Source organism: Morganella sp. HMSC11D09, assembly GCF_001807955.1.
GTDB lineage: Bacteria > Pseudomonadota > Gammaproteobacteria > Enterobacterales > Enterobacteriaceae > Morganella > Morganella morganii.
In genome coordinates this window covers 194,312-251,982 of the sequence record NZ_KV791684.1, presented here as the reverse complement: position 1 = coordinate 251,982, position 57,671 = coordinate 194,312, and the positions used below count along the sequence as shown (strand labels likewise).

At 50.7% G+C, this 57,671-nt stretch carries 52 protein-coding genes, 1 tRNA gene and 1 pseudogene (1 of these 54 cut by a window edge); 30 read left to right on the top strand and 24 right to left on the bottom strand.

The genetic code is table 11. The features are described 5' to 3' along the window. A protein-coding gene (gene cysS, locus HMPREF3119_RS08985) for a cysteine--tRNA ligase (protein ID WP_070579409.1) crosses the window boundary here: on the top strand, positions 1-83 show its 3' end. It extends 1,306 nt beyond the left edge of the window; 83 of the gene's 1,389 nt are visible here — the last part of the coding sequence; its start codon lies off the left edge, out of view; its stop codon occupies positions 81-83. A gap of 175 nt (positions 84-258) precedes the next feature. After that, positions 259-648, top strand: coding sequence for a cytochrome b562 (cybC, locus tag HMPREF3119_RS08980; protein ID WP_004237672.1), 390 nt, complete (start codon positions 259-261; stop codon positions 646-648). A 79-nt stretch (positions 649-727) separates the two neighbouring features. Here cybC and cybB read toward each other — a convergent pair whose 3' ends face one another. The 3 genes from cybB to folD form a co-directional block, all read right to left on the bottom strand. Then, complete coding sequence (cybB, locus tag HMPREF3119_RS08975) at positions 728-1,261, bottom strand: cytochrome b561 (protein WP_070579406.1); 534 nt, start codon at positions 1,259-1,261, stop codon at positions 728-730. Positions 1,262-1,329: 68 nt separating this feature from the next. Then, positions 1,330-1,542: a ribosome-associated protein YbcJ gene (gene ybcJ, locus HMPREF3119_RS08970; RefSeq protein ID WP_004237674.1), complete on the bottom strand. Its 213-nt coding sequence runs from the start codon at positions 1,540-1,542 to the stop codon at positions 1,330-1,332. 2 nt (positions 1,543-1,544) lie between these two features. Further along, positions 1,545-2,408 (bottom strand): bifunctional methylenetetrahydrofolate dehydrogenase/methenyltetrahydrofolate cyclohydrolase FolD, encoded by an 864-nt coding sequence (folD, locus tag HMPREF3119_RS08965; RefSeq protein WP_070579433.1) that lies wholly within the window; start codon positions 2,406-2,408, stop codon positions 1,545-1,547. 192 nt (positions 2,409-2,600) lie between these two features. On the opposite strand from folD, the gene HMPREF3119_RS08960 reads away from it, so the two are divergent. From HMPREF3119_RS08960 to HMPREF3119_RS08930, 9 genes and pseudogenes are all read left to right on the top strand, one after another. Then, a tRNA-Arg gene (locus HMPREF3119_RS08960) sits at positions 2,601-2,677 on the top strand. 165 nt (positions 2,678-2,842) lie between these two features. Then, positions 2,843-2,995, top strand: a pseudogene (locus tag HMPREF3119_RS19130) (Arm DNA-binding domain-containing protein); the annotation flags it as partial. Positions 2,996-3,075: 80 nt separating this feature from the next. After that, complete coding sequence (locus tag HMPREF3119_RS18795) at positions 3,076-3,411, top strand: metalloregulator ArsR/SmtB family transcription factor (protein WP_015422942.1); 336 nt, start codon at positions 3,076-3,078, stop codon at positions 3,409-3,411. A 47-nt stretch (positions 3,412-3,458) separates the two neighbouring features. Beyond that, complete coding sequence (gene arsD, locus HMPREF3119_RS08955) at positions 3,459-3,824, top strand: arsenite efflux transporter metallochaperone ArsD (RefSeq protein ID WP_024474765.1); 366 nt, start codon at positions 3,459-3,461, stop codon at positions 3,822-3,824. 13 nt (positions 3,825-3,837) lie between these two features. Continuing rightward, on the top strand, positions 3,838-5,589 hold the full coding sequence (arsA, locus tag HMPREF3119_RS08950; protein ID WP_015422940.1) for an arsenical pump-driving ATPase: 1,752 nt from the start codon (positions 3,838-3,840) through the stop codon (positions 5,587-5,589). A 55-nt stretch (positions 5,590-5,644) separates the two neighbouring features. Further along, the gene (locus tag HMPREF3119_RS08945; RefSeq protein WP_046024944.1) at positions 5,645-6,934 is read left to right on the top strand and encodes an arsenic transporter; all 1,290 of its coding nucleotides are present in this window, start codon (positions 5,645-5,647) and stop codon (positions 6,932-6,934) included. 10 nt (positions 6,935-6,944) lie between these two features. After that, the gene (gene arsC, locus HMPREF3119_RS08940) at positions 6,945-7,367 is read left to right on the top strand and encodes an arsenate reductase (glutaredoxin) (protein ID WP_015422939.1); all 423 of its coding nucleotides are present in this window, start codon (positions 6,945-6,947) and stop codon (positions 7,365-7,367) included. Between the two features lie 131 nt (positions 7,368-7,498). Continuing rightward, positions 7,499-8,197, top strand: coding sequence for an acrylate utilization transcriptional regulator AcuR (locus tag HMPREF3119_RS08935; protein WP_004237680.1), 699 nt, complete (start codon positions 7,499-7,501; stop codon positions 8,195-8,197). A 117-nt stretch (positions 8,198-8,314) separates the two neighbouring features. Beyond that, positions 8,315-9,298, top strand: a complete 984-nt coding sequence (locus HMPREF3119_RS08930) for an acrylyl-CoA reductase (NADPH) (RefSeq protein WP_004237682.1) — start codon at positions 8,315-8,317, stop codon at positions 9,296-9,298. A gap of 108 nt (positions 9,299-9,406) precedes the next feature. Here HMPREF3119_RS08930 and HMPREF3119_RS18790 read toward each other — a convergent pair whose 3' ends face one another. Then, positions 9,407-9,586: a hypothetical protein gene (locus HMPREF3119_RS18790; RefSeq protein WP_004240997.1), complete on the bottom strand. Its 180-nt coding sequence runs from the start codon at positions 9,584-9,586 to the stop codon at positions 9,407-9,409. Positions 9,587-9,762: 176 nt separating this feature from the next. On the opposite strand from HMPREF3119_RS18790, the gene HMPREF3119_RS08925 reads away from it, so the two are divergent. The 15 genes from HMPREF3119_RS08925 (at position 9,763) to HMPREF3119_RS08850 (ending at position 29,770) form a co-directional block, all read left to right on the top strand. Then, positions 9,763-10,734: an SPFH domain-containing protein gene (locus HMPREF3119_RS08925; RefSeq protein WP_004237684.1), complete on the top strand. Its 972-nt coding sequence runs from the start codon at positions 9,763-9,765 to the stop codon at positions 10,732-10,734. Between the two features lie 484 nt (positions 10,735-11,218). Next, positions 11,219-11,494 (top strand): hypothetical protein, encoded by a 276-nt coding sequence (locus HMPREF3119_RS08920; RefSeq protein ID WP_004237685.1) that lies wholly within the window; start codon positions 11,219-11,221, stop codon positions 11,492-11,494. A gap of 609 nt (positions 11,495-12,103) precedes the next feature. Beyond that, positions 12,104-13,390 carry an HlyD family secretion protein gene (locus HMPREF3119_RS08915; RefSeq protein ID WP_070579403.1) on the top strand — a complete coding sequence of 429 codons (1,287 nt, stop codon included), beginning with the start codon at positions 12,104-12,106 and terminating at the stop codon, positions 13,388-13,390. A 34-nt stretch (positions 13,391-13,424) separates the two neighbouring features. Beyond that, entirely contained in the window at positions 13,425-15,539 is a 2,115-nt protein-coding gene (locus HMPREF3119_RS08910; protein ID WP_070579399.1) for a peptidase domain-containing ABC transporter, read from the top strand. 316 nt (positions 15,540-15,855) lie between these two features. Continuing rightward, a complete protein-coding gene (locus HMPREF3119_RS08905; protein ID WP_004237688.1) occupies positions 15,856-16,749 on the top strand; it encodes a pirin family protein in 894 nt (297 codons plus the stop codon). A 173-nt stretch (positions 16,750-16,922) separates the two neighbouring features. Then, a complete protein-coding gene (gene adhP, locus HMPREF3119_RS08900; protein ID WP_004237690.1) occupies positions 16,923-17,939 on the top strand; it encodes an alcohol dehydrogenase AdhP in 1,017 nt (338 codons plus the stop codon). Positions 17,940-18,885: 946 nt separating this feature from the next. Then, entirely contained in the window at positions 18,886-20,247 is a 1,362-nt protein-coding gene (locus HMPREF3119_RS08890) for a nucleobase:cation symporter-2 family protein (protein ID WP_004237693.1), read from the top strand. Positions 20,248-20,387: 140 nt separating this feature from the next. Further along, entirely contained in the window at positions 20,388-22,280 is a 1,893-nt protein-coding gene (gss, locus tag HMPREF3119_RS08885) for a bifunctional glutathionylspermidine amidase/synthase (protein ID WP_046024940.1), read from the top strand. Positions 22,281-22,481: 201 nt separating this feature from the next. Then, positions 22,482-22,730, top strand: coding sequence for a type B 50S ribosomal protein L31 (locus tag HMPREF3119_RS08880; RefSeq protein ID WP_004237695.1), 249 nt, complete (start codon positions 22,482-22,484; stop codon positions 22,728-22,730). A 17-nt stretch (positions 22,731-22,747) separates the two neighbouring features. Further along, positions 22,748-22,873, top strand: coding sequence for a type B 50S ribosomal protein L36 (gene ykgO / locus HMPREF3119_RS08875; protein ID WP_004237696.1), 126 nt, complete (start codon positions 22,748-22,750; stop codon positions 22,871-22,873). 2 nt (positions 22,874-22,875) lie between these two features. Continuing rightward, positions 22,876-23,520 (top strand): metal-binding protein ZinT, encoded by a 645-nt coding sequence (zinT, locus tag HMPREF3119_RS08870; protein ID WP_004237697.1) that lies wholly within the window; start codon positions 22,876-22,878, stop codon positions 23,518-23,520. A 569-nt stretch (positions 23,521-24,089) separates the two neighbouring features. Next, positions 24,090-25,181: a PfkB family carbohydrate kinase gene (locus HMPREF3119_RS08865; RefSeq protein WP_004237698.1), complete on the top strand. Its 1,092-nt coding sequence runs from the start codon at positions 24,090-24,092 to the stop codon at positions 25,179-25,181. Then, positions 25,178-26,110, top strand: a complete 933-nt coding sequence (locus tag HMPREF3119_RS08860; protein WP_004237699.1) for a pseudouridine-5'-phosphate glycosidase — start codon at positions 25,178-25,180, stop codon at positions 26,108-26,110. The genes HMPREF3119_RS08865 and HMPREF3119_RS08860 overlap by 4 nt, the downstream gene beginning before the upstream one ends. Positions 26,111-26,239: 129 nt before the next feature. After that, entirely contained in the window at positions 26,240-27,502 is a 1,263-nt protein-coding gene (locus HMPREF3119_RS08855) for a NupC/NupG family nucleoside CNT transporter (RefSeq protein ID WP_004237700.1), read from the top strand. A gap of 303 nt (positions 27,503-27,805) precedes the next feature. Continuing rightward, positions 27,806-29,770, top strand: coding sequence for an FAD-dependent oxidoreductase (locus HMPREF3119_RS08850; protein ID WP_032098351.1), 1,965 nt, complete (start codon positions 27,806-27,808; stop codon positions 29,768-29,770). A 66-nt stretch (positions 29,771-29,836) separates the two neighbouring features. On the opposite strand, the gene HMPREF3119_RS08845 is transcribed toward HMPREF3119_RS08850, so the two are convergent. The 11 genes from HMPREF3119_RS08845 to kbaZ form a co-directional block, all read right to left on the bottom strand. After that, positions 29,837-31,318 carry a nucleobase:cation symporter-2 family protein gene (locus tag HMPREF3119_RS08845; protein WP_049241981.1) on the bottom strand — a complete coding sequence of 494 codons (1,482 nt, stop codon included), beginning with the start codon at positions 31,316-31,318 and terminating at the stop codon, positions 29,837-29,839. Between the two features lie 1,621 nt (positions 31,319-32,939). Continuing rightward, entirely contained in the window at positions 32,940-34,112 is a 1,173-nt protein-coding gene (locus HMPREF3119_RS08840) for a MalY/PatB family protein (protein ID WP_049247191.1), read from the bottom strand. 12 nt (positions 34,113-34,124) lie between these two features. After that, on the bottom strand, positions 34,125-35,696 hold the full coding sequence (gene malX, locus HMPREF3119_RS08835) for a maltose/glucose-specific PTS transporter subunit IIBC (protein ID WP_004237705.1): 1,572 nt from the start codon (positions 35,694-35,696) through the stop codon (positions 34,125-34,127). Between the two features lie 140 nt (positions 35,697-35,836). Next, positions 35,837-36,694 (bottom strand): tagatose-bisphosphate aldolase subunit KbaY, encoded by an 858-nt coding sequence (kbaY, locus tag HMPREF3119_RS08830; protein ID WP_004237706.1) that lies wholly within the window; start codon positions 36,692-36,694, stop codon positions 35,837-35,839. A 2-nt stretch (positions 36,695-36,696) separates the two neighbouring features. Further along, positions 36,697-37,863, bottom strand: a complete 1,167-nt coding sequence (locus tag HMPREF3119_RS08825) for an SIS domain-containing protein (protein WP_070579396.1) — start codon at positions 37,861-37,863, stop codon at positions 36,697-36,699. A gap of 283 nt (positions 37,864-38,146) precedes the next feature. Further along, entirely contained in the window at positions 38,147-39,286 is a 1,140-nt protein-coding gene (gene nagA, locus HMPREF3119_RS08820) for an N-acetylglucosamine-6-phosphate deacetylase (RefSeq protein ID WP_032098346.1), read from the bottom strand. Then, positions 39,283-39,717 (bottom strand): PTS galactosamine/N-acetylgalactosamine transporter subunit IIA, encoded by a 435-nt coding sequence (agaF, locus tag HMPREF3119_RS08815; RefSeq protein WP_004240974.1) that lies wholly within the window; start codon positions 39,715-39,717, stop codon positions 39,283-39,285. Before agaF ends, nagA begins: the two co-directional genes overlap by 4 nt. A 15-nt stretch (positions 39,718-39,732) precedes the next feature. Further along, positions 39,733-40,608 carry a PTS N-acetylgalactosamine transporter subunit IID gene (gene agaE, locus HMPREF3119_RS08810; protein ID WP_004237712.1) on the bottom strand — a complete coding sequence of 292 codons (876 nt, stop codon included), beginning with the start codon at positions 40,606-40,608 and terminating at the stop codon, positions 39,733-39,735. Further along, complete coding sequence (agaW, locus tag HMPREF3119_RS08805; protein ID WP_070579393.1) at positions 40,598-41,377, bottom strand: PTS N-acetylgalactosamine transporter subunit IIC; 780 nt, start codon at positions 41,375-41,377, stop codon at positions 40,598-40,600. The genes agaE and agaW overlap by 11 nt, the downstream gene beginning before the upstream one ends. Before the next feature lie 10 nt (positions 41,378-41,387). Continuing rightward, the gene (gene agaV / locus HMPREF3119_RS08800) at positions 41,388-41,861 is read right to left on the bottom strand and encodes a PTS N-acetylgalactosamine transporter subunit IIB (RefSeq protein WP_004237714.1); all 474 of its coding nucleotides are present in this window, start codon (positions 41,859-41,861) and stop codon (positions 41,388-41,390) included. Then, complete coding sequence (kbaZ, locus tag HMPREF3119_RS08795) at positions 41,843-43,165, bottom strand: tagatose-bisphosphate aldolase subunit KbaZ (RefSeq protein ID WP_036415537.1); 1,323 nt, start codon at positions 43,163-43,165, stop codon at positions 41,843-41,845. Before kbaZ ends, agaV begins: the two co-directional genes overlap by 19 nt. A gap of 259 nt (positions 43,166-43,424) precedes the next feature. Here kbaZ and HMPREF3119_RS08790 point away from each other — a divergent pair, with 259 nt between their 5' ends. Further along, the gene (locus HMPREF3119_RS08790; RefSeq protein ID WP_032098344.1) at positions 43,425-44,234 is read left to right on the top strand and encodes a DeoR family transcriptional regulator; all 810 of its coding nucleotides are present in this window, start codon (positions 43,425-43,427) and stop codon (positions 44,232-44,234) included. 114 nt (positions 44,235-44,348) lie between these two features. Here HMPREF3119_RS08790 and HMPREF3119_RS08785 read toward each other — a convergent pair whose 3' ends face one another. From HMPREF3119_RS08785 to HMPREF3119_RS08775, 3 genes are all read right to left on the bottom strand, one after another. Then, the gene (locus HMPREF3119_RS08785; RefSeq protein ID WP_004240967.1) at positions 44,349-44,603 is read right to left on the bottom strand and encodes a colicin E3-like toxin immunity protein; all 255 of its coding nucleotides are present in this window, start codon (positions 44,601-44,603) and stop codon (positions 44,349-44,351) included. 12 nt (positions 44,604-44,615) lie between these two features. Further along, positions 44,616-45,644: a colicin E3/pyocin S6 family cytotoxin gene (locus HMPREF3119_RS18785; protein WP_071592738.1), complete on the bottom strand. Its 1,029-nt coding sequence runs from the start codon at positions 45,642-45,644 to the stop codon at positions 44,616-44,618. A gap of 432 nt (positions 45,645-46,076) precedes the next feature. Further along, complete coding sequence (locus HMPREF3119_RS08775; RefSeq protein WP_070579390.1) at positions 46,077-47,726, bottom strand: alpha-keto acid decarboxylase family protein; 1,650 nt, start codon at positions 47,724-47,726, stop codon at positions 46,077-46,079. A gap of 137 nt (positions 47,727-47,863) precedes the next feature. Here HMPREF3119_RS08775 and HMPREF3119_RS08770 point away from each other — a divergent pair, with 137 nt between their 5' ends. Continuing rightward, positions 47,864-48,778, top strand: coding sequence for a LysR family transcriptional regulator (locus tag HMPREF3119_RS08770; protein ID WP_004237722.1), 915 nt, complete (start codon positions 47,864-47,866; stop codon positions 48,776-48,778). A 282-nt stretch (positions 48,779-49,060) separates the two neighbouring features. On the opposite strand, the gene HMPREF3119_RS19375 is transcribed toward HMPREF3119_RS08770, so the two are convergent. The 6 genes from HMPREF3119_RS19375 to HMPREF3119_RS08740 form a co-directional block, all read right to left on the bottom strand. Then, positions 49,061-49,267: a DUF2786 domain-containing protein gene (locus tag HMPREF3119_RS19375; protein WP_163628269.1), complete on the bottom strand. Its 207-nt coding sequence runs from the start codon at positions 49,265-49,267 to the stop codon at positions 49,061-49,063. 206 nt (positions 49,268-49,473) lie between these two features. Then, positions 49,474-50,436 carry a substrate-binding domain-containing protein gene (locus HMPREF3119_RS08760; RefSeq protein WP_246829264.1) on the bottom strand — a complete coding sequence of 321 codons (963 nt, stop codon included), beginning with the start codon at positions 50,434-50,436 and terminating at the stop codon, positions 49,474-49,476. A gap of 158 nt (positions 50,437-50,594) precedes the next feature. Then, positions 50,595-51,635, bottom strand: coding sequence for an ABC transporter permease (locus HMPREF3119_RS08755; RefSeq protein WP_004237724.1), 1,041 nt, complete (start codon positions 51,633-51,635; stop codon positions 50,595-50,597). A 40-nt stretch (positions 51,636-51,675) separates the two neighbouring features. After that, entirely contained in the window at positions 51,676-53,175 is a 1,500-nt protein-coding gene (locus tag HMPREF3119_RS08750; RefSeq protein ID WP_070579381.1) for a sugar ABC transporter ATP-binding protein, read from the bottom strand. Next, the gene (xylB, locus tag HMPREF3119_RS08745) at positions 53,172-54,683 is read right to left on the bottom strand and encodes a xylulokinase (protein ID WP_070579377.1); all 1,512 of its coding nucleotides are present in this window, start codon (positions 54,681-54,683) and stop codon (positions 53,172-53,174) included. Before xylB ends, HMPREF3119_RS08750 begins: the two co-directional genes overlap by 4 nt. Before the next feature lie 3 nt (positions 54,684-54,686). Beyond that, positions 54,687-55,724: an NAD(P)-dependent alcohol dehydrogenase gene (locus tag HMPREF3119_RS08740; RefSeq protein WP_070579373.1), complete on the bottom strand. Its 1,038-nt coding sequence runs from the start codon at positions 55,722-55,724 to the stop codon at positions 54,687-54,689. Between the two features lie 211 nt (positions 55,725-55,935). Between HMPREF3119_RS08740 and HMPREF3119_RS08735 the strand changes: the two genes are divergently transcribed. Continuing rightward, positions 55,936-56,481: a D-lyxose/D-mannose family sugar isomerase gene (locus HMPREF3119_RS08735; protein ID WP_004237728.1), complete on the top strand. Its 546-nt coding sequence runs from the start codon at positions 55,936-55,938 to the stop codon at positions 56,479-56,481. A 112-nt stretch (positions 56,482-56,593) separates the two neighbouring features. Further along, on the top strand, positions 56,594-57,595 hold the full coding sequence (locus tag HMPREF3119_RS08730; protein WP_004237729.1) for a LacI family DNA-binding transcriptional regulator: 1,002 nt from the start codon (positions 56,594-56,596) through the stop codon (positions 57,593-57,595). The last annotated feature ends 76 nt before the right edge of the window (positions 57,596-57,671 follow it).

Below are 57,671 nucleotides of genomic sequence, written 5' to 3'. Positions count from 1 at the left end.
CCGATGCGGCCCGTGATGCTTTAACCGACATGGGTATTGTGCTGGAAGATGGTCCGCAGGGCACCACCTGGCGCCGTAAGTAATCGTTATTACATTCTGACTGAAAAGCCCGGCATTATTCACTGCCGGGTTTTTTTATATTATTTTATTTTTACCGGGCAGGCATAACCGCCGGTTATCCGCTATTCTGTTACAGCACCTGCTTTATTGTGTGATGTCTTTGTCGTACTTTTATATTAAAAATAAAGGAAGCATCTGATGAGTAAAAATATGTTAGCTATGCTGGTGGCGTCTGTCTGTGCATTCGGCGCAATGACGGCATCTGCCGCCGGACTGTCAGATAATATGAAAACGCTGAACGCGAATCTGCAGATTGTTGAAAAAACAGATGACGCGGCAGCGCTGAAAACTGCACTGACCGACATGCGTGCTGCGGCACAGAGTGCCAGAGAAGAATTACCGGCCAAACTGAAAGGTAAAGCGGCGGACAGCGCAGAAGTGAAGGATTACCATCACGGTTATGATGTTCTGACCGGACAAATTGATGAAGCACTGAAGCTGACGGAAGAAGGTAAAATTCCGGAAGCGAAAGCCATGGCTGAACAATTTAAAGCCACCCGTGGTGAATACCACAAGAAATACCGTTAACAACTGATATAAATACCATTTTCCGTATTAAAAACGCCCGGCATGATTGCCGGGCGTTTTGTTATTCAGCGGCGGATAATCAGTCCCGTTTACGCGGCATCATGCGCAGCAGGGTATTATCTTTCCAGAAATAGTGATGTGCCAGTGCGGCGGCGGCATGCAGGCCGATAATAAAATAACCGGTATTGGCAATGATCTCATGAATATTCTGTATGCTGTACGCGAGATCTTCATCCGGCGCGGCGGAGACCGGCATCGGGATACCGAATAATGACCAGTCATAACCGTTCAGATATTTAATACTGAAACCGAGTACCGGTAACAAAATAAATATCACAAAGATTATCAGGTGCACCAGATGGGATAAGCCGGTTATCATCGGTGACGGTCTGGGAATAATAGCCGGTGCGCGGTGCTTTATTCTGACGGCCAGCCGGACAATCATCAGTATACCGACAGCGATACCGCAACTGTAATGCAGCCCGGCCAAAATACTTCTCAGTGGTTCGTCAGCATTGTCCCGTAACAGGGCGCTGATATAAACGACAATCACAAGCAGGAAAATAAACCAGTGCAGGGCAATCTGCACAGGCTGAAATTTTTGTGTTTTCATTTTTTGCGGCTCTTATTATACGGATAAAAAAACCAGAGGCAGTGCTCTGGTTTATTCGCAGATTACGATTATTCAGCCACCTTTACCTGCTCACCGGCAAATTCCACCACTTTACCGGCGGTGATTTTGCAGCGCTTGCGGGTTTCCGTTTCACCGTCAACAGTCACCTGACCATCAGCGATAAATTGTTTGGCGGCGGCACCGCTGTCGGCCCAGCCCTGAATTTTGAGCAGGTCGCACAGCTCAACATGCGGATGGCCGTCAAGATTAAAAATATCCATTGTTACTCGTCCTTATCGTGAAATTCTTCGCAGGCCTGTAATGTATTCTGAATCAGTGTGGCGACCGTCATCGGCCCGACACCGCCCGGCACCGGGGTTATCCACTCCGCACGTTCAGCGGCTTCGGCAAAATTCACATCGCCGACCACTTTGCCGTTTTCCAGACGGTTAATGCCCACATCAATCACAATTGCGCCGGGTTTGATCCACTCACCCGGAATAAAATTCGGTTTCCCGACCGCCACAATCAGCAAATCCGCGTGTTCAACATGGTGACGCAGATTGGTGGTAAAGCGGTGAGTGACAGTTGTGGTGCAACCGGCCAGCAGCAGCTCCAGGCTCATCGGGCGGCCGACAATATTGGATGCGCCGATAATCACGGCATTCAGACCAAATGTATTGATATTGCAGCGCTCAAGCAGTGTCACAATACCGCGCGGTGTGCACGGGCGCAGATTCGGCGCACGCTGACACAGGCGGCCGATATTATAAGGATGAAAACCGTCGACGACTTTATCAGGATGAAGGCGTTCAATCACTTTGACATTATCAATGCCGGCAGGCAGCGGAAGCTGAACGAGGATCCCGTCGATAGTATTATCATTATTCAGTTCATCAATGAGATGGAGGAGTTCAGCTTCGCTGGTGGTATCGGGGAGGTCATAAGAGCGTGAAATAAATCCGACTTCTTCACATGAACGGCGTTTGCTGGCGACATAAATCTGCGACGCGGGGTTCTCACCGACCAGGATAACGGCAAGACCGGGAGCCCGTTTTCCGCTGGCAATCCGTTGCTGAACTTTTGCGGCAACTTCGGCACGTATGGTCGACGCAATCGTTTTCCCGTCTATAATTTTTGCTGACATCGTGTAAAAATCCATAAAACAGATAAAAGATGGGCACTATTCTGTCAGAACATTTTCCGTCTGTCAGTTATGTTTTATTAAGGTGTCAGAAAGTAACTGCCGAAGATAACTGATTTTCTGATTGACTCGCTGCGTCGCAGCCGTATAATCCACGGTGCATCAAGCAGTTAACCCGCTGTTTTTTTCCTCAGCGCGCCCTTAGCTCAGCTGGATAGAGCAACGGCCTTCTAAGCCGTAGGTCACAGGTTCGAATCCTGTAGGGCGTACCATTCCGAAGTCAATGGACATCAACCGATGTCTTTTTTTATGTCTGAAATTCAGTTAATTAGCTGATTTTAACTTTTCTTCGTTCAACTGACATCCACCTATATCAACCTAAATCAAGTAATATTTGTTGGCATATGCGTTGGTACATACAGGTTCAATGAATTCTTATACCAACACAAACTCATGGGAGTTCCTATACGGCACTAACAGATGTGAAGGTAAGAACGGCAAAGCCTGCCGATAAAGGATACAAACTAACTGACGGTGAAGGAATGCACCTTTATGTGCATGCTAATGGTTCTAAATACTGGCGGTTACAATAATAGTTTATGGGAAACATATTCGATTTGACGCATGTGTTTTTTAGAGGTAATTTAAAAAAAAGATTACAGAGGTACACATGGAACCATTACAACTGTTTAAAATTTTAGGTGACCAAACCAGACTGGATATCGTGCTATTGCTAAAAGCATCCGGGGAGTTATGTGTCTGTGATATCTATACGGCCTTGAATTTATCGCAACCAAAGACATCCCGGCATCTGGCAATGCTAAGAGAATCAGGTCTTTTGCTCGATTCAAAACATGGCAAATGGGTTCATTATCGTTTATCTCCTGCATTACTACCGTGGGTGAAAAGTATCATTGATGTCACTTACGCCACAGAGAAAAATAGAGTTGCAGATTTGCTTAAGAGCTTGGAGACAAAAGAACCTGCGGGTAGCTGTTCTGTATAAAAATTTTTAAGCTAACATATTTGGAAAAACATATGTAAGGTTGAGCGATGAAAAAACTAGAAGTATTTGATCCCGCATTATGCTGTAGCACCGGTGTTTGCGGAACCGAAGTCGATCAAGCATTGGTAGACTTCGCAACAGATGTGGATTGGTTAAAAAAACAAGGAGCAAGTATAAGGCGTTTTAATTTAGCGCAAGAGCCTATGGAGTTCGTTAACAACACAAAAGCAAAAACATTTTTGGAAACCGCAGGTGCCGGGTCACTTCCGCTATTGATTCTTGACGGTGAGATTGTGCTGACTGGTCGATACCCAAAACGACATGAGCTAGCCAGATGGTTTGGTATTCGACCGAATATTGAAAAAGCTGAAATTGTTAAATCGTGTTGTGGTAATGGTAAAACGTGTTGTTAACAGGAGCAATAAAATGAAATTTTTAGATAACACACCTAATTATTTATTTTTTACTGGAAAAGGTGGTGTGGGTAAAACCTCTGTTTCCTGTGCGACAGCAATTAAGTTGGCTGAAAAAGGGAAAAAAGTTTTACTGGTGAGCACTGATCCAGCTTCTAACGTTGGGCAAGTATTCTCTCAATCGATAGGCAACAATATTAAGCCAATAACATTGGTTCCAAATCTATTTGCTATTGAAATAGATCCTCAAGCCGCAGCCGAAGAATATCGAAACAAAATTATTAATCCAATCAAAGAAAGTTTACCTGAAGCGGTAATTCAAAGTATTACGGAACAGCTATCAGGTGCCTGTACCACAGAGATTGCAGCTTTCGATGAATTTACCGGGTTGTTAACCAATACCGAAATTACAGAGCAATTTGACCATATCATTTTTGATACCGCACCAACGGGGCATACCATCCGTTTATTACAACTCCCGAGTGCATGGAGTGATTTTATTAGTAACAATCCTGATGGCGCGTCATGTTTAGGGCCAATGTCTGGTCTTGATAAACAACGTGAGCAGTACAGCATGGCGGTGGAAGCGTTGAGTGATAAATCACTGACAAGGCTGGTCTTGGTTGCACGACCTCAGTCTGCCGCATTGAGGGAAGTCGCGAGAACCTATAGCGAGTTGTCATCTCTGGGTATCAAAAATCAGCAATTGGTTGTCAATGGTGTTTTCCCTGAAACGGCGGTGACTGAAAATGATAAGTTATCCCATGCGCTCTACTCTCGTGAACAAGCGGCATCAGAGTCTATGCCGGAAGCACTACGCTCGTTACCTGTCGATATTCTTTATTTACAAAATATCAATATGGTGGGTGTCGATGCACTGAAGCAGTTGTTATCTGATGACATGCCACAAATTCCAACTATTACCCCTACAAAACAACCTATTTCTTTACCTACCTTGTCAGAACTGGTTGGTGAAATATCTCAGCAACAGCATGGGCTGATTATGTTAATGGGCAAAGGTGGTGTAGGGAAAACAACGATTGCGGCATCAATCGCAGTTAAATTGGCAGAAAAAGGGCTTGATGTACATCTGACCACATCTGATCCGGCCGCGCATATTGAATCAACCCTCGATGGTGTTTTACCCAATCTTCAGGTTAGCCGAATTGACCCTGTCGCTGAAACTGAGCGTTATCGTAATTATGTCTTAGAAACCAAAGGGAAAGATTTAGATGAAGAGGGGCGTGCATTACTTGAGGAAGATTTACGCTCTCCATGCACAGAAGAAATCGCGGTATTTCAGGCTTTCTCTCGCATCATTAGAGACGCGGGTAAACGTTTTGTCGTCATGGATACTGCACCGACCGGGCATACATTATTACTTCTGGATGCAACAGGGGCATACCATAAAGAAATTGTTAAAAAAATGGGCGAAAAAGGCCACTATTTAACGCCGATGATGCAATTACAAGATCCTGAACGCACTAAAGTTATTATTACGACACTCGCTGAAACTACGCCTGTGCTTGAGGCGGAGAACTTACAAAATGATTTAATTCGGGCAGATATACATCCGTGGGCGTGGGTGATCAATAACAGTCTGTCTATCACGGAAACAATATCACCATTGTTACTTTCAAGAGCAGAACAGGAAGTCGCTCAGATTGAAAAGGTGACATCAACATTGGCAAAACGTGTTGCTATTGTTCCTTTGCTTGAAACAGAGCCTGTGGGGATATCTGCATTAAGTCAGCTCGCAGAATAAGTTTTATTTTCTAAAAATAAAAGGTGCGGAAAAGTACCTTTTAAATGAGGTTGTTATGTTTATTGCCGCATTCATTTTTATTTTAACGATCACCTTTGTTATTTGGCAACCCAAAGGACTGGGTATTGGCTGGAGTGCTACAGCAGGGGCTGTATTGGCACTGATCTTTGGTGTGATCAGTTTCCAGGACATCCCGATTGTCTGGAACATTGTTTGGAATGCCACGGCGACATTTGTTGCCGTAATTATCATTAGTCTACTTTTAGATGAAAGTGGTTTCTTTGAATGGGCTGCATTACATGTTGCCAAGTGGGGCGGGGGTAAAGGAAAACTGTTATTCAGTTATATTGTGTTACTTGGAGCAACGGTTGCAGCCTTATTTGCCAATGATGGCGCAGCATTGATATTAACGCCCATTGTGATTGCGATGTTATTGGCACTTGGTTTCAACAAAGGCACGACATTAGCATTTGTCATGGCTGCCGGGTTTATTGCAGATACGGCGAGCTTGCCGCTGATCGTTTCGAACCTCGTGAATATCGTTTCTGCAGACTTCTTTAATATTGGATTTACTGAATATGCATCGATTATGGTGCCAGTGGATATTGCAGCAATTATTGCAACATTAGCGATGCTGCATTGGTTTTTCCGTAAAGATATTCCTAAACAATATGATGTTACCAAACTGAGTGAACCGACTTTAGCCATTAAGGATATGACAACGTTTAAAACAGGTTGGCTGGTATTGGTACTGCTGCTTATTGGTTTCTTTGTCTTAGAACCATTAGGTATTCCAATCAGTGCAATTGCGGCTATTGGCGCTTTAATTCTTTGGGTAATTGCAGCCAGAGGCCATACGATTAATACCAAAAAAGTATTACGCGGAGCACCGTGGCAAATCGTCATTTTCTCTTTAGGTATGTACTTGGTTGTTTATGGTTTAAGAAATGCAGGGTTAACCGATTATCTTTCTGAAATGCTCAATTACCTTGCAGACAAAGGGTTATGGGTTGCAACAATTGGTACGGGATTTATAACTGCATTTTTATCCTCAATAATGAATAATATGCCAACGGTATTAATTGGTGCCCTGTCCATTGAAGGAAGTGAAGCATCAGGGTTAATTCAGCAAGCAATGGTTTATGCTAACGTGATTGGTGCCGATTTGGGTCCGAAAATCACACCAATAGGTAGTTTGGCTACATTGCTGTGGCTGCATGTTTTATCGCAAAAAAACATGACCATTACATGGGGATATTATTTCAAAACCGGGATTATCATGACTATCCCTGTGCTCATTGTCACACTCGTTGCTTTAGTACTTCGACTTTCACTGTTAAATTAAAGGTAACTTCATGAATGAGATCACTATCTATCATAACCCCAATTGTGGCACTTCGCGTAACACCCTTGCAATGATCCGCAATAGTGGCGTTGAGCCAACGATTATTTATTATCTGGAAACACCTCCGGCTAAGGATGTGTTAGTGCAACTTATTGCAGATATGAAAATTACAGCGAGGGAGCTATTACGAAAAAATGTTGAGCCGTATAAGCAATTAAATTTAGAAAATAACCTTTATTCCGATGAGCAATTGATCGATTTTATGTTGCACTACCCGATACTGATTAATAGGCCGATTGTCGTCACTCCGCTGGGCGTAAAGTTGTGTAGGCCTTCAGAGGTAGTGTTAGATATATTGCCTAATCAGCAACAAAGTGAATTTATCAAGGAAGATGGTCAGATAGTGATTGGTAGTCACGATGTAAAAATGTAAATTTTCCCTTTCTTTGCCCGCGATATCCGTTACAGCAATGATTTTGTCACAGAAGGCAGTGCTGACGGCAAAGTCGATTTTACCTTTATCTGCGAATAAACCGGTGCCGGAAATTCCCCGGATAAAAAAGCATGGTATTTACCAGACAACTGGTCTATATTATTCCGCATGACAGAGGTAAAGACGCAATGACATCAGTAATCACAAAACCGAAACGGGGACGGCCGCCGAAAAATCATGATGCGGGTGCGGATGTAAAAAAAATGCTGATCCGCAGTGGCATGGAGATGTTTACCGAAAAAGGGTATATGACATCGGATATCAACGGGATCCTGAAAAAGGTCGGTGTACCGAAGGGCTCTTTTTATTATTACTTTGACAGTAAAGAGCAGTTTGGTCTGGAAATCATGCGTAATTACGACAGCTATTTTTCCCGTCTGCTGGATAAATGTTTGTCTGATATCACGCTGCCGCCACCGGAAAGGTTACGGGCATTTTATCTGACCGCTAAAGCCGGGATGGAAAAATACCACTGGCAGCGCGGGTGTCTGGTGGGGAATCTCGGTCAGGAAGTGACCAGCCTGCCGGCGGGGTATTGTGAAATACTCGATGAGATTATTACCGGCTGGCAGAAGAAAGTGGAAATCTGCCTTCTTGAAGCACAGAAACAGCAGCTTATTTCCGCTAAAACAGATTGCAGGCAAATGGCGGCTTTTTTCTGGACGGGCTGGGAAGGGGCGGTAATGCGTGCCAAACTGACCCGCAACAGTGAACCGCTGGATCTGTTTATCACTGTTTTTATGACGCAGATACTGGCTGAGAAAGCCTGAGAGATTGTTGCAGAATAATTTATTAAATATCGCCGTTGTTAACACGCCGGTGAGTATTTAATAAATTTTTTTACAATTAACCAGACAACTGGTCTATATTCATAAAAGGATAACACCATGTTTAACTGCATTCTGATTGAAAATACTGACGGCTACACCGCAAAGCTGGCTCAGCTCGATGAATCACAACTGCCTGATCACAATGTGACTGTGCAGATTGACTACTCCACGCTGAACTATAAAGATGGCCTGGCGATTACCGGCAAAAGCCCGGTTGTGCGCAGTTTCCCGATGGTTCCGGGGATTGATTTTGCCGGTACCGTGACCGAAAGCAGCTCTGAACACTATAAAGTTGGCGACAAAGTACTGCTCAACGGTTGGAGTGTCGGTGAAAAATACTGGGGCGGATTGTCTCAGGTGGCAAAAGTGAAAGACAGCTGGCTGACACCGTTACCGGCCGGGATGAGTACAAAGCAGGCGATGATGATCGGCACCGCCGGTTACACGGCAATGCTGGCGGTTCAGGCGCTGCTGAAACAGGGGATCACCAAAGAATCCGGCAAAGTACTGGTGACCGGTGCCAGCGGCGGCGTGGGCAGCTTCGCGGTTTCTCTGCTGTCAAAATTAGGTTTTGAGGTTATCGCTTCCACCGGCCGTACGGCTGATACCGCGTATCTGATCGATACCCTGGGCGCATCTGAAATCATGGATCGCAACGAGTTATCCGTACCGGGCAAACCGCTGACCAAAGAGCGCTGGGCGGCAGCGATTGACAGTGTGGGCAGCCACACGCTGGCCGGTGTCTGTGCCGGTACTCAGTATGGTGGCGTTGTGGCGGCCTGCGGCCTGGCACAGGGCATGGATTTTAACGGGACTGTTGCACCGTTTATCCTCAGAGGCGTGAGCCTGATCGGTATCGACAGTGTGATGCGCCCGCAGGCAGATCGTGTGGCGGCATGGAAACAGCTGGCAGAACTGACTGATCCGGCACAGCTGGAAACCATCAGCCGTGTGATCCCGTTAAATGAAGCGATTCCGGCGGCACACAGCTTACTGAACGGTGAAATCCGCGGCCGTGTCGTTGTTGATGTGAATAATTAATATTGTCTGACCCGCAGTATCCGTAAAAGAACATCCGGCAGAACCCTTCCGCCGGGTGTCCGGTTTACAAAGTCAGCACTATTAAGTGCTCTTACATACTACTCATAATCACTTATCAGCGATAGATGTATTATCGCTGCCATGAATATACCATAACTGCTGTTCCCGGAATATTGTCCCGGATTGTCCTCTTCCATCAATAAACGTGCTGTTAACGTTATATTTCCCTGTTTTTATACCGGAAGCAGTATTAATGACATGTATTTCTCCTTCTGAAGGCATAATCATCACGGCCGTATCCGGGGCATCCGGTATCACAGATTATTATCATTATTCGTCTGACGGGCTGCATTTGCTCATTTCTGTATTTTATGAATAATAGCGATGTAAAAAGATATGACTAATACATAAAGCAGTATTTATAAAAACGACATTAACTAAGAATTATCTTATAGGGATGAGACATGCAAATGATGCAGGCAGTAAATCCGGTCAAACTGAAGTCAGTTATAAAATTGATTATTGTTGCCGTTATTCTCCTCGTCGCGGGAGTGGTTACTTTTAATTCGTATACTATTGTGCAGGATGGTTCGGTAAAAGTCGGAACCTTTTTAGGTAAGGTTAACCCGGTCGCTTATGATGCCGGGCTGCATTTCCCGATTAACCCGTTTATGACATTTGATACCTATTCAACAAAAGATATCCGGGTGTCACTGAAAGAGTTACGCGTACCGTCACAGGACAAACTGAAATCCATCGTGGATATTACGGTGATGCTCCAGTTTGATGGCGCTAAAGCCCCCATTCTCCGTATTAACGGCGGTACAGAAAGTGAAGCACTGGATAAATATGTCCGCCAGAAACTGATTTCCACGATTCTGGAATTCGGGAAAGATGTTGCCAACGCACAGGATCTGTATACCGCAGATACCCAGCGGAAATTACAGGAATCTATCCGTGATGCCATTCAGGGTTATGCTTCACCTTACGGCTATACGATCAAAGAGATTATGATCCAGGATATTACGCTGCCGGAAGTGGTTCAGGAGCAGGTTGTGAATACCAAGATGCGTCAGGAGCAGATAAACCAGGCAAAAGCGGAAGCAGAGAAAGAGCGTGAACTGGCTCAGAAAAAAGTGGTTATCGCACAGGCAGAGCGTGAGTCCGCAGAACAGCAGGCACTTGCCCGTGAGCGTAATGCCCAGGCCAGCTCTTATGCAATGCGTCAGGAAGCCGATGCACGTTTATATGCCGCTCAGAAAGAATCAGAAGCGAACGCCGTGTTACAGCAGACAATCACCCGCGAAATGATTAACTGGAAGCAGCTTGAAATAGAACAAATTAAAGCAGAGAAATACAAAGGTGAAGTGCCTAATATTGTTGTTGGTGCAGACTATGACGGAAAAATGATCATGGATATGCGCTCACAACAATAAAAAATAACTGCCCGTTACCGAAAACCCGTCATATGACGGGTTTTTTATTTATATGGAATTTTTGATACTTAAATAAGGTATTGGTTTATCTTTATATCAGATAAAAACCTGCCGGGCGATGGTCAGAAAGGAACGGTAACAGCGTTACGATTTCAGTCTCCGGCAAAGCACTGCTGATGTCAGAGCAACACCCGCAGCATGATGATATCAGTACTCTGCTGGCATTATTTTCATCTGAAACTCCGGCAACCTGTGCGGAAAGTGAAATCAACCATGCTTTCTTATGCGTTACAGGCGGAATGCATGGCTGCACTGGTGGCGGATTTCAGATATCGGAGTAATAAATATTGGTTTATCTCTTCATTAAAATAATCAGTAGGATATCGGATGAATAATAGATAATTCTAAAATAATAATTTTATTTGTTATTTTAAAGATTATTTTATTATTCAGATAAAATAACTGATTATTAAAAGGATTGATAATGAAAGAATTAAGTCATGCTGAAATTGAACTGGTTTCCGGTGCCGGATGTGTTCAGGACACTATCACCGACCTCGGAAAAAAACTCGGTGACTGGGGTTTTGAACTGCTCGGGCCTTATCTGACGGCAGACCTGCCGGTGTTCGGTAAAGTCAGCCTCAAAGACGCATACCCGGGGCTGGGCAGGGAAGTCGGCGGAAAAGTGGGTTCGGCTGTCGGCGGTTTTATTGAGGATAAATTAGGCGGCATTGTAGATCTCGGTGGTATTTGTAAATAATACGCTGATAAAGTAATAGTATAAATGGTGATCCTCTGCGGAATATACCACAGAGGATCCTTGATATATAAATAGTTATCATCGGAATCGCCGGTGTTTTTCCCGGCTGACGACAGAGCAGGAATGTTATTTTGATTCATAACAAAACCTGAATATTTTACGATAATATAGTATAATTTCTTAAGAAAATATATACTTGAAAAGTGATGTGAAATTGCAGTTTTTCCTGTTGAGCTGATAAATAATAATTATTTTCTGTCAGTGTATTAACTATATTATTTTCCGCTGTAACAACGATTGATTTTTATTACATCCTTCCCTCTGTTCATTATCAGCAGTCAATTCATCTAAAATAAGTACCGTGATGACTATGTTCAGACGAAGTCATAAATAATGAAAGGGAAATCTAAATATGAAAGAGTTAAGTATTCTGGAAATTGAAGCAGTTTCTGGTGCCGGTTAATTAATACTATAACCCGCATTATTGACTGTTCCGCAGTCAATATCATATTTTGAGGGAATTCATTATTTTATGAATTCCCGTTTTTTTATCTTTTCCCTGATACTGACGGCCTTTTATTCACCGGATAACCGCAGGCAGGGTTTATTGTGTTCCGCAAAGCCGCACTCGATAACCGAAAAATGAAATGGCGGGGTAAGGCCTTATTATTACCCGGTATTCCGCTGTGGCTGATTATAGTATGCAGTTTTCTGTTTTTAATGGTTTTTCTGACCTTTATCTTGTCCGGCAGCTATACGCGGCGGGTCAGTGTGACCGGAGAAATCACCACCAATCCCCGGGCTGTTACTGTATATGCAGGTGTGCAGGGATTTATTACCGGGCAATATGTGAATGAAGGGCAGATTATCCGCAAAGGGGATCCGGTTTACCGTATTGATACCAGCAGAGCCACAGCCAGCGGTGTGGTCAGTGAAAATCAGCGCCGTGAAATTGAAAATCAGTTACAGCATATCCGTGATATGACCGCCCGTCTCAGAGATAACAAACAGACCACTCTGGCCTCGCTCGAAAAACAAAAGTCCCTTTATGCACAGGCACAGTTGCGATCTGCCGGGATTATTGAACGGGCACAGGAAGGGATCCGCATTATGAAACAGAATATGGATAATTATCATCATTACCGGGAAAGAGGGCTGATAAATAAAGATCAGTGGCTGAATCAGGCTGCGCTTTATTATTCTCAGCAAAACAGTCTGCTGGGATTAAGCGGACAGAATGAACAGAATATTCTGCAGGTTACGTCTCTGGAAAGCCAGATCCTGACTCAGGCGGCAGAATTTGATAACCGGATTTATCAGCTGGAATTACAACAGTCTGAGCTGATGAAAGAGCAGGTGAATAATGACGCGGGTGGTGAGATTATCGTTCGTGCCCTGACAGACGGCCGTGTGGATTCCCTTGGCGTGACCGTCGGTCAGATGGTCAATCCCGGTGATACCCTGCTGCAGATCCTGCCGGAAAATATCCGTCAGTACTGGCTGGTGCTCTGGGTGCCCAATGACGCGCTGCCTTATCTGAATGTCGGTGACGCGGTGAATATTCGTTATGAGGCCTTCCCGGCAGAAAAATTCGGCCAGTTTGCCGCCACCATTCAGGTGATTTCCAAAACCCCTGCCTCTGCACAGGAAATGATGACCTATGCCGGGGCGCCGAAAGTCAGTCAGATGCCGCAGTCCATCCCCTATTACAAAGTGATTGTACGTCCGGAAAAACAGATGATCGCCTATGACGGCCGCGAACTCAGCCTGCAAAACGGCATGAAAGCCAATACCACCCTGTTTCTGGAAAAACGCAAAATCTATCAGTGGATGGTATCGCCATTCTATGACATGAAACAGAGCGCCTCCGGGCCAACAGGAGCAGACACACCATGACAGAACGGACGCTGTTATCTGACCGGGAGGCTGTATGCGCTGTTTATCCCTGAAAAACCTGCTGGAAAAACTCGATCTCAGTCTGCGTCAGCGCATTCCGGTGATCCACCAGACCGAGTCCTCTGAGTGCGGCCTCGCCAGCCTGGCCATGATTTCCGCCCATTACGGCAAAAGTATCGATCTGATTTCCCTGCGCCAGCAGTTCAATCTCTCCGCGCGGGGCGCGGCCCTGGCCGGGCTGACCGGTATGGCCGCCGAGCTGGGCATGACCACCCGCGCGCTGTCGCTGGATATGGACGACCTGCCGAACCTGCGCCTGCCGTGCATTTTACACTGGGATTTCAATCACTTTCTGGTGCTGGTGAAAATCAGCGGTAACAAATTTATCCTGCATGACCCGGCCTATGGCCGCCGGGTGGTCGGTATTGAGGAAATGTCGCGCAATTTTACCGGCGTGGCGCTGGAAGCCTGGCCCGGCAGCACCTTCACCAGGCAGGAGGTGGTGAAAAAACTCAGCCTGCGCAAGCTGATCGGCAATATTCACGGGTTGAAAAAAGCGCTGCTGAAAATCTTCGCGTTCTCCGTGGTGATTGAGGCTATCGGCCTGATTATGCCGGTCGGCACACAGCTGGTGATGGATCACGCTATTCCTGCCGGAGATCAGGGGTTATTGTCCCTGATTTGTGTCGGGTTACTGTTCTTGATTCTGTTGAAAGCAGCGGTCAGTATGTGCCGCGCCTGGGCCAGCGTGATTATGGAAACGCTGATCAACGTCCAGTGGCAGTCCGGACTATTCACCCATCTGCTGCGGCTGCCGCTCAGCTATTTTGAGCGGCGCAAACTCGGGGATATTCAGTCCCGTTTCGGCTCGCTGGATATTCTGCGTACCACCTTTACCACCAGCGTGGTCGGGGCGATCATGGACGGTATCATGCTGATCGGCGTGTTTATCATGATGATCCTCTACGGCGGCCATCTCACCTGGATTGTGCTCGGGTTTACCGCCGTATATATCGGGCTGCGGCTGGCGACCTACCGTTATTACCGCCAGCTGTCAGAGGAATCGCTGATCAAAGAGGCACGCGCCGGGTCGTATTTTATGGAGTCCCTCTACGGCATCACCACGGTGAAAACCCAGGGCATGAGCGATCGCCGGGGGAATCACTGGCTGAATCTGAAAGTCGATTCCATCAATACCGGCATCCGCCTGACCAAGATGAACCTGATGTTCGGCGGGGTGAATACTTTTATTATGGCCTGTGACCAGATAGCCATCCTGTGGATCGGCGCAGGTCTGGTGATCGACAACGCCATGACCCTCGGGATGTTTGTCGCGTTCAGCGCCTACCGCGAGCAGTTTTCCGACCGCGCTGCCTCCATCATTGAGTTCCTGCTGCAGCTGCGCATCATGAGCCTGCACAACGAGCGTATTTCCGATATCGCGCTCAACGAGCAGGAAAATAAAAAGCCGGATGTACCGTACGAGCCGCAGATGCAGGCCGCCGGGCTGGAGACCCGCAACCTGGCGTACAGTTACGACAGCCAGTCCGTACCGATCTTCCGCGATATTAATCTGTCGGTTGCCCCCGGTGAAAGTGTGGCGATAACAGGGCCGTCCGGCTCGGGAAAAACCACGCTGATGAAAGTGCTGTGCGGCCTGTTTGAGCCATCGGATGGCAAGGTATTCATTGATAACATTGAGATCCGCCAGCTCGGCGTCAATAACTACCACAAAATGATCGCCTGTGTGATGCAGGACGACAAACTGTTTTCCGGCTCGATCCGCGAAAATATCTGCGGGTTCACCGAAAATCCCGACGAGCAGCTGATGATCGCCTGTGCACAGGCCAGTTATATTCACAACGTGATTATATCGATGCCGATGGGCTATGAAACGCTGATAGGAGAGCTGGGCGAAGGACTGTCCGGCGGGCAGAAACAACGGATATTTATCGCCCGCGCCCTGTACCGAAAACCCCGCATCCTGTTTATGGACGAGGCCACCAGCGCACTGGATAAAGAGAGTGAATCTTACGTCAATCAGGCGATCCGCCAACTGCCGATCACGCGGATTATTATTGCGCACCGCGAGTCGACGATTGAGTCAGCGGACCGCATTATTTTTCTCGGCGGGAAAAACAATAAATAAAGCCACGAAAATATAACCGGAAATAATAACCTCAGGATATGTATTTTATATTACCGTTAATATTACAACTCTTGTGGCATTTTCTGAATTTTATGCAGAATATCCGGAATCTGTTGTATTTATCTGGTCAAACCGCTGAACCGGGCCAACGAAGCCCTGCGTGAGCGCTGATCCTGTCAGTCAGCCCCGCATATCACAGTGTGATATGCGGGGCTTTCTCTTTATTTGTCATGTGAATGCTTAACAGTATACTGATACCTTAAGGCAGCCGTCCGCTTGCTGACGGTACTCTCTCACTGACAAGGCAGGTGACACCATGACAGACAGACAAGAGGTCTTACCCCAGCGTATCAGCGCGCGGATTAAAGATGTCGGCGGCGTGCCGGTATCCCGTGCATTACCGGTAAAAGAGCGCCGTCAGATAGGCGCCTGGTGTTTTCTGGATCATGCCGGTCCGGCAGTTTTCAAAGGGGATGACGGCATGAAAGTCGGGCCGCATCCGCACATCGGCTTACAGACGTTCACCTGGATGCTGGAAGGTGAGGTGCTGCACCGGGACAGCCTCGGATCAGAGCAGATTATCCGCCCGGGACAGGTGAATCTGATGACAGCCGGACGCGGTATCACACATACCGAAGATTCCGCCGGCAGAAATGCCCGTCTGCATGCCGCCCAGCTCTGGATTGCCTTACCTCCGGCGGACAGCACCATCGCGCCGCGCTTTGACCACTATCCTGATTTACCTGTCTGGCATCATGACCAGGTGAGTTTCACATTACTGACCGGCGAATATGGTGATCACCGTTCGCCGGTTCTGCATTTTTCCCCGCTGATCGGCATGGATTTGCTGGCACAGCAGGCAACACAAACCACACTCGATACCCGGCCGGACTTCGAATACGGCTTCTTTGTGCTGGAGGGCCAGCTGACATACCGCGGTGAAGTTTATACCGCCAATGAGCTGGTGTATGTCGGTGAAGGGTTGTCCTCTGTCACACTGACACTGATGAAGGGCTCGCGGTTGCTGTTGCTGGGCGGTACACCGGTGCAGGAACGGATAATGATGTGGTGGAATTTTGTCGGCTACGACGTACAGACACTGCAGCAGGCTGTCAGTGACTGGAACAATGGCGATATCCGGTTCGGTACTGTTGAAAATGACCCCCGCGAGCCGCTGCCCGCACCATCGTATCCCGCATCCCGCCTGTAACAGGCAATAGCTGATACACTCTGAATGCAATAATTCTTATTAATGATAGTTGAAATGATTGGCATTCAGAGTGCAGTATTATCCCGTATTTCACGCTAGAATAAACCCGTTAATGGTCGTTATGTTGCTGAACTGAACATAACTTTTCTGTTGTTCCATAACTGAGGTGAACTATGAAAGCAGCTGTTGTCGCAAAAAATAAGACCGTAGAAATCAAAGAGAAAACATTACGCCCTCTGAAATATGGAGAAGCCCTGCTGAAAATGGAATGCTGCGGCGTGTGTCACACTGACCTGCATGTAAAAAATGCTGATTTTGGTGATGTCTCCGGTGTGATCCTCGGGCATGAAGGTATTGGTGTGGTGACGGAAATCGCGGAAGGGGTCACCTCACTGAAAGTCGGCGATCGTGCCAGTGTTGCATGGTTTTTCCGTGGCTGCGGCCATTGTGAATACTGTAACAGCGGCAAAGAAACTTTCTGCCGTGAAGTTAAAAATGCCGGTTATACCGTGGACGGCGGTATGGCGGAAGAGTGCATTGTGACTGCGGATTATGCGGTAAAAGTGCCGGATGGTCTGGATTCAGCCGCGGCGAGCAGTATTACCTGCGCCGGCGTCACCACTTATAAAGCAATTAAAGTTTCCGGCATCAAACCGGGTCAGTGGCTGGCGATTTACGGTCTCGGTGGATTAGGCAACCTGGCGCTGCAATATGCCAAAAACGTCTTTAATGCCAAAGTGATTGCTATTGATGTCAATGATAAACAACTGGCACTGGCAAAAGAGATGGGCGCCGATCTGATCCTGAATCCGAAAACCGATAATGTCGATGAAATCATTCAGAAAGACCTCGGCGGCGCGCATGCAGCGGTCGTTACCGCAGTAGCCAAATCCGCATTTAACTCGGCGGTCGGCAGTGTCCGTGCCGCAGGGCGTGTTGTGGCGGTCGGTCTGCCGGTGGAAACCATGGATCTGAGTATTCCGCGTCTGGTACTGGACGGTATCGAGGTTGTCGGTTCGCTGGTGGGAACCCGCGAAGATCTGAAAGAAGCATTCCGTTTTGGTGCCGAAGGCAAAGTGGTACCAAAAGTGGCGATGCGCCCGCTTGAAGACATTAATGCCATCTTTGAAGAGATGGAGCAGGGCAAATTTACCGGCCGTATGGTCATTGATTTTAAAAACAAAAAATAATCGATCCGGTTATTTGCTGCAATATCCTTTAGCCGCCCGCCTGCGGGCGGTTAATGAGATGATCCCCCCCGCCCTGTGAGCGGTATGCTGACAGGGTGTTTTTCTTTCAGGAGAGGCCATCATGCAAAATATTACACTCATTGGTATCGATATCGGTAAACACACCTTTCATGTGCTTTGTCAGGATAAATCAGGCAAAGCGTTGTTGCACAAAACAATAGAGTGATTACAAAGCAAATCCCATGGTGGTTTGTTGTCCCGGTATCAGAAAAGAAAGACGCGTTTTATTTCGGTGCTTTCAGTTTTCTCTGTGATGATAAATGCGTGGTTCTGTACATAAAGGTTGCGGATAAATGGATAATCAGACACCTGAGTATGGTATCAAATATTATTTTCTGGTGTTCCCGGATAACGATATTACTCTCCGCTGCGGGAATCAGTTCTCCTGAAACCCCGGTTTCAGTTTAATAACAACGGGTATGAACAGTATCAGTGGCCGGGAGACTATGATGAACCGGCTGTCGGTGAGTTTCTGGCGCGTGTCCGCAATGAGGAGCAGGGGGGCCGGGCTCCCGGGCTGCCGGTTCCGGTGAAATATACGGTGATACACGGCTATCAATGTGATAACCGGGATTATTAAATTGAGAAGGCAATCGATTGTCATGCCGTGAGTCCTGAAAAATTACATTTCACAGGGGTAATAAAAATGCGGCGGGTATCTCGTTTTTAATGGCAAAATACGTCAAAAAACCGGAATCCGGTCACGAAACACAGCATTTATGCTGATAAAAAATCGCGCTGGTCTGAATTTTGCTCAATCGTTTAAATGATGAACAGATACCCGGGCCGGGTTCGTCATCATAGTGAGACACCCTGACGCCAGGGGTCATTTTCCGAGATCTTCGAATCGAAGCCGGGGAGTCCCGGTTGTAAGGGAGTCTGTTTCATGAGCAATCATAGTGTGGATCAAGCACAGGAACCGGTTAAGCCCGTTATTGACGAAGTTGAAGAAATATTACCTGCGGGAAAACTGATGATGCTGGGATTACAGCACGTACTGGTGATGTATGCCGGTGCAGTAGCGGTACCGCTGGTTATCGGTGACCGGCTGGGGCTGAGCAAGGAAGTGGTGACACTGCTTATCAGTTCGGATCTGTTTTGCTGTGGTATCGTGACACTGTTGCAGTGTATTGGTATCGGGAAATTTGCCGGTATCCGTCTGCCGGTGATTATGTCTGTGACGTTCGCGGCGGTGACGCCGATGCTGGCTATCGGTGCCAACCCGGATATCGGCCTGATGGGGATTTTCGGCGCCACCATTGCGGCGGGGGTACTGACAACGCTGATAGTCCCGCTGATGGGAAAACTGATGCCGCTTTTCCCCAATATGGTCACCGGTATTGTGATCACCTCTATCGGGCTGAGTATCATGCAGGTGGGGATCGACTGGGCTGCCGGGGGTAAAGGTAACCCGGAATATGGTCATCCGCTCTACCTCGGTATCTCATTTGCGGTTCTGCTGTCTATCCTGTTTATCACCAAATTCTGTAAGGGTTTTCTCTGTAATATCTCGGTATTACTGGGGATTATCTTTGGTTTTGTGTTGTCGCTGATGTGCAATGAGGTCAGTTTCGACGGCTATGCGGATGCGCCCTGGTTCAAACTGGTTACCCCGATGGCGCTGGGAACACCAACGTTTGAGCCGATTTCCATTATCACCCTCAGTGTGGTGCTGCTGATTGTCTTTATTGAATCGATGGGGATGTTCCTGGCGCTCGGGGAAATCGTCGGCCGTCCGGTCGGAAAAGATGACATTGTGCGCGGACTGCGGGTGGACGGGATCGGGACAGTTATCGGTGGTCTGTTCAATAGTTTCCCGCATACCTCATTTTCCCAGAACGTCGGGCTGGTGGGCGTGACAAAAGTCCACAGCCGCTGGGTGTGTGTGGTCTCCGGATTTATCCTGATCATCTTTGGTCTGCTGCCGAAAATGGCGGTGGTGATTGCCTCTATTCCGCAGTTTGTGCTCGGCGGGGCGGGGCTGGTGATGTTCGGCATGGTACTGGCGACAGGGATCCGCATTCTGTCCCGTGTTGATTACAGTGGCAATAATTACAATCTCTATATTGTGGCGATAAGCCTGGGGGTCGGGCTGACACCGACACTCTCCGGTAATTTCTTTGCCAAACTGCCGATGTTCTTACAGCCGCTGCTGCACAGCGGGATCCTGCTGGCCACTGTCAGTGCGGTGATCCTGAACCTGTTCTTTAATGGTTATCATCCGAAAAAAGAAAGCCCGGCAACGTGATCTGACTCACTAAGCATAACCCGGAGTGGTGATTGACACCGATGCAGAAAAGCATCGGTGTTTTTTTATGGACGGGCGTATACTGGATTATCAGTAAGCACAATTATTGGCAATCTAAATCATATCAGTAAGGCCGTACTATGAGTGGAATCATCACGGAGCATGAACCTTTCGGCACATTACTGGGCTATGCGCCCGGCGGTGTGGCTATCTATTCCTCTGACTACGATACCATCACGGAAGCAGAGAAAGAGGATGATATTTCCTTCCGCAGTTATATCGGAAATGAATATATGGGATACAAATGGCAGTGTGTGGAATTTGCCCGCCGCTTCCTGTATCTCAATTACGGTGTGGTGTTTACCGATGTCGGTATGGCGTACGAGATTTTTTCCCTGCGTTTTCTGCGTCATGTGGTGGATGACAGTATTCTGCCGCTGCGTGCGTTTAAAAACGGCTGCCAGCAGGCGCCGGTAGCGGGGGCATTGCTTATCTGGCAGGAAGGGGGCGAATTTAAACGCACCGGTCATGTGGCGGTGATAACCCAGGTGTGTGCGGATAAAGTCCGGATTGTGGAGCAGAACGTCATCCACCATAAACTGCCGCGCGGTCAGCAGTGGACCCGCGAGCTGCCGATGCATGTCAAAGACGGTTATTACACCCTGTCAGATACTTTCACGGATACACAGATCCTCGGCTGGATGATCCAGACAATTGATGATGAGTATGCCTGGACCGAACCGGCGGTTAACCCCGCGCTGATGACACTGCACGCCGCCCGTCTGGATGAGAAAGCCGATTTCACCGGTAAATGGCTGGATGAATCGGATCCGATGGAAAAAGCCTATGTCAAAGCCAATCACGGCCACAATCTGAATGCGGATCCGCATGAATATTTCACCATTTCAGAGACTGCCGAAAATGCACTGATGCAGGCAACCAACGAAGTCCATCTGATGTACCTGCACGCCACGGAGAAAGTGCTGAAAGATGACAATCTGCTTAAATTATTCAATATCCCGGAAATCCTCTGGCCGAGACTGCGGCTCTCCTGGCAGAACCGGCGTCACGATATGGTGACCGGCAGACTGGATTTCTGCATGGATGAGCGCGGTCTGAAAGTGTATGAATACAATGCGGATTCTGCCTCCTGTCATGCAGAAACCGGGGTGATTATTAATAAATGGGCGAAACAGGGCGGGCTGACCGAAGGCTGGGATCCGGGGGAACGCCTGTCAGAAATGCTGGCGGATATCTGGAAACACACCTCGGCCAAGCCGTTTATCCATATTATGCAGGATAAAGACAGCGAGGAAGATTATCACGCCCTCAATATGGCGCGGGCCATCACGGCGGCAGGGTACGGATACCGGGTCATTCACGGGCTGGATGAACTGAGCTGGAACGAAAGCGGACAGGTCATCGACGGTGAAGGGCGCGTGCTTAAATGTGTCTGGAAAACCTGGGCGTGGGAAACGGCGCTGGAACAACTGCGTCAGGAAAGTGAAAGCGACCGGACATACTCCGCACTGCCTATCCGTACCGGCCATCCGCGTCATGGAGATGATGTGCGGCTGATTGATGTGCTGCTGCGCCCGGAAATCCGTGTATTTGAGCCACTGTGGACGGTGATCCCGGGCAACAAAGCGATTCTGCCGATCCTGTGGTCGCTGTTCCCGCATCATCCTTATCTGCTGGATACAGAATTTGAACTCAGCGACGAACTGCGCCGGACCGGTTATGCGGTTAAACCGATCGCCGGACGCTGCGGCAGCAATATCGGGCTGGTGGATCACCGCGACGAAGTGCTGGATGAAACCTGCGGCCGTTTCGGTGAGCAGGAAAACGTTTATCAGCAGCTCTGGTGTTTACCGAAAGTGGCAGGCCGCTATATCCAGATGTGCGCTTTTACCGTCGGCGGTCACTACGGCGGTGTCTGCCTGCGTTCGGATCCGTCTCTGGTTATCAAAAAAGAGAGTGATATCGAGCCGCTGCGGGTTCTGGAGGATAAGGACTTTCTGGCAGAGAGCTGATTCCTGACCGTTGTGCTTCTCCCGGGCAGCCCCCGTATTCACCGGTGGCTGCCCGTTTTTATATCCTTTTGATCTGATTTATGTTTCCTTTTTTTCCGCGATCGCACTCCTTTCCCGTATAAAAATCAGGGTTAAAAAATAGTGGTCAACCGCGATAAAAATCATTATTGTTATATTATAACATAACAAAGTGAGGCGACCATGAAACCCGATATTCATCCGGATTACCGGACAGTCATCTTCCACGACACCGCAGCAGACGTGTATTTCAAAGTCGGATCCACTATCAGAACGGAAAGAACCATTGAGTTTGAAGGGCAGACTTATCCTTATGTCACTCTGGATGTCTCATCTCATTCTCATCCGTTCTATACCGGCAAACAGAAAACACACTCTCAGGAAGGGAATGTGGCCCGTTTTGCCAAGCGCTTCGGGCGTTTTGTACATTAAAAGAAGAGGAAAAACCGATGCAGGTATTAAGTTCACTGAAAAGTGCGAAACAGCGTCATCCGGACTGTAAAATTGTCCGTCGTCGCGGTCGTATCTATGTGATTTGTAAGTCCAACCCGCGTTTTAAAGCCGTACAGGGGTGATTATGACAGCTAAATCAGTTCTCCCGTTACTGTTACTGGCGGGATTATTCAGCGGTGCGGCAGCAGCACACGGACACCATCACGACAAACCGCAGACAGAAGCACAGCGCAAGGCCGCAGAAGGGATTTTTGCTGATAAGGATGTCAAAGACCGGCAACTGAGCGACTGGGATGGCGTCTGGCAGTCTGTTGAGCCTTACCTGGCCAGCGGCGAGCTGGACCCGGTGATGCAGGCGAAAGCCGCGAAGAACGGCGATAAAACGGCAGAAGAGTATCGCGCTTATTATACAAAGGGATATAAAACCGATGTGGATATGATTGGTATTGAAAATAATATCATCGAATTCCATCGCGGGGATAAGGTGGATCAGTGTGAGTATCAGTATGCCGGTTACCGGATCCTGAATTACACCTCCGGCAAGAAAGGGGCACGTTATCTGTTTGAGTGCAAAGATAAAAACAGTCATGCGCCGAAATATATCCAGTTCAGCGACCATATCATTGCACCGGAAAAAGCGGGTCATTTCCACCTGTATATGGGCAATGAGTCCCAGGAGGCACTCCTGACTCAGCTGGACAACTGGCCGACCTATTATCCTTATACAATGAGCGGAAAAGATATCGTTCACGAAATGCTGCATCACTGACAGCAAAGCTGCGCAGCAATATAAAACCGGCAGCCCGGAAACAATCTCTGTTTCCGGGCTGTTTTGTTATTTCATTAACAGATGAATATAAAACTTGATTAATCGTGTCAGTTAAAAATAAAATAAGAATAAGCGATTCAGCAAGCCAGATTAAACAGATTTTCCGCAATAAACATCAGGTCTTTTTTGTTTTTATTTCAGGCTTATTTATTTGATATCAGTCACAGTATTTATGTAACGATAAAGGGCGCATTTCAGTGTTGTTATTCTAAGGTCATGAAAACAAACAGATGTTTGCTTATATAACAACCCGCACATAACAGATTGATAGATATGAAAATTATTTTTAATTAAATCCTCTTTTTTTGATGGTTATTATTTTGTGTTTTTTATTTTATTTTTGAAGATATAAAAAACATGATCTCCCTCCGGTTTTTCTGCTGAAAACGCACTCTCCTCATTTTACGATCATCCCTTAAATTCCGGCGAAATCTTTATTTCAGCGCTTTACTTTGTAGCGGACAAAAAATAAAACAAGCACATGTTTAATAACCAACAAGTGTCCGCTTATGACCAGTCGAGAAAAACAAATCCTTCAGATCCTCCGGCGTGACCCGCTCATTCCGCAGCAGGAACTGGCCGGTGTATTAGGTATCAGCCGCTCTGCGGTGGCCGGACATATCATGAATCTGATGAATAAAGGCTACATCAAGGGTAAAGGATACATCCTCTCCGAGCACCGCTATGTGGTGACTGTCGGTTCAGCCAATATGGATGTTTGTGGTTATTCTGACCTGAATCTGGTGTATGAAGATTCTAATCCCGGTCACATTAAATGTTCACCCGGCGGGGTCGGGCGCAATATCGCCCAGAATATTGCCCTGCTGGGCTGTGAGTCTCATTTTATCTCCGTTATCGGTGATGATTTCTACGGTAACACCCTGTATGAGCAGGCAAAACTGGCCGGTGTGAATGTCAGTAATCTGCACCGCCTGCACGGGGAAACCACCTCCACCTACCTGTCACTGCTGGATCCGCAGGGTGAAATGATCACCGCGATCAATGACATGCGCATCCTGGAAAAACTGACCCCGGCGTTACTGGCAACCTCCCGCGACCTGATCCGGCACGCCGGTGTGCTGGTGGCGGACTGCAATCTGTCAGAAGGCGCGCTGGAGTGGCTGTTTACCAATGCGGGCAATGTACCGGTCTTTGTCGATACCGTTTCCGCGTTCAAAGCAAACAAAATCAAGCCGTGGCTCAGTCATATCCACACCCTGAAACCGAACCGCTTTGAGGCGGAAATTCTCACCGGTATCAAAGTGGAAAACAAACAGGATGTGGTACGTGCCGCCAATGCTCTGCATGAGCAGGGTGTACAGCGCATTGCCCTGAGTATGGGCGGCGAAGGCGTTTATTACAGCGAGGCGGGCGGTGAAAACGGCTGGTCGAAGCCGTTCAGTGTCCACATTGTCAATGTGACCGGTGCCGGTGACGCCATGATGGCAGGCCTTGCCCGCTGCTGGCTCGAAGGCGAGCCGCTGTCACAGAGTATCCGTTTTTCCCAGGGCTGCTCCGCCCTGACGCTCGCCAGCGAGCTGACAAATAATCCCGGTCTGTCAAAAGACAGTGTTCACAAACTAATGGAATCACAAGCATGAAAACTCAACAACTGAACGCAGAATATCTGGACATTTCCCCTGAGGTTGCACAGGCGCTCGCGGAGAAAAAGCCGGTTGTGGCACTGGAATCCACCATTATTTCTCACGGTATGCCGTATCCGGACAACGTGAAAATGGCACTGGAAGTTGAACAGCGTATCCGCGATAACGGCGCGATCCCGGCAACGATTGCGGTGATTAACGGCCGCATGAAAGCGGGTCTGTCTCATGATGAGATTGAGATGCTCGGCAAAGAAGGCCACAAGGTGATGAAAGTGAGCCGCCGCGACCTGCCGTTTGTGATTGCTCAGGGCATCCACGGTGCGACGACCGTTGCCTCCACCATGATTATCGCGGAAATGGCCGGGATTGCTGTTTTTGCCACCGGCGGGATCGGCGGTGTGCACCGTGGTGCGGAACACACCTTTGATATCTCAGCGGATTTACAGGAACTGGCGCAAACCAATGTGGCGGTTGTCTGTGCGGGTGCCAAATCTATCCTGGATCTGGGGCTGACCACAGAATATCTGGAAACCTACGGCGTACCGGTTGTCGGCTATCAGACGGATAAATTACCGGCATTCTTCTGCCGTGAAAGCGAATTTCCGGTCACCATCCGCATGGAAACCCCGGAAACCGTGGCAAAAGCACTGCACGCCAAGTGGGCGACCGGCCTGAACGGCGGCATGGTAATTGCCAACCCGATCCCGCATGAGTTTGCAATGCCGGAAGAAACCATCAACAGTGCGATCGCACAGGCAGTACGCGAAGCGGATGAGCAGGGCATTAACGGCAAAGCAAGCACACCGTTCCTGCTGGCCCGTGTGGCGGAACTGACCGGCGGTAACAGTGTTAATTCCAATATTGAGCTGGTGTTCAATAACGCGAAACTGGCTGCCCGTATCGCTTCCGCTTATCAGCAACTGTAAGCGGCTGACCGGTTACCGGTCATAACAACGAATGAAATACCAGACCCGGTAAGGTGCTGATCTCACAATCAGCCTTTACCGGGCATTGCAGCATATAACTGATGAGTATAATAACTACGGGGCCGGATTATGGATTTATTACGGAGTTTGGCGGGGATCGGCGTTTTATTACTGATAGCATTTCTTTTTTCGGTGAATAAACGGAAAATCAGTCTGCGCACTGTCGGCGCGGCACTGCTGTTACAGGTGGCACTCGGTGCCATCATGCTGTATATCCCGGCGGGGAAATGGTTTATTCAGACCATCGCGTCGGGTGTGAACAACGTTATTGCCTACAGTGACGCGGGCAGTTCCTTTATTTTCGGCAGCCTGGTCGGTCCGAAAATGGACGTGTTATTTGACGGCGCCGGGTTTATCTTCGCATTCCGCGTTTTACCGGCCATTATCTTTATCACTTCTCTGATCGCGATTTTGTATTACCTCGGCATTATGCGCTGGGTGATCAACGTTCTGGCGTATGTCTTCCAGAAGACCATGAAAATCAGCAAGATCGAGTCCTTTGCTGCGGTGACCACCATTTTCCTCGGTCAGAATGAGTTACCGGCGGTACTGAAACCCTTTGTCAGCCGGATGAATAACAATGAATTATTCACCGTGATTTGCAGCGGCATGGCCTCCATTGCCGGGTCAATGCTGGTGGGTTACGCCGGACTGGGTGTGCCGATTGAATATCTGCTGGCGGCGTCTCTGATGGCGATTCCGGGCGGGATCCTGTTTGCGCGGATGTTAAGTCCGGCGACACAGGAATCCACCGTGGAATTCACCGAAATCTCCTTTAGTGAAAAACGACCGGCCAGTATTATTGAGGCGGCGGCAGGCGGTGCGATGCTCGGGCTGAAGATTGCCGTCGGCGTGGCAACGGTGGTGCTGGCGTTTGTGGCACTGATTGCCCTGATTAACGGACTGATTGGCGGCCTCGGCGGCGTTATGGGTTTTGAGGGCGTCAGCCTGCAAAGCCTGTTCGGCTATATTTTCTCACCACTGGCGTATCTGATGGGCGTGAGCAGTGAGCACATTGCGCTGGCAGGCAGCCTGATCGGCGAAAAACTGGCGATCAACGAGTTCGTGGCCTATGTGGATTTCTCTCCGCATTTACACGACGGCACACTGGATGCCAAAACGATTGCAGTGATCTCCTTTGCCTTATGCGGTTTTGCCAACTTCGGCTCGATTGCGGTAGTGGTCGGGGCGTTCAGTGCGGTTGCGCCGGAGCGGGCATCTGATATCGCCCGTGTCGGGATCCGCGCACTGCTGGCGGCGACATTATCCAACCTGATGAGTGCCACCATTGCCGGATTGTTTATCGGCCTGGCCGTGGCACCGGGTGTCTGACCGGTTCAGATGAATGTCCGGTATTTACAGACGCTTCCTTATAAAGGAAGCGTCTGTTACCAGCTGATACGATTCAATTTTTTTTATTCCGCTTAAGACCGCGTCAGGTCAAAAAAACAAATCCTGCTCCCCGTTAAAGTAAAAAAAATCCGGTAGCCCTGTTGCGCGTGTGTTATTGCCTTCCTGCATCCGCAGAATTTGACCCGCCCCGCAAAATGACCATAAAACCGACAAAGAAGGGCCGAATGTGCCTGGTTATTGCATGGTTACCAATACCGAAAACCCGGAAAGCGATAGGTGAACATGAACAAATGTATAGTTGCGGACAGCCAGAAATGCATCGGGTGTCACGCCTGCGAAATTGCCTGCGTTGTCGCGCATAATGATCACCACTGGCCACATGACAGCCGTGATTACGCCCCCCGTATCCGTGTCATGTTCAAAGAGAGTGACAGCCTCGCTGTCACCTGCCGCCAGTGCGAAGACTCCCCCTGTGCCGCTGCCTGCCCGGTGGATGCCCTGTATGTGGCGGACAATATAGTCAAACTGGATCAGGAAAAATGTATCGGCTGTAAAAGCTGTGTGCTGGTCTGCCCGTTCGGGGCGATGGAAATGGTGATGACGTTCGATCACTCGCACGAACTGGCGCAGAAATGCGATTTATGTGATACCACCGGCGGGTCGCCCGCGTGTGTGGCTAACTGCCCGACCAGCGCACTCAGCATCCTGGATGAACACAAACTGGTGATCCTGCGCAATGACCGCCTGATGCGGGCAGCCACCGGTGCATACAACCAGGCGCGTCAGTCGGAAATCCGTTTTGAGATCCTCAAACGTCCGCCGCGTGAAGGAACAAAGAAACAGAGTGCGGCCCTGCGTAAAAATCATTTCGGCGAAATCTATATCGGGCTGAATGAACAGTGTGCCGGTTATGAAAGTGAGCGCTGTCTGTACTGCTCACAAAAGGCGATGTGTAACCTGTCATGCCCGCTGCATAACGCTATTCCGGATTTCGTCCGTCTGGTGCGTGAAGGCAAAATTATTGAGGCGGCGGAGCTGAGTAACTCCACCAGTTCACTGCCGGAAATCTGCGGCCGTGTCTGCCCGCAGGACAGATTGTGTGAAAGCCGCTGTACGCTGCGTAATCACGGCGGTGCGGTTACTGTCGGGAACATCGAACGCTATATCACAGATACCGCCTTTGAGATGGGCTGGCGTCCGTCTGTGGCGGAGGATGTGGTTCCGCGTCCGGAACGTGTCGCGATTATCGGTGCCGGACCGGCCGGGCTGGGCTGTGCGGATGTGCTGACCCGTGCCGGGGTGAAAGCTGAGGTGTTTGAGCGCCATCCGGAAATCGGCGGACTGCTGACCTTCGGGATCCCGCCGTTCAAGCTGGACAAACAGCTGATGGCACAGCGGCGGCAGATTTTCACGGATATGGGGATCACCTTCCATCTGAACTGTGAAGTCGGCAAAGATATCCCGTTCAGCCGCCTGATGAGCGAGTATGATGCAGTACTGCTGGGTGTCGGCACCTACGGCATGATGAAAGCCGGGCTGGAACATGAGGATTCCCCGGGCGTGGTGCAGGCACTGCCGTTCCTGATCGCCAGTACCCGCGAAGTGATGGGGTTGCCGGTGGCGGATGAATACCCGTGGATTGATGTGGAAGGGAAAAAAGTGGTGGTGCTCGGCGGCGGTGATACTGCGATGGACTGTGTCCGTACTGCTGTCCGCCGTGGTGCTGAGAGTGTTATCTGCGCCTACCGCCGTGACGAGGCCAGTATGCCGGGCTCGAAGAAAGAGGTGATCAACGCCCGTGAAGAGGGGGTGGAATTCCTTTATAACGTGCAGCCGCAGTTTATTGACCGCACTGAGCAGGGAGCCGTCAGCGGTATCGGGCTTATCCGCACACAACTCGGTGAACCGGGGCCGGATGGCCGCCGTCGTCCGAAACCAGTGGAAGGCTCTGAATTTATCCTTGATGCGGATGTGCTGATTATGGCGTTCGGCTTCCAGTCTCATCCGATGCCGTGGCTCAGCGGTTATAATGTCCAGCTGGATAAATGGGGACAAATTAAAACCGGCGGCAACGGCCGCATGAGTAACCAGACCACCAACCCGAAAATCTTTGCTTCCGGTGATGCGGTGCACGGTGCGGATCTGGTGGTCACCGCTATGGCTGCCGGTCGTCAGGCCGCCCGCGAGATGCTGAGCATGTTCGATGAACAGGCACAGTCACCGCAGGCGATGGTCAGTAACGCATAACAGAGAGCAGTAAAAAAAACCGCGATAATGATTATCGCGGTTTTTTACGGGCAGAAACCAGAAGGGTCAGATAACGCGTTTGTTCTCCGCGCTTATGGCCATATCCGGCAGGTCACGCTCTGCATCCGGGATATCCAGCATGGCTTCCAGCTCGTCAGCCAGCATATCCGGCTCTTCCTCATTAGCCGCACCACGCGGTTGTCCGACAGGGATCAGCAGATTCAGGATAATCGCTGTCAGACCGCCGACACAAATCGGGTTCTCGGCAAGAATATATAAAGACGGCGGCAGGATGCTGAAGATCTGCGGGTCATAAGAAACACCCAGCCCGAGACCCAGGGATGTTGCCACAATCAGGGTTTCGCGGCGGCGCAGGCCGTTGGAGATAATAATGCGCAGCCCGGCAATGGCAATCATGGAGAACATCAGTGTCATTGCCCCGCCCAGTACCGGTGCCGGAATAGTGGTAAAGAACCAGCCGATACTCGGGAACAGACCGAGGAACACCAGGATCACAGCAATAAAGCGCCCGATATAACTGGAGGCCACACCGGTCATCTGGATCACACCGTTGTTCTGGGCAAAGGTGGTCAGCGGCAGTGAGCCGAGGGCTGACGCGATGACGGATACCACACCATCCGCCATTACACCGCCTTTCAGCCGGTTCTGGTACACCTCACCTTTAATCGGCTGATTGGACACCATAGCTGTCGCCGTCAGGTTGCCGACCGCTTCCAGCACGCTGAGGATATAAATAATGGCAACCACCAGGAAGTGGGTGAAATTAAATGAGAAGCCGAATTTAAACGGCACCGGTACCGTAATAAACGCGGTGTTCTGATAGGTGCTGAAATCCACCAGCCCGAGGAACAGCGAGGCAATGTAGCCTGCCACCAGGGCAATGGCGATCCCGCCCATCCGCAGCAGCGGGCTCTTGCAGCAGTTAAAGCCGATCACCACCAGCAGGACCAGTAATCCCACACCGATATTTTCATAGTTGCCGTATGTGCCGGCTGATTTGGCGGAGAAACCGCCGCCGAAGTCGATAATCCCGACCTTGATAAGGCTCAGGCCGATCATCAGCACCACCACGCCGCTGACAGTCGGGGTGATTATCCGGCGCAGATAAGGCAGCACAAAAGAGGAACCGACAACCAGGAAAGCACCGGCGAAAGAGACGCCGAGCAGAGAGGACAAAATCAGTTCTTCATGGATCCCGTCACTGCGCATGGCGGTGCCGATGGCAATCATGGCAGTCACGAATGAGAAGTTGACGGACTGAATAGATAACAGGCCGGAGCCCATCGGCCCGTAGCGGTTAACCTGTATCCAGGTACCGATGCCGGAGGCAATCATAACCATAGAAACCAGATAAGCTGTGGTATCGGCGGATAAATCCAGGGCTTTGCCCACAATCAGGGCAGGCATCACCATCGGAACAAACAGGGCCAATAAATGGGTTACCGCACCAAGAAGGGCCTGGAAAAACGGGGGCTTGTCGTCCAGCTGATAGATTAGATCAGAGGTTGGATGATTGAGATCTGACATCCTTCTCTCCTTTATAATAAATGGAATGAGAGGTCATACGTCGGCCTCAGCGGATCGTTTGGTACAGGGAATAAAGCAATAACTGAACCAGCGGCGCGACAAAGAAATAAAAATGTGAGAGATCTCTTAAATCATCTGCGATTTGTGAAACGTGTCACCGGGGATTTGCGAAAGGCTTTCCGTACCGGTCAGCCGGGCGGGAGAAAAGCAGAGTGAACAGGGTTTGTACAGTATGAGAATGATATCATCTCATTTTGATAATGAAACGGCAGTGATAATGGTATCCCTCCGGAACCTTATGCCGGAAGGAGATGCAGATACCCTGCAGAGTGACTATCGCGTTAATTAAATTTTATTTAAATAAGATATTTCCATTTTTTGTTAATGGAATTATATTAGAAATTAGTTTATTAAATTATGAATGCTAATTAAGAATGTGCAATTATCTTAAATAAACCGGCAAAGGTAAAAGTGAATTACGTTATTTTGCTGATATTTATTATGTAAATTAATGTTTTCATGTTGTTTTTTTTGTTATATCATCGGCATGTTATTGTTCAGGGTAAATAATTCCGGTATAGTCAGGTTATAAATATGATTTTTATAATCAATGTGTTGTATGTATTTTGATGAAATTGCGGATTATTCATGAGATGAGTATTATCCTAAAAATACGGCAGTATCATATAAAATAATTTGGCCTTAAATTTTATCAAAATAATCATATGACATGATCGTCCGGATTTTTTGTCTGTTTGTATCAATAACGCGGTGTTTTATTGTGTGTTTGCATAGTTCATCATTTTTTTATGTCATAAACAAAAGAAGAAATACTAATAAAAGGAATGAAGGTGAAAAATCAAGCTATTTACGCATAAAGCTAATCCATTTCTTATTGACGATATATTTTATGATGATAATTTTTAACTTCAATAGGGACTGAGTTATGTTTATTTTCTTTCTGGTAAATATATTCCTTGTTTTAAACTGAGCATTTTCTTATTGGTCTTTGTGTTTTTTAAATGTAAATTGAAATTGTGTTTACGTTATTATTCTCAGTTTTAATTAAGTATCGGGATGTTGTTTTATAACTCACGCCCGGCGTGAACTGTAAATTAATCTTCAGATATCTCACTGAAAATATTAAAAAATGCAGTTATTACAGATGTTTCTTATAACCGGAGTGTTATAAGTTAATATGCCCGCAAGGATGCGAATATAACCTGACTGACTCGTTATTATCTTAAAAAAATAAAGGAATTATTTTTTAATGATTTAGCGGGATAACGGATATATCCCGCGGGGACATAAACGGATGTTACCGGACAAGGTTGCCCGGTGTAAACGGACTTACCACACGGATGTATTATCAGGGAGCCTGTGTTTTATCATCACAGGTAATAAAAGGATTTACCCCGGGAAGGGAACGGTAAAAGGAATTTACCGTTACAAGGAAGTAAGAGCGGACAGGTGTCATGCCCCGATGCTCTGATGAAAACGGACTTTCACTGCAGTGCGCATGACAAATCAGAGCAGTTAAGTATTGTCAGTACAAGGTAAAACATCGGTAATTATGGCGACCCTGTTGACGGAATACAGCAAGGTCGCCAATTTTTTTCTGTTACCGGGCGTTTTTCAGACGATTTACCGCTTCCGCCAGCAGTGCGCGCGGCGTACCGAAGTTAATCCGCAGATACTGTTCACCATCCGCCACATAATGACTACCGTCCTCAACCACCACGCCGGTCTGCCGGGCATAATCCAGTGTCAGTTCCGTCGCTGTGCGTCCGGTGGCGCTGATATTCACCCAGGCGAGGTAAGAGGATTCCGGCTGCATCATCTGCCAGTCCGGGAAATGCTCCGCAACGGCCTGTGTCAGATAATCCGCATTGCCTCTCAGGTAGCGGTTCAGCTCATCCAGCCAGTCAGTGCTGTTGTTGTAAGCCTCAATAATGCCCCATACCCCGAACAGATTAGGTGAGGTAATGGAATTTTTCTCCAGCTGACGGCGGAACTGTGCCCGCAGTGCCGGGTCGGGAATGATGCTGTAAGAGGTTTTCAGCCCGCCGAGGTTAAAGGCTTTGTTCGGTGAGGTCAGGAGGATCAGATTCTCCGGCGCTGCACATCCCGGGCGCAGACAGCCGGTGAAGCTGCCGTACAGCACATGTTCCGCATGCACTTCATCAATCACCAGCAGCACACCGTATTGCAGACACAAATCCGAGACCTGTTTTATTTCCGCCGCCGTCCAGATACGGCCGGACGGATTGTGCGGCGAGCAGAACAGCCAGACTTTCGGCCGGTGTTCGCGCATCTGCGCCTCAATATGGTCAAAATCAAGGTGATAGCGGTTATCCCGCGCCACCAGCGGATTGGTCAGCACAGTAACATTTTGCCGGGTCACGGCATGGGCGAACGGATCATACACCGGTGTATTCATCATCACACAGTCGCCCGGCTGACAGAATGCCTGCACCAGATAGTGCAGGGTGGAAACCGTACCGTAACTGAGTGTCACCCACTCCCGCAGAACCGTGACCTGATGGCGCTCTGCCTGGAAGCGGACCACCGCATCGTAAAATTCATCAAAGCACCAGGTGTAGCCGAAGGTACCGTGCTGTGCCACCTGCGTGAACCGCTCAATCACCGCCGGCGGGGATTTGAAATCCATATCCGCTATCCACAGCGGAATGAAGTCCTGCGGGACCTCCCCGAAGCGGGAACAGACATACTGATGATCCCATTTCCGGCAGCGGTCACTTTTGCGCTCAATTATTTCATCAAAATCGTACATGCTCAGTTCCTGTTAAATTAAAGCTTCAATGCCGGATTTCACACTCTGCACCTGCGGGCCGATAATCACCTGCACACTGTGGGCATCCAGTACCACCACAGAGAGGGCACCGGCTTCCTTCAGGGTTTTCTGATCCACCTTGTCCATATCTTTCACCACCAGACGCAGACGGGTGATACAGTTATCCAGCGAATCAATATTCTCTTTGCCGCCGAGTGCGGTGAGGATCAGGTTGTGATCGTATTTGGCTTTGCCGCGTGCTTTTGTATTGGCTTTCACTGCCTGTTCAGCGCCGTCAGCGGCATCTTCACGGCCCGGCGTTTTGACATCATGCTTCAGAATGTACCAGCGGAAGACAAAGAAGTAGATAGCGAACCAGATAATCCCGACCGGGAACACCAGATACCATTTGGTGGCCGTTCCCTGCATGATGCCGAAGATCAGCAGATCGAGAATCCCGCCATCGGTGTTTCCGATTGTCACGCCGAGCAGTGCCATCACCAGCAGGGCAAGGCCGGACATAATAATGTGGAAGATATAGAGCACCGGTGCGATAAACAGGAACAGGAACTCAATCGGCTCGGAAATCCCGGTCACGACGGAAACCAGTACCCCGGACAGTAATAACCCTTTGATCACCGGACGGTTCTCCGGTTTTGCGGTGCGGTAGATAGCATAAGCGACCGCAGGCAGACCAAAGATAAAGGTCGGCATAAAACCCTGTGACAGGAACGCGGTGACATGCGGGCTGAACGGCAGACCGGCTTTCAGTTCGGCATAGAAAATATTCAGTGCCCCGGCGACTTCATAACCGTCAACAAATTCCGTGCCCCCGGCCGGGGTAAAGCGCACCATCGCCAGCAGAATATGATGCAGCCCGAACGGCTTGAGCAGCAGCACGCCGACACCGTACAGGAACGGGCCGAAAACATCTGTGCTCTGAATAATATGGCCGATCCCGGCAATGCCCATAGCGACATATTTCCACAGGAACGGGATCGCGAGGCCAACCAGTGACAGTGTCAGCGCGGTGATAATCGGCACAAAACGGATGCCGCCGAAAAACGCGAAAGCATCATGCAGAACGGTATCCTGGAACCGCTCATGCAGGAAATAGGTGATAACACCGACCACAATCCCGCCCAGCACGCCCATTTCGAGTGTCTGGATCCCCAGTACCACCGACTGCCCGACCTGCTTCATCATCGCCGGGTCGGCAAGCTGGTGGGTGACGGTCAGGTAATAGTTGATGCTCATGTTCATCAGCATATAGCCGACAAACCCGGCAAAGGCGCCGACCGCTTTGTTACGGTTCGCCAGTCCGAACGGAATAGCCATGGCAAACATCACCGGCAGATAGGTAAAGGCAAAGCCGCCGACCATCGCCATAAAGCCGAAGGTCAGCTGAACAAATTCATTACCGAGAAACGGAAAACTGCTGATAGCGGAAGGACTGGTGACCGAACTGCCTATCCCGAGTAATAACCCCATGAATGCCAGTAACGAGACGGGAAACATAAAGGTTTTCCCGAGACTTTGAAAAAATTCCCAGAGTTTGGATTTAAACGACTTTTCCTGCGACATCGTAGAGTACTCCTCAGCTTCTTTATAATTTATTGGTTAAGGGGTGTTACGGGACAGTATTTTTTATTGTTGTTTTTTTTATTATTTTTTCGCAGATGAAAAAGGCGGCACTGCGGGGGAACACAGTACCGCCTGACGGGTTACAGAAGCTGACCTTCCGCACCACAGACCCTGATTTTATCGCGGACCACCGCTTTCATGGCATCCATACCGACCCGCATGTAATAGCGCGGATCATTGCCGTCCGGATTCTCTGCAAACCAGGCACGGACTGCCCCGGCAAACGCGATTTTCAGCTCGGTGGCGACATTGACTTTACACACCCCCAGCTCAATAGTGCGGCGGACATCCGCATCCGGCACATCACTCGCGCCGTGCAGTACCAGCGGGATATCCGTAATGCTGCGGATTTTTTCCAGCCGGGCAAAATCAATTTTCGGACGGCTGGTATACAGGCCGTGAGCGGTACCGATAGCCACCGCCAGGCTGTCGATGCCGGTCAGTTGTGCAAAACGGCGCGCTTCATCCGGGGAGGTCAGAAAGGCACTTTCCGCATCCACATCCATATCATCCTCAACGCCGCCGAGACGGCCGAGTTCCGCTTCCACACTGCAATCCTGACTGTGACAGAAATCCACCACGGATTTGACCAGCGCGACATTCTCCTCAAACGGAAAATGACTGCCGTCGATCATGGCACTGCGCACGCCCTGGCCGACTTTGGTGCGGATATCGTCAAGAGTTTCGTGGTGGTCAAGATGCAGCGCGACCGGCATGGAAAACGAGCGGGAATAGGCGTCACACAGTGCATAAATTTCCGGGAAGCTGATGTGTTTAAAGGTGCCCGGCGTGCCCGCCAGAATCACCGGTGCACGCAGTTCCGCACAGGCTTCCAGAATGGCCTGAATAGTTTCGGCGTTATGGATATTAAACGCCGGAACCGCATAGCCATTGGCCTGTGCATGTGTGAGCAGATATTTGGTTGAGATGATCCCCATGATTACGCTCCTGTGTTCTGGTTATTGAAGGGGTGAATAATCACGCCCTGAACAACGCGGTTAACGGTGCCGCTGGCAGACGGGGTATCCGGTGTGATCCCGGTTCTGACAGACTGACTGAGGGCAAATAACTGTGCATACGGCAGGAAACAGAACAGCAGTTCTGTATCACTGAGGGCATCACCGGCAGGCAGATAGCAGTGTGTCCCAGCGCTGATGGCGTCATCCGGCAGATCGGCTATTGCGACCACCTGTTTGGCGATCCGGTCACGGCGCAGTTCGGCCAGCAAATCCAAATCATACTGACGGGTGTAAGGCTGGTTTGAGATGTACACAACCACCAGAGTGTCGCCGTCGACCAGAGATTTCGGGCCGTGGCGGAAGCCGGTCGGCGTGTCATAAAAGGCGGCGATTTGCCCGGCGGTCAGTTCCAGCAGTTTGAGAGCGGATTCCCGCGCCAGTCCCTGGAAGCTGCCGCTGCCGAGGTAAACCACGCGTTTAAACGAATCATTACCCGGCAGGATTTGTCCGCAGTTTCCGTGAGCGGCGAGAATATCCCGCGCCCGCTGCGCCACAACGGCAAAACGGTCTGTGCTGAACGTCTGCGGGGCGAGGGCGGCGAGACAGCTGCACATCATTGAAGTGATGCTGCTGGTCATGGCAAAGGCTTTGTCATTGGTCTGCGGCGGCATCAGCAGAGCAAAACCGTTATCACTTCCCTGTACACGCTGATACAGATGCCCCTCTTTATTACAGGTGATCACCAGATGAGAGCAGCGGGCAACACACTGATTAGCGAGGTCAAACGCGGCAACACTTTCCGGGCTGTTACCGGAACGGGCAAAGGAGACCAGCAGCACCGGCTGTTGCTCAGGCAGATAATCCGCCGGATTGGTGACGATATCGGTTGTCGGGATCGCAGTGACGCTTTTGCCGGTCAGGCGGCGCAGTACGGGGGAAATCATCTCACCGATAAAGGCGGAAGTTCCGGCACCGGTCAGAATGATGCACAGGTTGTCCTGAGCCAGCAGCGGTGCCAGAAAAGCATCCAGCTGTGCGCGTTGTGAGTCGATTGAGTGTAATGCACTCATCCAGCAATCAGGTTGCTGGCGGATCTCCGTTTCCGTCCAGGTGGAATAGCGGGGTGTGGCAGAAAGAGGGTCGTGCATAGCTTCATCCTTTACATGACGTTCAGCCGAAAGTGAAATGAATCAAAAGATCACCTGATCTATCATTACCTTTCAGTTGGTTTCGTTTTGAGGTTTCATTTCAATTTACAGGAAGGAAAACGAAGGATCAATGCAGTAATGAAAAGAAAACGAAAAGTGTGATTTGCGCCACAAGTGAAATGATTAAGCTATTGTTTATTAGTAAGTTATGTAAAAGTACCCGGTGGATAAACATAAGGAAAAGAAAGGCGCGGAGAGATCCGCACCTCAGAATGAAAGGAAATCAGCGTACCGGTTGTCCGTGGATCCAGGTTTGTGTTACCCGCCAGTCACTGTTCAGGTTATTGAAATGCGCCCGTTTTCCCGCCGAGATACTGCCGTGTGTCGCGGTGATCCCCAGCAGTTGTGCCGGTTGCAGGGACGCCATGCGGATGGCGGTTTCCGGCAGCGTGCCGGTATCATTAATCATCCGGCTGACCGCGTCATCCAGTGCCAGGGTGCTGCCCGCCAGGCCGCCGGAGGCCGTCCGGACAATGCCTGCTTTCATCGTGACATCATGGCCGCAGATATCATAAATGCCGTCCGGCTGCCCGGCTGCCCGCATGGCATCGGTGATCAGCACCGTGCGGTGTGCGGCGCACTGACAGACAATCCGCATCACAGCCGGGTGGACATGATGCCCGTCAGCGATAAGTTCCAGCCAGGCACGCGGGTCGGATAATCCTGCTCCTGCCATGCCCGGTTCGCGGTGATGCAGGCCGGTCATGCCGTTGAAACAGTGAACCAGCCCGTCAGCTCCGGCATCGAGAGCCGCCAGAGTCTGCTCATAGGTGGCGGCACTGTGGCCGAGCATCACATTCAGCCCGCGCCGTTTCAGATGACGGATGGCATTCAGCGCCTCCGGTTTTTCCGGTGCCAGCGCGACCACTTTCAGTGTGCCTGCCGCATCGGTAATCAGCGTGTCCAGCTCGCTGATCTGTAATTCACGGAACAGCTCCGGTGAGTGTGCGCCTTTATTCTGCGGCGTGAAATACGGCCCTTCCAGATAACTGCCTAGCACTTCCGCCACCGGCTCTGCGGTGGTCTGCTGCTGACAGTAACGGGCGATCCGCCCGAGGGTGCTGCGCAGATCCGGCAGCGGGGCGGTCACCGTGGTGGCGAGCCACGCGGCGACCCCTTGTTGTGCTTTGAAAGCGGCAATGGTTTTCAGCGCCTGCGGATTATCATCCATCACATCCATACCCTGTCCGCCGTGAACATGGGTATCGATGTAGGCGGGGCAGAGTTGCTCCGCATCAAACTGTGTTTCTTTTGCCGCCAGCGGCGTGATGGCGGTAATGATGCCGTCTGACACCGCCACCGCCTGGTTTTCCCGCCAGCCGTATTCTGTCAGCACACGACGGGCGCGGATTTGCTGAATCATATGCCTTCGTCCTCAGTTTCACAGCAGCGTTCGCGCTGTAACTCGTCTGTCAGGCTGGTTAATCCGCGGTGACCGCAGGCCAGTGCTTCGCGGCGGAACTCCGCCGGAGAGAGCGAATCCCGCTCCAGCGCCATTTCCAGCAGCAACTGCAGATTGGTGCCGGTGATCACTTCGCGGTCTTCCCGGCCCTGTGACAGGGTGGCCGCCACGCGGAACGGCGTACCGCCGAGAATATCGGTCAGGAAAATCACACTGTCACAGTGTGACATCAGCGCCAGTGCGGCTTCCAGTTCCTGTGTCAGGCGGGCGGTGGTGGATTCCGCCGGAAAATCAACCGCCGCGAAATCCTCCTGTTCCCCGATAATCTGTAACATGGCTTTTTCCAGTCCGGAGGCAAAGCCCCCGTGACCACATAAAATAATTCCCGGCATCAGTGACTCCTTTTATCACAGGAAATGGGCGAATTTACCGATAATACCCAGCGCCACGGTCAGTACAATCAGGCGCAGCGGGCTCCAGCCACGGCGTACCAGCCAGAACATTGACAGGGTGTATACCAGCGGCAGGAAAGCAGGCATCAGCTTATCAATCACATCACTCTGCAATTTCACCACCGCATCACCGGCGGTAATCTCCAGTGTGGTTGAGAGCCGCACATAAGTGGCCACCAGCGCGCCGATCACGGTCATCCCGACAATCGAAGCCGCATGGCCGACTTTTTTGGTATTGGCTTTGATAAGCGGGATGGCGGCAACCCCCATCCGGTAAGCATAGTGCGCCAGGCCGAAACGCAGTCCGAAATGGACAACGTTAAACATCACCAGGAACACCACAGCACCGAGAATTGAGCCCTGTAATGCGAGGCTGGCACCGATACCGCCGCAGATAGGCAGCAGGGTCAGCCAGAACATGGCATCACCGATCCCGCCCAGCGGCGCACCCACCGCAATTTTGGTGCTCTGGATGCTGTTTACATCCTGTTTGGAGCGTTCCATTGCCAGGATGATGCCGATAACAAAGGTCACCAGGAAAGGGTGGGTATTGAAGAATCCCATATGGCCTTTCATGGAGCGTGCCAGATCACGCGGATTGGTGTGGATTTTTTTCAGTGCGGGCAGTAAACCGTACAGCCAGCCCGCCGCCTGCATCCGCTCATAGTTAAAGGAGGCCTGTAACAGCAGGGAGCGCCACGCGACCCGGTTGATATCTTTGCGGGTCAGTTCCGCGCCGGTGCTCTGATCTTCATACACGTTCTGGTTACAGTCTGCCGGCAGTAAGGTTTCCGCTTCTGCGGCAGATGAATGATTTTTTTCAGATGCCATCTTCAAATTCCTCGTGTGACGGTTGTGCCGGTTCGCTTTCTGCCGGTTTGCGGGCGAAATCGATCATTGCCATCGCCAGTGCGGCGGCAGCGATTGCCAGAACCGGCAGCTGAAGCCAGGCCGCGCCGACAAATCCCAGAATAAAATAAGGAATGTAGGCATTTTTCATCATGATTTTCAGCAGAACGGCAAACCCGATGGCAGGCATAATGCCGCCCGCGACACCCAGTCCGTCAATTAAGCGGGCAGGGAGTACATCAATCAGGGTTTTGGCGTGATCCGCCCCGAAATAGATCGGAAGGAAGGCACAGAGAAAATAGAACGTACCGAGCGCCAGCAGGGCAAGGTAGTTGATGCGCTCAATCCCCCGGGTATCGGCATTGGCAGCCATTTTGTCACAGCGCGACATCACACCGGACATGACCGAGAACAGGAAGGTGATCCCCATCTGCACTGCCACGGCAAACGGCACTGCAACACCGACCGCCACTTCCGGTTTGACCCCGGTGGAGATAGCAAAGGCAGTCCCGACAATGGTACCGATAATCACGTTCGGCGGTTGGGCACCGGCCAGCGGCGCGAGTCCCATCCAGACCAGCTCCAGTGTCCCGCCGGTCAGGATCCCGGTATTGAGATCACCGAGGATCAGACCAACCACCGGCCCCAGCACCACCGGACGGTGAATGTGGGTGAGCCCGTTAAACAGATCCAATCCGGCAATAAAGGCTACCAGCCCGAGAGCGATAGCTTGTAACAGACTGATTTCCATACATGTATCCTCAGAGCAGTTTAAACAGATCCTGCGCCGGTTCTGTCGGTACGCCCTGGATATAACAGGCGACACCGGCCTCGTTAAGCCCGCGGAATGCGGCGATATCCGCCTCATCCACAGACACAGTTTTGGCAATCTGACGCTTGCCTTCGGTATAGTGAATATTGCCGACGTTAATGCGTTCCACCGGAACGCCGCCTTTCACCAGAGTCAGAAAATCTGCCGGGGTTTTGCAGACCAGCAGAATTTTCTGGCGGTCAGCAGCTTTATGAATATTGTCGATCACTTTCTGGAGCGGCCAGAAACGCACGGCAATCCCTTCCGTCAGCACCATTTCCATCAGGTTTTGCTGCAGCGGATCTTCCGCCACCTCATCATTGGCGACCAGCACCAGGTTGGCACCGGCAAATCCCACCCACTGGACACCAACCTGTCCGTGGATTAACCGTTCATCAATACGACTTAACACAATATTTGGCATGGCTGTTTCTCGCTCTTATCGGCAGGCATGGTTTTACAGGCATCGTGATAGTGACGCAGCACAGTCTGAATGTGTGCGATGATTAACTCTTCCGGTGCGGCGGAGATCGTTCCGGCACGTACCAGCGGATACTGTAACGGCAGATACTGGCTGATCAGCGGCAGCGGGATCGCCGTTTCTGTCAGGTTTTCCAGCAGACGGGTCACTGCCGCGCTGATGGTCTCATCCGGCCAGTAATAGCGGATGCGATCGGAATAGCTGTAGCTGCGGGCAAGACGGCGGGTCTGCTCATCACCGGTGTAATAACTCTGCCAGTAGCCCGGTTGTTTCAGCATGACATCTTCCAGCACCTGACGCAGCCCGGAACGTACTGCCGGAGCAACCAGCTCATCCTCTATACCGGCGAGGGCATACAGTGCTTCACGCAGGGCGAAGGTCAGACCGGGACCGACTTTCAGAATCGCAAAGTGATCGTCAACTAATTGACTGAGTGCATGCGGGGTCTGGTAATCCGTGGAGTGCGCCTCGTACACCAGATGGTCATGATGTGTGACCATCTCACTCAGGGCGCGGGCTTTTTCCGGGCGGTAATCAATAACATTATTATGATCAAATTCCACCCCCGGCTGTACCACCAGCCCGGTAATGCGCGGCCAGATATCCGTGAGCTGATGCCGCGCAAATGCGTCCTGATGTGCGGCGATAGTGGCGGATGCAGCCTGCGGCGTGGTAACCGCCAGCTCATTCAGCTCTTCGTGAGCCCCGCCCGGCACCGGCACTTCCGTACCAATCACATACACCAGGTCGCGGACGCCGAAATGTTTCTCACAGGTTTCCTCGGCAATTACCGCCAGGCGTGCGGCGCGCTGTGCGACTATTTCATCCGTCAGCGGCACCGGATCACCGGCACAGGACATACTGCAGTCGAGGTGAATCTTTTTGAACCCGGCAGCAACATAAGTGCGGATCAGCTCATCGGCTTTTGTCATGGCGTCTTCAGCCGGCTCATTCTGCCAGCGGTTCGGCCCGAGGTGGTCGCCGCCGAGGATCAGATTTTCACGGGGAAAGTGATGTTCATCAGCCAGCTTCCACATAAAATCACGGAAGTCAGCCGGTGTCATGCCGGTATAACCGCCGAACTGATCCACCTGATTGGAAGTTGCTTCAACCAGTAACGGCGTTTGTTGTTCACGGGCAAAACATACCGCTGCTTTCAGAACATACGGATGGGCGGAACAGACAGCATAAATCCCTGTTTTCTCACCCCGTTTGTGACGGGCAACGATATCAGTTAAAAGTTTCACTTTCCTCTCCTTACAGCCGGATGTGGTTTGTTTTTGTTTCGATGTCTGAATAACATACTGCTATACAGAAAAAAGAAAACAAAATGAAAGGTTGTGAAATCCAGATCTTCATCACAAAAGAAATATAATGAAAGGATTAATTCCTGAGTCATCCGGTGTTCACCCTTTTTATGGGCTTGCATTCCGGACAAAGAAAAGCGTTAATATGCCAAACGAAATGAAACGAAAGATTTTTCAAATGAATGTTAAGGATAAAATCATGAACAGTCCGGATGCCGGGACGGATAACCGGGTGATGGGAACGAGCGGGCGGCGTGAGCATATCATCCAGCTTTTGCGCACCCACGGCAGTGTTCAGGTGAATGAGCTGTCGCAGCAGTTTCACGTTTCCACAGTGACTATCCGCAATGACCTCGCCTTCCTCGAAAAACAGGGGATCGCGGTGCGTGCCTATGGCGGTGCGCTGATTTGTGAGGGGGTTTCACCGGTCAGCGAGCCGTCGCTGGAGGATAAAAGTACCCGCCACACCACTATCAAACGCAATATTGCGGCGGTGGCCGCCGAGCTTATCCGGCCGGGGCTGCGTGTGATTCTGGACTCCGGTACCACGACGTATGAGATTGCTCGTCAGCTGCGCCACCATCAGGATACGATTGTGATGACCAACGGCATGAATGTGGCGAATGCCCTTCTGGAAGCACCGGGCGTGGAGCTGCTGATGACCGGTGGTCAGCTGCGTCGTCAGTCGCTCTCTTTTTACGGCGATCAGGCGGAGCAGTCATTGCAGAATTATCACTTTGATATGCTGTTTCTCGGGGTGGATGCGATTGATCTGGAGCGCGGCATCAGCACGCATAATGAAGATGAGGCACGGCTCAACCGGCGGATGTGTGAAGTGGCCGGACACATTGTGGTGGTGACGGATTCCAGTAAATTTAACAGTTCCAGTCTGCATAAAATAATCGATACCCAGCGTATTGATACCATTATTACTGATGACGGTATTCCGGAAGCGAGCCTGACAGGGTTACGCCGGATCGGCACAGAAGTGATTCTGGTGAAGGGATAAGAAAAAACAGTGGTGTATCTGTTCACATACTTTCTGTGTTGTTGTGAATGAATACCCGCGACTCATTTGTGAGTGGCGGGTATTCGCCTTCATTTCATCACTGATGGTAATTAATTACCAGTTATCCCGGTAAGCAAATGCCACCTGATAATCGTATTTACCCAGATCAATTTTATGTTTAAGGTGATTCTGAAGATAAGGCACCCACGCGGAAATAACATCAAACCAACCGTTATTAATGATATTTTCTGTCGGGTTGACTGTCTGAGTAATCACAGTGTCGTCATCCCCTAAATCTACTGAATATTCCTTATCAATAAAGTCTTCCGTTTTTTTATCAAACCATTGTAAATGTACTTTCAATCCCATGATGTTATCTCCTTATAAATATTTTTTGATATTACGTTCCGGATCAGCGGGTTTCAGTTGTTTGCCCGTTTTCGGGTCAAATGCTCCAAGATGCTGGCCGTCACTGGCTCTATACCCCTCCAGCTCACCGTGCTGATAGTCCCACTCGTAGATTTTACGGCCTTTATCCCCAACCCAGCGTGCGCGTTTACCTGCACCACCTTGTTTAGGCGTTTTCTTTTTACCTGGTTTTAATTCCCCCAACCCTTTAATTTCTTCAACATCTGGTTCAGGGTGGTAACTATGACCTTTATCCTTAACACCCTGACGTTTTTTTTCTTCTTCCGCTTTTTTAGCCTCAACATAAGGCTTTACCTGCCACTCCTTCCGCGTCACCGAAATATAAACCGGCTGATAATCATCGCCGAAAACAATAAACGCATGATGGGTTTTTCCGCTGTCCGGCTGAGGAAGATAATGCTCTGCGGCCGGAAGTTCCACACTTTTTGAGGGGGGAACCTGCTTACCTGATGGTGACACCATTCTTATCCGCAGCGGCTTCATACCCGGGACAACCTCTGCGGTATACACATTCGGTTTCTTCGTTTTTTGTGCCGTGATGACCGGAATATCCGTATTTTCCGCCATTGTGAGTGCAACCGTGTGCTCCTGCTTAACGGCATCCACCACACCCTGTGCCACAACCATTGCGGGAACCGTTTTTTGTCCCCTGATGTCTGCCGGTTTTACCGTGGTGACCAGTTCAGACGGCAGCGTGACAACCATATCCGCCTGCCTCATATCGACAAGTTTCGCACGGTTTAAATCAATAAGGGGTCCGGCACCCTGATATAATTCAGCGTTCCCCATTTTAGTCGGCCACAATAATGCGGCAATACCGGTTATCCGCCCCGCCAGGGGTAATGTATCTCTCAGTCCTGCCAGCAGAGCACTGAAATCGAAAGACTGAATCCAGGATGCAATGGTTGCGGCCAGAGTGCCGTTAACCGGAAAAATTAATGCACTCCGGCCGACTGCTGCGGCACTGCTGAGATAGACCATCCGCTCCGGTTCCCTGCGTGCTTCATCGAGATATTCTTTCAGGATGGACGGGCGGTTGCGACCGGGATACTGGAATACGTTAAAATTATCAATAGACGGCCACTCTTCACTCTCACAAGGGGTGCTGTATACAGTAACTTTAATATGGGGCGTACCGTCTGAAGGGTCATGCTTATCTGACATTAAAAGCTCCTTTTTTATTTAAAAATCCGTTTAATTCGCTATGTCTGTAACCTGTTAAATCTACTGCGAGCCTCACCACTAATAGTATCAAAGTAATTCCGGGGGTAACTTATTTTATATAGTTATCATGTGATTAAATTTTGTTTTATGTTTTTTGCAGATAGGGCTGAACGCCAATAAAGCCGTATGTGAGAAAAACGGGTTTTAATATCCGGATGCCTCGGGGGCTGCATCCGGATCACCGGAGAGTTAAAACGAGTACAGTGTTGCTACTGATTCACCGAGTTTTTTTGCCAGATCGGATGCGGCATAGCGCTCCGTAATGATTTCAATATATGCGGCGCGGTCACCGGTTTCCGCTTCCCGGATTGCCTCATCCAGCTCCGCGCAGGTGGTAACGCGGCGGCAATACCAGTTATCGCATCCCAGCGCCTGCGGCAGTTGTGCGTAACGCCACTGCGGCAGGTCGTTATAAACGGCTTCCGGGTCTTTGCACAGCAGGCGCTCAATGAGATAGCCGTCATTATTCAGCACGAAAATAAGTGGTTTCAGACCAAAACGGCCAAACTGGCTGATTTCCTGGGCAGTCAGCTGGTGTGAGCCTTCCCCGGTGATCAGAATCAATCTGTGATCAGGCGCCGCGATGGCGGCTCCAACGGCCGCAGGTGTTGCCCAGCCGATTGATCCCCATAACGTCTGGTTATGGAATTGCGCCCCTTCCGGCAGCAGTGCAAAGCCAAGCCCCATTGAAACCGTACCGGTTTCGGCGATGATAATGTCGTCTTTTCTGAACAATTGCTCAAAACGGGGATACAGATACGGCGGGGTAATATTACCGGAAGCGTCAGCTACCGGTTTACCCAGCCCGGTTGCTGCCGGAATATGACATTCTCTGTGCGGAAGTCCGGCGATCAGGGCGGGAAGCAGATCCCGCATATACACATTCTGCCAGATTTTTGCGCCGACCCGGACATGATCCGCCATAATGCTGATCAGCTTTTCCGGTGCGATATCAGCAGTAAAACTGCCGGTGTTAAAGTCTGTCATCACCGCTCCGATACCCAGCACACAGTCACTGTTTTCAACAAATTCCCTGACCTGCGGATTCATCAGATGACCGTTATACATCCCGGCGTAATGCGGGTCGGATTCACTGATGATGGCTTTATCCATAAACATGGTGGCGTATGGCAGCCCGGTCTGACGGATAAGCGCCTGTACGTCATCAATCAGTCCGGAACGTGCGGCCAGCATGCCCGGCAGGATACAGGCGGACGGGCTGTCCGCCAGTTTTGCCCTGATCGCGGCAACCGCTTCAGTGAGCGCGGTTTTGTCACTGACCGGTTGTGCCGGTGCGGTAAGGTGTTCCGGTATCTGAACCGGCTGTGTGGCGTAATCAAACGGGAAACCCATATAGACCGGACGGCGCTCGCGCAGAGCGGCAGCAATCAGGCGTTCTGTCTCCGCCACACAGTTCTCCGGGGTCATTATGGCGTGGGCACAGGAAAGGCGCTGCCCCAGTTCACAGAACAGGCTGAAATTGCCATCGCCCAGGGTGTGATGCACCAGGCGGCCACTCTTTTGTACACCACTGGCAGGCATGCCGACCAGATGAAAAACCGGCAGGTTTTCCGCATACGAACCGGCAATACCGTTGATCGCGCTTAATTCACCCACGCCGAACGTGGTGGAAAGCGCCGCGGCGCCCTTGATACGCGCGTAGCCATCTGCGGCATAGGCGGCGTTCAGTTCGTTACAGTTACCAATCCAGCGTTGTGTGTTACCGTCGCAGACCGCATCTTCAATGGGGAACGCAAAATCTCCCGCGACACCGAAAACATCGGTGATGCCCAAATCTGCCAGACGGCTTAAAACATGCTCAATTACGCTTTTTGTCATTGTTATCTTCTCCGATCACACCGTTTATTCAGAACGAACCACGTGTTATGACGATCATTTCTAGTGGTTCTGCGGTATAAATGGAAATGGTATATAATCATCAGTGTGATAACTTTTTGTTATAGGACAGCAGAAACATGGATATACGCGCACTCCGCTACTTTACAGAGGTGGTTCAGTACAAAGGATTCAGCCGGGCGGCAGAGGCGTTGTTTGTCACGCAACCCGCCATCAGCCGCAGTATTCAGAAGCTGGAGCACGAACTGGGATTTCCGTTACTGGTCCGTGATACCGGCGGAGTGACGCTGACCGATGAAGGGGCGATTCTGTATGAGCACGCGCGACGGATTCTGGTGCAGTTTCAGTGTATGAACAAAGCATTACAGGATAAATCCGGCCCGCTGACCGGCACACTGAATGTGGGATTACCGCCGGTTATCGCCTCGACCTGGTTTGCCGGGATCATCATGGCGTTTACGTCCCGCCATCCGCAGGTGGAACTGAAGATTTTCGAACTGGGCACGAAACAGATGGCCGAAGCGATGACCGACGGTACGGTGGAAACCGCTGCGGTGATGCTGCCGTTTGATGAGCAGCTGTTTGAGCTGCACCGTTTCGCCACCGACCGGCTGATGCTGCTGGTGAATCATCAGCACCCGCTGGCGGCAAAAAAACAGGTGAGCTTTGCGGAGATTATCCGCGAGCCGTTTGTGTTTTTCTCCGAAGCGTTCCGGATAAACGACCTGGTGCGCAGCGCGTGCGGGATTTACAGCACGGAACCGGTGGTAGCAGGACGGAGCAATCACCTTGATCTGATCCTTGCGATGGTCAGGGCGGGGGTGGGGATCACGCTGCTGCCGGACAGCATGTGGCGTGAACGCACGGCTGATGGTCTGGTACTGCTGCCGGTGACCGACCCGGTGCTCTCCTACGATCTGGCACTGGCCGGTGTGCGCGGCGGGTATCAGAGCCGCAGCTGCCGTGCGTGGAATGCACTGGCGATGGAAATACTCGGTATTCCGTATGTAACCGGTGCCGGCCATTTACTGTAAATACAGTATATAAACCACAAATAACAGAAGGATGGTGAAAATCAGTGCCGGGCCGGTGAAGTGTAATCTGACCGGGCGCGGCTCCTCTTCCGGCGGACGGTGCGGCCGGAGTATCATGAACGGATTGCTGTGCCCTGCGTTTTTCCGGTTCGTGCAGTGCCTGCTGCTCCCGCTCTCGCTGCCGTTTCCGTTGCTGCTGCTCCGCCACTTTCTGAAACTCCCGCAGCCGCTGTTTTTCCTGTTGTTTCAGTCGTGTCATTTCGCGGTGCCGCTCTTCCGGGGTCAGCGGGCGCGGTGGTGTTTTTCTGCGGGGAGAGGGGGCGGGGGAGACGGTTCTGCGGAATAGATATCAGACAGTTCAGGGTGGTATTTTTTCATAAATATCCGCGTTTTTGAAAAGGCGTTCGCGGCTTCATTCTCATTACCGGCATTTTCGGCAAGAGACATCAGCTTTCTGACTTTTTCAACCACCTTTTCTCTGTCATCCATTATTTCACATCGCACATTTATCCGGCAGATAAGCCTATCATACGGTGAATTAATCAGAGGGGAAGGATGAATACGGCGTTGCGGGATATTCAGCGGTTCATGCCGCTTTCCGGACATGACTTTTTTGAATTGTGTATAAAACGGCCTGACCAGGGGAAATTGCGGATAAAAAAACGCCGCCTTCATAAGAAGACGGCGGAGTGTATTTATTTACGGGCATCCAGTAACTGCTGCGCGTTTTCTTTGGTGACCTGAGTCCACGGAATCGCGTAACGTTTGTCTTTACCGTCATTCCATTTCAGCTGGTCAGCATACTGAACCCAGATTTTGGACTGCGGCTCGTATTTGTCACCTTTGACTGCTTTCATCGCCAGGTCGATAGAGCCCTGCATCTGTGCGTTAGCGTCCTGGAGGATGGAGACCATTTCGCCTTCCTGAACAGAGCGGATAGCATCAGACACGCCGTCAACACCGGCAATGGAGAAATCATTCACATTCAGACCGGCAGATTTGATTGCTTCGATCGCACCCAGTGCCATTTCGTCGTTCTGTGCAATAACACCATCGATTTTACCACGGTGTTTCTGTAACCAGTTTTCCATCAGCGGCATCGCTTCTGCGCGTGACCAGTTAGCCGTTTTGCGCTCCAGCACTTTCACTTTACCCGGACCACATTCTGCGATCGCTTTGTCATTACCTTCGCCGCGCTGAATTTCACCGCTGCCGCCTTTCGGCCCTTCGATAATAACCACGTTACCTTCACAGTTCATTTTTTCCAGAACCGCTTTGGCTTCCATATAACCGCCGAGGACGTCATCAGACACCACTTCTGCGGTCATTTTGTCGGTGTTCAGACGGGCGTTGGTGACGATAACCGGGATTTTGGCGTCATTTGCCATAGTGACCACGTCGATATTCGCTTCATAATCCATCGGGTTGATAATGATAGCGTCGGCTTTGGTCTGGATTGCGGTTTCCGCCTGGTTGTTCTGAACCATCGGATCATAACGGCCATCATAAACTGTGATGATCGCTTCACCGTTTTTCACAGCCGGATGCTCTTTTGCGGATTTTTCCATTAACTGGACAAATTCAGCTTTCATGCCGTACATCAGAACGGCAATTTTCACCGGATTGTCCTGTGCCGCAAATGCCTGTCCGCCCATCATCAGGGCTGTCAGTGCAGCGATTTTGGTCAGTTTTTTCATGGTCATTCCTTCATTGTGTAGGGTATTGTTTTTTTGCTGTTGTAATAGTCTTTTACGCGTCATCCTTCAGCCTGTGGCGGTGTTGGCCTTAAACTGAAAGAATCCGCGCGGTACTGCCATCAGTCACGGCGTTGCTTACGTGACGGATCCAAAAGTACGGCGATAACAATTAATGCGCCTTTGATAATCTGCTGGTAGTACGACTGCACGCCCAGCAGGTCGAGACCGTTATTCATCACACCGATAATTAACACGCCGAACAGGGTGCCGACTAACGTCCCCACACCACCGGCCATACTGGTGCCGCCGATAACCACCGCAGCGATTGCATCCAGCTCGTAGGCGCTGCCTGCACTGGTCTGTGCTGACCCGGTACGGGCAGTCAGAATCAGCCCGGCAATACCGGCTAACGCGCCACACAGGGTATAAACCAGCACTTTAATTTTAATCACGCTGATACCGGAGGTTCTGGCGCTTTTCGGGTTGCCGCCGACGGCATACACATAACGGCCGAAGGTGGTTTTATTGAGTAAAATCCAGGCCAGAATAAAGATAACCGCCAGGATCACCACCGGTACCGGGATATCCAGAATATAGCCGTTACCCAGCCAGCGGAAATCACTGTTGAGCTGGGAAACCGGGTTACCGTCAGTGGTCAGCAGGGTCAGACCGCGTGCCGCAGACAGCATCCCCATGGTGACGATAAACGGCTGAAGGTTGAATTTCGCCAGGATAGTCCCGTTGAGCAGACCACAAATGATACCGATGCCGAGTGCGATAATCATCGGGATCATCACGGCATTAGCAGTATCACCGATAGCCAGTCCGGTGTTGCTGGTGGCAAACCGCGCCGCCACAATCCCGCTCAGTGCCAGCACCGAACCGACAGAGAGGTCAACACCGGCGGTGATAATGACGAAGGTCATCCCGATGGCGAGAATACCGTTGATGGAAATCTGACGCAGGATAATCAGCATGTTGTCCTGACTCAGAAAGTAGTTATTGGTCCATTCGCCGCGGGCGACCTGAACTTCACCGACAACCGCCACAATCAGACACAGCACAAAGAACGCCAGAATAATGCCGTATTTGTGCATGTTTTTCTTGTTACGGGCGATAAATGAGACCCCTGGTGCGGGTGCAGTATTTGTTGTAGTCATGGTCACTTCTCTTTATTCATGCATACGTTGGCGGGTGAGATCACACCGCAAGTTTCATTAAATCAGTCTGGGTGGCAGTGGCGGCGGTCAGCCCTCCGGCGATCCGTCCGTCACGGAAAACAATAATCCTGTCACTCATCCCGATAATCTCCGACAGCTCAGAAGAGACCATCACAATGCCTTTGCCCTGTAAGGCGAACTCAGACATAAACTTATAAATTTCTTTCTTGGCACCGACATCCACGCCGCGTGTCGGCTCATCGAGCAGCATCACATCCGGCTCGATCAGCGCCCAGCGTCCCAGAACCACTTTCTGCTGGTTACCGCCGCTGAGGTTCCCGACCAGCTGATCCGCATCCGGGGTTTTGACATTGAACAGTGTGATCATGTCGTCTGCACGGGCACGCTCTTTGCGGTCATGAATAAAGCCGCCGGTACTGATGGCACCAAATGAGGCGATATTGATATTTTCATTGATGGAGCGGCCCAGCATCAGCCCGGTATCTTTGCGGTCTTCAGTGACATAGGCGATCCCGGCATTAATGGAATCTTTCGGTGTGTGTTTGTCGAGGAAGCGGTCACCAATTTTTATGGTGCCTTTATCGGCGTGTTCGATGCCGAAAATCAGGTCGAGGAACTCAGAACGGCCGGAGCCGACCAGCCCGTAAATTCCCAGGATTTCGCCTTTTTTCAGCGTCAGGCTGATGTCCTGCACCTGGTCATCGCGGGACAGTTCCCGGACTTCCATAATGGTTTCATCTGTCGGCTCGTTAAATTTGGCGAACTCATCTTTGATCTCACGGCCGATAATCAGCTCAATCAGCTTCTCGCGGGTAATATCCGCCAGCGGGCCGTCGGTGATAAAGGTACCGTCACGGAAAATGGTGAAGGTATCGGCTATCTGAAAAATCTCGGACAGGCGGTGTGAGACATAAATAATGCCTTTACCTTTTTCCGTCAGGCGGGTGATGACATCGAAAATCTTCTGCGCATCCTCCTCGCCGATGGCGGAGGTCGGCTCATCCATAATGATGATATCCGCATCCGCGTGGGAGAGGGCTTTGGCGATTTCGACCAGTTGCTGTTCCGCCACACTCAGGTTGCGCATTTTTTCTGACGGGGAGATATCAAAATGCAGGTCGGTCAGCAGTTCAGCGGTCTGCCGGTTGAGCTGTTTAAAATCGACAAACCCGAACCGGCGCGGCTCCCGCCCCAGCCAGATATTTTCCGCCACGGTCAGATCAGGAATGGAACTCAGCTCCTGCTGAACAATGGCGATACCGGCGTGCAGGGCTTCGATCGGCTGATGAAACTCACAGCGTTTGCCTTTGACATAGATTTCCCCCGCATCCGGGCGGATAAAGCCCATCAGGATACTCAGGAACGTGGATTTACCGGCGCCATTCCCGCCGCACAGGGCGTGAATGGAACCTCTTTTCAGTGAAAACTGCGCGTTCTTCAGTGCAACAACCTGACCAAAGGCTTTGCGCACCCCTTCAACCCGCAGTAATTCCTCATTGTCAGCGACAGTGGCTGTCATACGGTGACCTCCGGGTATTCTGATGTCAGTAAAGCAAGGTAGTTCTGATACAGGGACTCATAAACCGCCACATTCGCCGGATCCGGCTGTGTGCGGCTGCTGTCATCCAGTTGCACAAAGCGGTCGCAGAGAGCGGCCAGCTGTGCTTCCGGTGCGCTGTCTGCGCTGAGGGTGTCACACCAGATTGCCTGAACCGCTGCACCCAGCGCTGCCGCTTCCTGGTTGGTGACGCACACCACCGGTGCCGCCATGATATCCGCGACAATCTGACGCCATTTCACGCTGCGGGCACCGCCGCCGGTCAGACGGATCTCACTGGTGGTAATTCCCTGCTGACGGAACAGATCGATACCGAAGCGCAGCCCGTAAGTGGCACTTTCCACCACAGCCAGGCTCAGGTTCTGCGGAGTCAGGTTGCTGCCGTCCATATTGTGAAGGCTGGCGCGGGCTTCGGGTAACTGAGGTACGCGCTCACCATTAAAGAACGGCAGCATAATAAGACCGCCCGCACCGGGTTTACTGCTGTTCAGTGCATCATTAAAGGCCTGAATATCCATGCCTAATAAGGACTGAACCGTAGTGGTGGCGGAGGTGACATTCATGGTGCAAATCAACGGCAGCCAGCCATTGCTGGAGGAGCAGAACCCGGCGATCATCGCGGAATCCGCCACAACCGGTTGTTCCGCAAAGGTAAACAGCGTACCGGAGGTGCCGAGGCTCATCGTAGTGATGCCCGGACGGATATTTCCGGTACCGATGGCGGCCATCATGTTATCGCCGCCGCCGGATGCCACGCGGGTTTCCGGGGAAATACCGAGCTTCGCCGCGATCTCCGGACGAACCGTGCCGATGATTTGCTCTGCGCGCACCAGCGGCGGCAGCGCCTGCCATAAACGGCCTTCCGGATCGATAAGATCAGCGGCGGCCTGATCCCACTCACGGCTGCGGATATTGAGCAGCCCGGTCCCGGAGGCGTCTCCGTACTCGGCACAGGCCTGTCCGGTGAGCCAGAAATTCAGGTAATCGTGCGGCAGCAGTACATAACGCAGCTGTTTCCACAGTTCCGGGTGCTGCTGTTTAAAGCGGATAATTTTTGACACGGTATAGCCGGTCTGCGGCAACACCCCCAGGCGGTCAAGCGCGGCCTGTTCACCGCCCAGTGCATCAATAAACCACTGATTTTCCGCACTGGTCGAGGTATCACACCACAGTTTGGCAGGCGCAAGTACCGTACCGTCATGACTGACCGGCACAAAACCGTGCTGCTGGCCGGAAACGGCGAGGGCGCGGATATCCCGCCCGTCAATTCCGGCGTTTTTGATCGCCTGAGCAAACGCGGTTTGCAGCGCATCAGTCCACCAGACAGCTTCCTGTTCACGGCTCCCGTCTGATTCGCTGATCATCGGGTGAGAGGCCGAGCCCTCACCCAGAATACGCGCGGTCCGGTTATCGGCAATAATGACCTTGGTGCTTTGTGTTCCGCAGTCAATACCGGCATAGAGCGTCATGGTTTACTCCATTTCCAGCACAATTTTCACATCAGTCGCACGGCCTTCGGCTGCACGCTCATAGGCTTCGACACTGTCTTTGAACTTGTAGGTTGCGGACAGCAGCGGAGCCACATTCAGTTTGCCGGAGCTCAGCAGACGGATGGTGCGCGGATACATATTGGCGTAGCGGAAAATAGTTTTGAAGGTCACTTCTTTCGCCTGTGCCGCCACGATATCCAGCGGTGCCGGGTCGATAGGCATGCCGACGAGAACTGCGGTGCCGCCCGGGGCGATATGATCAGAGATGGACGCAATAACCAGTTTCGCGCCGCTGCACTCAAACAGGACGTTCACGCCTTCACCGCCGGTCAGCTCACGGACTTTATCCGCCAGTGCCTGCTGGTCTTTGCTGTTAACCGCGTGCAGGCCCTGATATTTCTCAGCCACTTTCAGTTTTTCATCAAACACATCACAGATGATGACATCGGAACAGCCACCGGCCAGTGCGCACAGCGCGGTAATGATACCAATGGTCCCGGCACCGATAACCAGACCGATATCGCCCGGTTTGATCCCGGCTTTGGTCGCGGACTGCATACCGATTGCCAGCGGCTCAACCATTGCGCCCTGGGCAAAGGAAACGTTATCAGGCAGTTTAAAGGTGAAGGCGGCAGGGTGGATCACGCTTTCACGCAGGCAGCCGTCGATTGGCGGAGTTGCCCAGAAACGGACGGCAGGATCAAGGTTATAGATACCGGCACGGGATTGCGGGGACTGCAGATCCGGAATACCCGGTTCCATGCACACGCGATCGCCGACTTTCAGGTGTTTCACATTTTTACCGGCTGCAGTGATCACACCGGACGCTTCGTGACCCAGCACCATCGGTGCCTCAACCACAAACGGCCCGATACGGCCATGCTGATAATAGTGAACGTCGCTGCCGCAGATACCGACGGTGTGGATTTTAATCTCAACATCGTCGTCGCCAAGTACTTCATTGCTCTGCCAATCCTGAATGGCGATTTTCCCTGCTTTCTCTAATACTAATGCCTTCATGATCATTTCCTTTCATTAAAATGATATCGATATCATTACTATGATGCGGATAATAGAGCAATGTTTATTATAATTATGTGATGATGGTTAAACTTTTATTAAATAAAGTCTGATCTACTCATGTAGTATTCGGCAAAGGGTCTTCCGGGTCACATCTTTGCTATCTGTGACAAGGCTATAATGATAACGATATCATTCAGGAGAGAGGCAGATGAATAAACAGCCGTATATCGCGGAATCACTGGCGGTTCTGGAACAGGCACATATCATTCTGACAGAAGCGGAACAGCAGCATATTGAAATTGCTCACTTTAATCTGCCGGATTATCCCCGCTCGGGCCTGCAACTGCTCACGTACTGCAACAGCCCGCTGTACTGCGCCAAAGAGCTGGTTCTCTTTGCTGACCAGACCTGTCCGGAGCACCGTCATCCGCCGTACAAAGACCGGCCGGGTAAGCAGGAAACTTTCCGCTGCCGCTGGGGCGAGGTGTATCTGTTTGTGGATGATCCTGCGCTGACACTGAATCAGGATGCTCAGGGCAATCCGGTCTGCCGTCCGCCGCAGGGGGATGAGGAATGGTACACCTGTGACCGCTTTATTCTGCTGCGGCCGGGAGAGCAGTACACCATCATGCCGGATACCCGCCACTGGTTTAAAGCCGGACCGCAGGGCGCGGTGGTGTCGGAGTTCTCCACAGAAAACACCGATGAATACGACATTTTTACCGATCCGCGGATAAAAAGACTCGAATGTTAAAAAGTTGTTAGTATCGGTTTAAGTAATAAAAAGCGTGTTTTTCACGTGACTGAATCGATTTAGATGATATTATAATGGTATAAAATGATACGTTGCTGCTAAGGAGAGAAAATTGGCGGAACCCCGGACACAGAAAGTCACACTGGAAAATGTGGCCGCTATTGCGAATGTCAGTAAGATCACCGCATCCCGCGCATTTTCGCAGCCGGATAAGGTTCACCCGGAAACTCTCAGGCGTATTCTCGATGCCGCAGATAAAATCGGTTATGTGGTGAATGCGGCGGCACGCAGCCTGCGCGCGAAATCCTCCCGTACCATCGGTATTGTCAGCCCGGACATGAGCAACCCGTTTTTCGGCGGGCTGGCCAAGCGCATCACCCTGGAAGCCTATAACGCCGGGTATGACACGCTGATGTTTGACTCCTATGAATCACGTGAAAATGAAGCGCGTATCATTGATAAGCTGATTGGTTACAACGTGGATGCCATCATTCTGTCCGTTGTCTCCGCCGAAAGGGTGTATCGCCCGGCGTATATGAAACAGCTGGAACTGCTCAATATTCCGGTGATCCTGGTTGACCGTGAGCTGGATGCCAAGGCATGCAGCGGCGTTTACATCGATAACCTCGACTGCGGATTGCAGGCAGGGCGCTATCTGCTGTCACAAAAAGCGGATAACGTGGTGATTGTATCCGGCCCGGAAGATTCCAATGTGGCCCAGGATCGCGTAACCGGCATGGTGGCCGGTCTGCACGGCCAGGTCAGCAGCGTCAATGTGCTGCATGCGGACTTCCTGATGGATGAAGCCTTTAAAGTCACCGACCATTACCTGAAATACCATCCCGCGCCGGATTATTTTGTCGGCTGTAATAACCAGATCTCACTGGGGATTATCAAAGCCTGTATCCGCCACAATCTGATCCCGCAAAAAGATGTCTCGCTGTTCAGCATCGATGAAGTCTCTCATGCCGATATCTACGGATTCAACTTCCCGTGCATTTCTCATGATCTTCAGGAAATTGCCTGGCAGGCCATCAATATGGCAGTGCGGCGGGCGACGGATCGCAGCGCCCCGGCGAGCAAGGTGGTTGTGCGCGGTCTCCTCAAATCCTGAATCCGCGTCATCCTTCCGCCTGTGGCTGTGTTGGCTTCGTTCGTCCACCCCGGTCACATACTGGTGTATGCTCCCG

Coding starts and splice junctions, on each gene's coding strand:
- zinT (WP_004237697.1), top strand. CDS start 22,876: ATGACAGCTAAATCAGTTCTCCCGTTACTGTTACTGGCGGGATTATTC.
- agaF (WP_004240974.1), bottom strand. CDS start 39,717: ATGCCGGGAATTATTTTATGTGGTCACGGGGGCTTTGCCTCCGGACTG.
- HMPREF3119_RS08865 (WP_004237698.1), top strand. CDS start 24,090: ATGACCAGTCGAGAAAAACAAATCCTTCAGATCCTCCGGCGTGACCCG.
- arsD (WP_024474765.1), top strand. CDS start 3,459: ATGAAAAAACTAGAAGTATTTGATCCCGCATTATGCTGTAGCACCGGT.
- HMPREF3119_RS08890 (WP_004237693.1), top strand. CDS start 18,886: ATGAGCAATCATAGTGTGGATCAAGCACAGGAACCGGTTAAGCCCGTT.
- agaV (WP_004237714.1), bottom strand. CDS start 41,861: ATGCCAAATATTGTGTTAAGTCGTATTGATGAACGGTTAATCCACGGA.
- cybB (WP_070579406.1), bottom strand. CDS start 1,261: ATGAAAACACAAAAATTTCAGCCTGTGCAGATTGCCCTGCACTGGTTT.
- HMPREF3119_RS08750 (WP_070579381.1), bottom strand. CDS start 53,175: ATGACAGCCACTGTCGCTGACAATGAGGAATTACTGCGGGTTGAAGGG.
- gss (WP_046024940.1), top strand. CDS start 20,388: ATGAGTGGAATCATCACGGAGCATGAACCTTTCGGCACATTACTGGGC.
- HMPREF3119_RS08785 (WP_004240967.1), bottom strand. CDS start 44,603: ATGGGATTGAAAGTACATTTACAATGGTTTGATAAAAAAACGGAAGAC.
- xylB (WP_070579377.1), bottom strand. CDS start 54,683: ATGACGCTCTATGCCGGTATTGACTGCGGAACACAAAGCACCAAGGTC.
- malX (WP_004237705.1), bottom strand. CDS start 35,696: ATGTCGCAGGAAAAGTCGTTTAAATCCAAACTCTGGGAATTTTTTCAA.
- HMPREF3119_RS08880 (WP_004237695.1), top strand. CDS start 22,482: ATGAAACCCGATATTCATCCGGATTACCGGACAGTCATCTTCCACGAC.
- HMPREF3119_RS08925 (WP_004237684.1), top strand. CDS start 9,763: ATGCAAATGATGCAGGCAGTAAATCCGGTCAAACTGAAGTCAGTTATA.
- HMPREF3119_RS08910 (WP_070579399.1), top strand. CDS start 13,425: ATGCGCTGTTTATCCCTGAAAAACCTGCTGGAAAAACTCGATCTCAGT.
- HMPREF3119_RS08840 (WP_049247191.1), bottom strand. CDS start 34,112: ATGTACGATTTTGATGAAATAATTGAGCGCAAAAGTGACCGCTGCCGG.
- HMPREF3119_RS18795 (WP_015422942.1), top strand. CDS start 3,076: ATGGAACCATTACAACTGTTTAAAATTTTAGGTGACCAAACCAGACTG.
- HMPREF3119_RS08945 (WP_046024944.1), top strand. CDS start 5,645: ATGTTTATTGCCGCATTCATTTTTATTTTAACGATCACCTTTGTTATT.
- HMPREF3119_RS08860 (WP_004237699.1), top strand. CDS start 25,178: ATGAAAACTCAACAACTGAACGCAGAATATCTGGACATTTCCCCTGAG.
- HMPREF3119_RS08850 (WP_032098351.1), top strand. CDS start 27,806: ATGAACAAATGTATAGTTGCGGACAGCCAGAAATGCATCGGGTGTCAC.
- HMPREF3119_RS08855 (WP_004237700.1), top strand. CDS start 26,240: ATGGATTTATTACGGAGTTTGGCGGGGATCGGCGTTTTATTACTGATA.
- nagA (WP_032098346.1), bottom strand. CDS start 39,286: ATGATTCAGCAAATCCGCGCCCGTCGTGTGCTGACAGAATACGGCTGG.
- HMPREF3119_RS08905 (WP_004237688.1), top strand. CDS start 15,856: ATGACAGACAGACAAGAGGTCTTACCCCAGCGTATCAGCGCGCGGATT.
- ykgO (WP_004237696.1), top strand. CDS start 22,748: ATGCAGGTATTAAGTTCACTGAAAAGTGCGAAACAGCGTCATCCGGAC.
- kbaY (WP_004237706.1), bottom strand. CDS start 36,694: ATGGGGATCATCTCAACCAAATATCTGCTCACACATGCACAGGCCAAT.
- adhP (WP_004237690.1), top strand. CDS start 16,923: ATGAAAGCAGCTGTTGTCGCAAAAAATAAGACCGTAGAAATCAAAGAG.
- HMPREF3119_RS08760 (WP_246829264.1), bottom strand. CDS start 50,436: ATGATGGGCGGACAGGCATTTGCGGCACAGGACAATCCGGTGAAAATT.
- HMPREF3119_RS08755 (WP_004237724.1), bottom strand. CDS start 51,635: ATGACTACAACAAATACTGCACCCGCACCAGGGGTCTCATTTATCGCC.
- folD (WP_070579433.1), bottom strand. CDS start 2,408: ATGTCAGCAAAAATTATAGACGGGAAAACGATTGCGTCGACCATACGT.
- HMPREF3119_RS08920 (WP_004237685.1), top strand. CDS start 11,219: ATGAAAGAATTAAGTCATGCTGAAATTGAACTGGTTTCCGGTGCCGGA.
- HMPREF3119_RS08825 (WP_070579396.1), bottom strand. CDS start 37,863: ATGCACGACCCTCTTTCTGCCACACCCCGCTATTCCACCTGGACGGAA.
- HMPREF3119_RS08775 (WP_070579390.1), bottom strand. CDS start 47,726: ATGACAAAAAGCGTAATTGAGCATGTTTTAAGCCGTCTGGCAGATTTG.
- arsC (WP_015422939.1), top strand. CDS start 6,945: ATGAATGAGATCACTATCTATCATAACCCCAATTGTGGCACTTCGCGT.
- HMPREF3119_RS08845 (WP_049241981.1), bottom strand. CDS start 31,318: ATGTCAGATCTCAATCATCCAACCTCTGATCTAATCTATCAGCTGGAC.
- HMPREF3119_RS08790 (WP_032098344.1), top strand. CDS start 43,425: ATGAACAGTCCGGATGCCGGGACGGATAACCGGGTGATGGGAACGAGC.
- arsA (WP_015422940.1), top strand. CDS start 3,838: ATGAAATTTTTAGATAACACACCTAATTATTTATTTTTTACTGGAAAA.
- HMPREF3119_RS08770 (WP_004237722.1), top strand. CDS start 47,864: ATGGATATACGCGCACTCCGCTACTTTACAGAGGTGGTTCAGTACAAA.
- ybcJ (WP_004237674.1), bottom strand. CDS start 1,542: ATGGATATTTTTAATCTTGACGGCCATCCGCATGTTGAGCTGTGCGAC.
- agaE (WP_004237712.1), bottom strand. CDS start 40,608: ATGGCATCTGAAAAAAATCATTCATCTGCCGCAGAAGCGGAAACCTTA.
- cybC (WP_004237672.1), top strand. CDS start 259: ATGAGTAAAAATATGTTAGCTATGCTGGTGGCGTCTGTCTGTGCATTC.
- agaW (WP_070579393.1), bottom strand. CDS start 41,377: ATGGAAATCAGTCTGTTACAAGCTATCGCTCTCGGGCTGGTAGCCTTT.
- HMPREF3119_RS08935 (WP_004237680.1), top strand. CDS start 7,499: ATGGTATTTACCAGACAACTGGTCTATATTATTCCGCATGACAGAGGT.
- HMPREF3119_RS08740 (WP_070579373.1), bottom strand. CDS start 55,724: ATGAAGGCATTAGTATTAGAGAAAGCAGGGAAAATCGCCATTCAGGAT.
- HMPREF3119_RS08735 (WP_004237728.1), top strand. CDS start 55,936: ATGAATAAACAGCCGTATATCGCGGAATCACTGGCGGTTCTGGAACAG.
- HMPREF3119_RS19375 (WP_163628269.1), bottom strand. CDS start 49,267: ATGGATGACAGAGAAAAGGTGGTTGAAAAAGTCAGAAAGCTGATGTCT.
- HMPREF3119_RS08930 (WP_004237682.1), top strand. CDS start 8,315: ATGTTTAACTGCATTCTGATTGAAAATACTGACGGCTACACCGCAAAG.
- HMPREF3119_RS18785 (WP_071592738.1), bottom strand. CDS start 45,644: ATGGTCTATCTCAGCAGTGCCGCAGCAGTCGGCCGGAGTGCATTAATT.
- HMPREF3119_RS18790 (WP_004240997.1), bottom strand. CDS start 9,586: ATGATTATGCCTTCAGAAGGAGAAATACATGTCATTAATACTGCTTCC.